This is a genomic window from Synechococcus sp. CS-1332 (assembly GCF_025127995.1).
Taxonomy (GTDB): domain Bacteria; phylum Cyanobacteriota; class Cyanobacteriia; order PCC-6307; family Cyanobiaceae; genus Cyanobium.
Window position 1 is genome coordinate 1 of record NZ_JAHLYP010000034.1, and the last position, 42201, is coordinate 42201.

Consider the following 42201-nt stretch of genomic DNA (forward strand, 5'->3'; position numbering starts at 1 on the left):
GCGTTGGTTTCCGCGGCGAGGATCTGCCTGTCGGCGAATTGGCTGGCCTTGATCTGGGTGCCGCTCAAGCGGACCGCGGAGCTGACGCCGTTGATCTGAACCGACACCAGATCAGTGATGTTGTCGCGGAGCAGTTGCACGTCGCCGTTGGGATCGATGATCTGGACGGTGGTGGTCGTGGTCGGAGGTGGGGTCGTGGTCGGCGGCGGGGTCGTGGTTGGAGGTGGGGTGCTGGTGGCGGATTGGACCGTGCCGCTCACCATGTACTGGCCGAGGCTGGCGTAATCGGTGTACCCCGTGGGGGTGCTGGCGAGAGGAGTGCCGAAGCCCACCCCATCGATCCCGAGGTAGTAGGTGCCGGCGGCGAGGTTGATGGAGAAGCTGGCCGTGGTGAGATCGGCCGGGTTGAAGGTCTGGACGATGCTCTGGTCGGCCCGGTAGAGGGTCGCGGCGATGTCCAGGTTGGCGCCGCGGGCGGCGAGGTATTCGGTGGTGTAGACACCGGCACTGTTGGTGAACGCCCTGGAAGCGTTGACGATGTTGAAGGACACCAGACCGGCTCCGGTATCGAAGCGGAACATGTCCACGTCGGTGTTCTGCTCGATGATGCCGAAGCTGCTGAAGGTCAGTCCGGTGAGGGCTGTCGCGGTGGCGAAGCCGCTGCCATGGTCATCGGCGGCGTAGGTGAAGCCGTTGCCGGTGGTGATTGTGGCGAGGTCGTCCTGGGTGTTGTTGGCGCCGGTGTACTGGCCTTTGCTCCACTGGGTGAGATTTTCGTCGTTGCCCAGCCAGGGAGCGCCCATAAGGGTGGCCCAGCTGGTAGGGCCGGTGCCGCCATGGCCGCCGTAGTAGTCGGTGTTGGTGCCGGCCCCGTCATGGGTGAGGCCGAGGGCATGGCCCACTTCGTGGCTGGCGGTGTTTGCGGCCGTGTATTCGCCCCTGTTGAACACCAGGGCCACGTCATCGGTGCTCCAGTTGAAGCTGTTGTAGTAGGCCGTACCGCCACCGCCGGCGTTGGCGATGACATTGCCGGTGAGCAGGTTGAGGTTGCTGGTGAAGGCAACGCGGATGCCCCAGCGGTCATCTCCGGTGCCGAATTTGCGCAGGTTTTCGGTGCCGGGATCCTGGGTGGTGACGTTGATATTAAAGGGTGCGAAGTCCTCGGCCACCCGTTGCCAGATATGCTGGATCTCCGTGAGTGCGGTGGTATCAAAGGTGGTGTAGAAACCCTTCAGTTTCAGGTTGCCGCCGTTCTCCCAGGGGGTGTTGTTGATGGCATAGCCGTCGAAGTCGAGAAAGATCGTCTTCGTGGCTGTTGGGTTGCTGTGCAGCTGAAACACCTTGCTCAGATTCACCCCCGTACCGAGGGTGACCAGGCCATTGAGCACCAGGGGAGCCTGGTCGGTGGTGGTGTCCCAGGCGGCGGCGCCGTCACCGTTGGTGACCGCCAGGACGCTGCAGGCCCTGCAGCCGCAGCTGGGCCCCGTGGTGGCCGTTGCCGCCCCGGGCAGGGAATCGCTCAGGACCTGATGGCTGTCCATCACCACATCTGGGGTGGCGGAGATAGCGACACCTTTCTGGAAGACGGCCCCCTGGCTGCTTGGCGCCAGATAGCTGGATTCCAGTGACCCGCGCGTGGCTTCGGCTGGTGGAGGTTGTGAGGCCTTGGTGGTGGCCAGAACAGCTGTGATCAGCGGGCTGGATGCTTCCGCTGCCGCTGCGGGGGCGTCAGTAAGAAGGGACAGGGTTGTATCGACGGAACGCTTCGCTTGGTTGGAGAGCTCTGGGAAGAGGAAGGAAGGCGATGTCTGGCCCCCTGCCTTTGTGGTGTAAGTCATGGTGATCAGAGGGGCAAACAGCAGGCAAAGTCCATCCGCGTCCAGAGCTTCCAACTGTTGTCAGATGGAGTCTCCAAGACATCTTCAAAGTCATGGCACCCAGGGCACTGGGGGGATTGACTTTGTTGCGGGGGGGTGGTGATGGAAGGGAACCCTTTTCCCCCGAACTCATCATCGTTGTGAAGCAGCCTTGCTGTCTTTGTGCTCAGGCCCAAATCAGGGGGAGAGTTTCATGCCCGAGGCTGAGCAAGGCCTTAGGTTTTCACCGGCAGTCCTGTGCGTTCGGACTCAAGAATCTTTGTAACGGCCGCCATGCGGGCTGGTCAGGACGATCACGCTCAGCCCACCTCCGGGCCGTTCTGGGCTTCGGACCGGGACGACAAGAGGGGAAGGAGAGGGAAGAAATGCTGTTGCACCAAGGGATCTGACCGTTTCTGGCCTGTCCCTTGTAACCCTATGTAAAGCCTGTCCGCAGGCTGAGGGTCTGCGCATCAACGGCCTAAGCGCCATTAAGCATTGATGCAACTCTGCAACCCATGTGCAGAGTTTGGCTCTTGCCTGCTTTGGCCGTTGTCTTGCATGGATGGTGCCAGCCAGGAGACCGACAGGCAAGGTCTCAGGGGGGAGGGGGCACCCCTGTTTCCGAGGTGTCGTCTTCTTCGGGCACCAGCTGGGAAAAATACTCTTCCTCAGAAGGGGCAGACAGGCCGGGAAGGGGCAGGCCACGCAGGCCCCCGCCAGTGGGGTTCGCTGACTGCGGGCCTCGGAGGCTCAGCATGGTGTGCCATTCCACCAGCAGGGGCACATCCTGTCCCTTGCGCTGGGCGCCCATGGCGAAAGCGATGGCCAGGGCGAAGGAGGAGAGCATCACGCGGAGGCTGTCCCGTATAGGGCCCTCGATGGCCTGGGGGGCAGGGGCCTGAATCCTGGCCTCCACCTGCTGCCTCACCTCCTGGAGGCGAGCCTCAAGGAGGTCGAGGCTGGTGGGTGTCGTGATGGTCTCCTGTAGCCGATGGGCGAGGATCGCCGTATCGGAGGTTCTGTATTCCTTGGTGCCGGCCATCAGGACAGCCTTGGGTCCATCGCGGCGCCTGGGTGGCCTGGGAGATGTCCCCCAGAGCCTGTCGCCTGGATGTCAATCGGGTGGAAGGGGGGCTTCACGAAACGATGCAGATTCGGGATGCTGAACTTTCCCGTAATGGCTTCATTGCCAGGCGAGAGATGTTGCCAGTCTGCCAACCGAATAGGTGTTGAATGTGTGACCGCTTGTGACTGGTGCCCCATTCGATTGATGGCCATGGATGTCAATCGTTCAATCGAATACTGAAAAAAGACCCTCCTTAGGAGAGAAGAATTGATAGTGCGGTCAAGCTGATCACGCCGCCATGTGATGGCTGAACCAACATTTACTCGTCGTTGTTCTTTGTGCTTCTCGGGGCTGGTTGTGGTCGGATTGCGAGCCGTCTGCCGCGCATCCGAGAACCAGAATGATTTTACATTTCAAGCCGAAGGGCGCGGCAGCGCACTGGACAGGCGGAGGACCGGGTCTCTTCCATTTCCGAGGCGGGGAAGCAGTCGGTGATGTGGGCCGTTCCCTCCTCAGCGCGGGGCTGGCGGCTCGTCCTCCGCCGGCAGGAGTTGCTCGAGGTAGTCATCCTCCGGGGCCCCCAGCGAAAAGCCGTTGGTCGGCCGATCCTGAGGGTTGCCCAAGCGGACGCCCCGCATCACCCAGAAGGTGTGCCATTCCACCAGCAGCGGCACCGTGCTCCCCTTGCGCTGCGCCCCGGCGGAGAAGGCCAGGGCCAGGGCCAGGCAGGAGATCACCACCCTGACGGTCTCGCGCGCCAACGCTTCGCTCGCCTGCCGATCCGGCTTGCTGACACGGGCTATGACGGCATCCCGCACGACGACCAGTTGCTCGAGGAGCTCTTTTTTAGTCTGCTCAAGTGAGACTCCTTTCTCTTCCAGGTTGAGGCGCACGCCGCGGCTCTCCTGGTTGTCGAGGCGCTGCTGCAGGTCGTCGAGGCTGGGGGCCTGCAGGATGATGTCGCGGAGGATGTTGAAGGTATCGTTGGCCCGGGCCATCTGACGTGATGCATTAGCGTCACCCGCCGCCACCGTTCTCCATGCGGCGGTCACCTGCAGGGGAATGAACAGCAGGAACCCGAGCACCGCCAGGATCGCCAAGCGTGCCGCCAGTTCGCGCCGGTTCTGAAGCGTCAGGTTCTGTGGATCCAGGTAGGCGGCGAGATGCAGCAGCCCAAGCGCGAGCAGAGGAAGGAAGGCGGAGTCCAGGATCGTGCGGATGGCCCTGAGCTGCCATGCGGTGTTGAACAAGGCCGGGGGCAGAAGTCCCGCTACTGCCGCCGCGACGTAGAGGATCAGGAGGGCCAGGGAAAAGAGGCTCAGCCTGTCAGCAAGGATGGAGGCTTCGTAGCCCTTGAACTCGGAAGACTCATCCATGGTCTGGCGCCGGTAGCAATGGACTGGGCTGGGTTGGGTTGGCCGTGAGGAGGGGCGAGAGACCCCCTGCACCGTGCTCAGCTGTTCACCCTGTCAGGTCGGATGACAGCAGCAGGCGAGAGGACAGTCTGGCTTGAGCCATGGCAAGCAGCCACATCCCGGGTCGACGGGGGGACGGATCGGCAGCGGGCGCATCAGGTTGGGACGGGCCAACAAGGGAACCCCCCGGGCCAGTGTTAGTGGCACGGGGGGTCGTGAAGGGGGCAGAAGGGCGTCGTTCGGATGCCGAGGATCAGCCAGGATTCTGCTGTGCAGAACGCGCTGCGGCCAGACGCCGACGCAGTCGGCGACTCTGGACGAAGGCCGCAGCAGCTCCGAGCACCGGCAGGGGGCCTGGCACCGCATCTCCGGGACCACCGTCTGGCTTGGTTTGTGGTTTGCCGGTGACCTTGTCGCTTCCGCCGTTTTCGGTGGCGGAATTGATCCCTTGGAATCGGGCGGCCAGCACCACTGTGTTGTTAACAACCTTGTTTTGGTTTAGAGGAGTGGCGAGGACCAGCCCGTCGAACAGGTTGAAGAAGGCGTTGGAGACGTCACCGACTTCTGGGCTGGTACCCGCAAAGTTGAAGGCGTACTTGACAGTGGCCGATTGGCCATTGGCTAGGCCACTAGCGACAACGCCCGATCCACAGTTTGTGCCATTGTTGATGTTATTGTCCGTGCTGGCACAGAAAGTGAAGAATGGCGCCGGAGAGATCGTCAAGCTGTCGTCGGCTTTATAGAAATTTGTGCCGTTGCGATTATATGTGAAGGCGCTAACTCCCGTGGGGGTGTCGAAGGCGAAACCCGTTATGGACGAAGAGGTGATGGGAGCTCCGGACGTATTCTTGATGGTCAGATCGAGCGTATAAGTATTGGCGTTCGAATCCCCTGCGTCACCAAAAAGAAAGTCCATCGTACCAGTGACGCCCGTATAACTGTCTCCGAACGACTTATTCAGATCGACGATGAAGCTGCTGGTGGCGGCCATGGCCGATCCGCCACCCATGAACACCGACGCCCCTGCCAGGGAGACGAGCGGAGCCAGAAGAGATCGCATCATGGAGGGGAGCCGGATCAGCTTTCAGACTGCTTTCACCAAAACCTTAGCAGATGGTGAGTGGTTTTTGACAATGGATTCACCACAGCGGCCTTTTCACGGGCCTCCGGCGCCAGCGGCCGCGATCGAGGCAGGGGGGCGGAGGCCCCGGCGCCCTTGCGGCACAGGGCGATTCAGGGGAAGCGCGCCGGGCCCTGGCGGCTCCGGTGAGCATTCGCTGATTTTCACCGGCCGGTGTCGACCCTCCCGAATTGGGCGAAGACAGCCGCGATCCGCCTGGGTTGCATCGCAAATGACTTGGGACCTGGGCAAGGATCCTCTTCCGGGGGAGCCAGGGAGGGACAGAACTCCTCTGCGCGTTTGGCGGCGGACTTCTGGAAGGGGATGGCCGCGCAGCTCTGGCCCCCCCCTGGTCTGGCGATCCAGCAGGGACGGCCACTCGACCAGGAAGGGCCCAGCTGATTTTTGGGCTGGGTATAGTCGGCGAAGCCGGCTGCCAAGGAGGTCGACGAGACCATGACCCGCAGGCTTTCCAGCGTGATGCGATCAGCCGTGGCGGGATCGATGGGCGCGAACCTCCCCTTGACCTGTCCCTCCGCCTGATCGAGCTGGCTGAGCAGTTGCCACTTCAGGGCCGGCAGGGGGATCGTCGGAAAGCGCGAGGGGTCCAGCCCGATGCGCAGATCTGGACGCTGCAGCGCCAGAAGCCGCCGTTGCAGCTCCTCCTTTTCGGTGGCCTGCTTGATGGTTCTGGCCTGCTGCTGCTCGGCGACGGCATTGGAGAGCTGATACGACCGCCAGACGGCATGGATCTGCAGGGGAACGATCAGCAGAAACGCAAGGGAGACGGGAACGGCCGGCCCCACCGGCCCCTCAGGTCCGCCAGGGAGGATGATCACGGCCCCCGTCTGCCGTTTCATCGGTTTCGCCCCATGCTGCGCCTCGCCCACGCCCTGAACATCCTGTTGCAGAGGGCCCTGGAGAGCGCGTTTCCCGAGGCCGCTTCCGCCGCCCGGGAGGCCGGCACGCCGCTGGATCCCCAGCTCGGGCCTGCGTCGAAGCCGGAGTTCGGTGATTTTCAGGCCAATGGCGCCCTGGCCCTGGCCCGGCCCCTGCGCCTGGCCCCCCGTGCGATTGCCTCGGCGATCGTGGCCCAGCTGAAGGCCGACCCCGCCGTCTCTGCCCTGTGCCTGCCGCCGGAGATCGCCGGCCCTGGCTTCATCAACCTCACCCTGCGGCCCGAGGTGCTGGCCGTGGAGGTGGCTCGCTGCCTGGAGGATCCCCGGCTGGGGGTGGAGGCCGTGGCCGGCGGCGGCGCCCCGGTGGTGGTGGATTTTTCCAGCCCCAACATCGCCAAGGAGATGCACGTGGGCCACCTGCGCTCCACGATCATCGGCGACGCCCTGGCGCGGGTGCTGGAGTTCCGCGGCCATCCGGTGCTGCGGCTCAACCACGTGGGCGACTGGGGCACCCAGTTCGGCATGCTCATCACCCACCTCAAGCAGGTGGCCCCCGAGGCCCTCGACACCGCCGACGCCGTCGACCTGGGCGACCTGGTGGCCTTCTACCGCCAGGCCAAGGCCCGCTTCGATACCGACGAGGCCTTCCAGGCCACCGCGCGCGAAGAAGTGGTGAAGCTGCAGGGGGGGGACCCGGTGTCCCGCAAGGCCTGGCAACTGCTCTGCGATCAGTCGCGCCGCGAGTTTCAGCGCCTCTACGACCGCCTCGACATCCGCCTCGACGAGCGCGGCGAGTCCTTCTACAACCCCTACCTGGAGGCAGTGGTGGCCGACCTGGCCGCCGCGGGCCTGCTGGTCAGTGATGGCGGCGCCCAGTGTGTGTTCCTTGAGGGGAAGGACGGCACGGCCAGCCAGTCCCCGCCGGTGATTGTGCGCAAGAGCGATGGCGGCTTCAACTACGCCACCACCGACCTGGCTGCCATCCGTTATCGCTTCGCCGGGCCCCCCGCAGGCGATGGGGCCCGCCGGGTGATCTACGTGACCGACGCCGGCCAGGCCAGCCATTTCGCCGGGGTGTTCCAGGTGGCGCGCCGGGCTGGCTGGATCCCCGAGGGCGGCCGCCTCGAGCATGTGCCCTTCGGGTTGGTGCAGGGGGAGGACGGCAAGAAGCTCAAGACCCGTTCCGGCGACACCGTGCGGCTCAAGGAGCTGCTGGATGAGGCGGTGGAGCGCTGCGAGGCCGACCTGCGCCGCCGTCTGGCCGAGGAAGAGCGCCAGGAAGACGGGGCCTTCATCCGTGAGGTTGCCACCACCGTGGGCCTGGCGGCGGTGAAGTACGCCGATCTGTCCACCAACCGGATCACCAACTACCAGTTCAGCTTCGATCGCATGCTGGCCCTCAGCGGCAACACCGCCCCCTACCTTCTCTATGCGGTGGTGCGGATCGCCGGGATCGCGCGCAAGGGTGGTGCCGATGCCGCCGGCTCCGCCTTCCCCGCGCCCCTGGTGTTCGGCGAATCCCAGGAGTGGGCACTGGTCCGCCAGTTGCTGCAGTTCGACGCGGTGATCCTTGAGGTGGAGCAGGAACTGCTGCCCAACCGGCTGTGCAGCTACCTCTTCGAGCTCTCCCAGGTGTTCAACCGCTTCTACGACCAGGTGCCCGTGTTGAAGGCCGCCGAACCCGCCCGCGGATCGCGGTTGGCCCTCTGCCGCCTCACCGCCGACACCCTCAAGCTGGGCCTGGGCCTGCTGGGAATCCCCACCCTGGAGCGGATGTGATGCTGGCTGATCTGGCCAGATAATCCTCCTGAAGGATGTACATGCGTTTGACGTCGCGGTACTGGCCTTCGATGAAGAATTCACCCACCAGGTGGCCTTCTTCGACAAAGCCGCATTGCTCATAGAGGTGCAGCGCCTTGGCATTGTCGACGGCCACGGAAAGGTAGATCTTGTGCAGGTTCAGGATGGTGAAGGAGTAGTCGAGAGCTTTATGGACGCAGAAGCGTGCGAAGCCTTTGCCCTGGTGGGCAGGGGCCACGATGATCTGGAATTCAGCCCGGCGATGAATGTAATCAATCTCGATCAACTCCACCAGGCCGATCAATTCCTTGTCCTTGTTCTCGACGACAAAGCGACGTTCGGCGTTGTCGTGAATATGGCGGCTGTACAGCTCTTCCAGTTCGTCGAAGGACTCATAGGGTTCTTCAAACCAATAGGCCATCACGCTCCTGTTGTTCACCTGGTCGTGAATGAACCGCAGGTCGCCCCGCTCCAGGGCACGCAGGGCCAGTTCTGTACTCGCCACCGAACACTCTGATCAGCCATGGCCAGACTAATGCTGCCCGCTGGCGCAGGCCGCCTGCTCACCGGTCGTGATGGCTGCTCTGCGCGTGTTCCAGGCCCGATCGGAACGGGGGCCGATGCTGTCGATCAGGTCCTGCCAGCTGGCCTCATCCAGTAGGAAGTCCCTGCGAATCCTGCTGAGGTTGCCACGGAAGTGGGGGTCTGCCAGGAGCTGCTGGAGATCGTCCAATCGCGTCAACCGCAGCAGCTCGAGCATGGCCTCCTGGGCGGCTTCCTGGCGCAGGCTGCGAATTTCCCTCTGCTGGCCTGTGAGTTCCAGAATTCGCCGGTCCTGGAGGGCCAGTTCCTGGATCGCGGCCCAGTGGTCGTCGTCGTCCAGTTTCAGGGATTGGCGCAGCTCCTCCAGTTGCACCAGGGCGGTGGCCTGCTCCAACCGACCCGAAACCAACAGCTCCGCCATCACCCCCTTGTAGAGGCTTCGCTTGGTCTGACTGACCTGGGCCGGCAGCACCTTGACCAGGGTGAACACTTCGGCGGCACTCAGCTCATCGATCGAGCGGCCGTCCAGATAGGGCGAGAGGTCGGGAATCAGTTGCTCCAGTTGCCTGCGCAGGCTGGCACTGGTGCTTTCCCGCAGATAGGTGGCCCGTTCGCGATACCAGCCACGGTGCACCCACATGCCGCTCACGATCAGAGCGACGGAACGGATCACCTGCCCGCCGGCCGGCCCCAGGAGACCGATGGTGGGATCGGCAAACCAGAAGAAGATGTTCACGGCCAGGAACGAGGCCAGCAGCCGTGTGCGATGGATGGCGATCTCCTGGGCCCGCTTCCCGAAGTCCGGGGTCAGTTGCCGCTGCTGCAGCTGCTGCAGCCACTGCTGCAGTATCACCGAGATCCAGGCCGCGAGCACCAGCAGGACCGGAATCGCCATGAGGCGGGGCACGGCGGGGATCCATGGGCCCGTCACGAGGGGGCTCCAGGCGTATTCCGTCACCTCGTTGTCGTAGGCCCACATGCCGCTGCGCAGGTAGTCGAGCCCGCCACGGGATTCCAGCTTGATGATCAGGAAGAAGGCGAGCACAAGGCCGGGATAGGACCCCCAGGCCCAGTTCAGGCCCCGTTTGCCCTTCAGCGACGACCAGTAGCTGCGCTCCGAGTCGATGTCGATGCAGGGGGTCTGGCAGGCCACGCAGGCACTCCGGACCTTGCCGGAGTCGGTCACCGTGCGGCACATCGACTGGGTCACTTTGGCGGTGGTCTCGATGTGGGCCGGACTGCCGAAGAAGCTGCGTGGGCCGGTGATGATCGTCTGGACGGGGCCCATGGGGCAGACGTACTGGCACCAGGCCTTGCCCCCAAAGGCCCAACCCACCCCCAGGGCGGCGACCGCGGTGAGCAGGAGCAGCAGACCCAGCCCGAGGGTGTTGCTGTTGACCAGCAGCAGGCGCAGAGCCAGCCCGGCCATGAACAGGCTCCACTGCAGCGCAACGTGATGGCGGCCCAGCCAGGACCCCGGCTCCACCTTCGCCACCTCGCGCCGGCCTCCCCGTCCGCTCACGGTCCGCTGCAGCCCCAGAATCCGGAACAGCTGGGACACCAGGGCGAGCGGACAGATCCTGCGCCAGAGTTCGTGGCTGAACACCACCAGAAGCAACAGGCAGCCAGGCACAACCATGCCCCAGAAAATCTGATTGCCTTCGAGGGAATGACAATCAGGACTGCCGCCACAACGATTCACGTCAAAAGGATAAAGATCGATGCCGGCCAGCAGGCTGACGATCAGAAAGATCCAGCCGGACAACAGCAGCCAACGGATGATCTGTGCCTGACGCTCAGGCCATGAACTGAAGATCTGCATGGCATGAAGAGAATCGATGGCAACTTATGCAGAAGTCCTCCGACCAGTTCTCCGGTTGTGCCAATTGGCTGTCGCGCGGTTTCCAGACTGTCCCGGCTGGGCGGGGGGATCTGGCAGATCTCAGGCCCGCACTCGAACGACCAGACCAGCGTCTTGATCCGGTCGCATCCGGTCATCAGAAACTGGCAGCATTCCGTTGCCTGCCGTGGCGTTGGCTTCGGCCGCGTTCGCTGCGTGGATCCCACCCCTGGCCGGTCCTGCTCTAGACGGAAGCTGCAGGGGCTTCGGTCCCGGCCCAGCGGAGGTGTCCTGTGTCTGGTTGGGAAACATCCAGACACATCGGGCCGAAACGGACGTTCCTGCCAGGCTGCCGATGGTCGAGGTCAGCAGCCCATCTAGCTTGGGCTCCCCTCCAGGAAAACCGCCGCCACGCCATGGTCCTTGATCGTTCCCATGCCCAGGCGCCTGTCACGGCATCGGCGGCCGGGAACGCTCCAAGGGCCCGCCCCGAGGTGGAAGCCCTGGTGGCCTACAGCGCTCCCCTCGAGGGAAGGCGCAACCTGTTGCGTCTCGACTTCAACGAAAACACCGTGGGGCCCAGCCCCCGGGTGGTGGAAGCGATCCGCGCCATTCCCGCCGATCACTACGCCATCTATCCCGAGTACGACGGTCTGCGGGAGGCGGTGGTGGCCTCGCTTGGCAGCACGGGCCTGAGCCCAGGCCACATCGGTCTGTTCAACGGTGTCGATGACGCGCTTCATGCCATCTTTCACGCCTTCGCGGCCCAGGGCGACCGTCTGCTCACCACCAGCCCCACCTTCGGCTACTACACCCCCTGTGCCCGCATGCAGGGGATGACCATCGAGGCGATCCCCTACCGGTCGCCCGACTTCGCTTTCCCCTTCAGCGAGATCCGCGCCGCCCTCGACACCGACCCCCCGGCCCGGATCCTGTTGGTCTGCAATCCCAACAACCCCACCGGCACCCGCTTGGCGCCGGAGCGGATCCTCGAACTGGCGGCGGCGGCGCCCGCCACCCTGGTGGTGGTGGATGAGCTCTATGAGGCCTTCAGCGGCGACAGCGTGTTGCCACAGCTGCAACAGCGCCTGCAGCAGTCCCCGTCGACGCCCGTCACCAGCGGCGATGGAGCCTTTGCTGCCTTTCCCAATCTGCTGGTGATGCGCTCCCTGGCCAAGACCGCCGGCCTGGCGGGCCTGCGCATCGGCTTCGCCATCGGTGCCCCCGCCCTGGTGGAGAGGGTCAGCCGGGTTTGCGGCCCCTACGACGTCAACAGCTTCGCGGTCACCGCTGCCCATGCGGCGCTGGCGGACCAGGCCTATGTGGACGCCTACGTGGCTGAGGTGCTGCGGGCCCGTGATTGGTTGCTGGAACGGTTGCGGGCGGCCGGTGTACGCCACCACGCCGCCGGGGGCAATTACCTGCTGCTCTGGCCGCAGGGCCCCACGGCGGAGGTGGAGGCACGGCTGAAGCAGGCCGGCATCCTGGTGCGCTCCATGGCGGGCAAACCCTTGATCGATGGTGCGCTGAGGGTGAGCATCGGCACCACGCCGCAGATGGAGTGCTTCTGGCAGGCCTACCGGGCCGTCGAGCAGCTCAGCTGAACCTGGCGGCCGGCATCGCCGTGGGCTGGGCTCAGCGCAACACCTCAACCACCATCCCGTCCCCCAGGGGCGGCACCAGGCTGACCGAGCGGCCACTGCGCCGCACCGTGGCACCCGCCATCGCCTTCAGGAACGGCTCCACCGATCCCTGATCGCAGTTGGCAGGCGGCTTGCCGCCGTTGTACTGCACAGGAATCACCCGGCGGGCCTGCAGCTCCCGGGCCACTTCGGCCGCTTCCTGGCCCGTGTAGACCTTGCCCCCACCGCCGACGCCGATGATCAGCACATCTGGCCGTCCCAGCAGCACGCGATCGGCGGGGCTGAGGCTGCCGGCGGTGCCGCCGAGGTGGGCGATGTCGAGGCCGCCCTGGCGCCAGCGCCAGAGGGTGGCGTTGCCGAAGCGGCGGCCCCCGACCCGGTCGTGGGGGGCGGCGATGCCTTCGATCTGCAGCCCGGAAAGGCGGTAGGAGCCCGGCTTGACCAGAAACTTGCCGCTGGCCACCTGGGCCCCCTCATCCTTCAGCAGGCTGCTGGCCAGGATCACATCGGCACTGACCCGGGGCACACTGAGGCCGGCGGCGCAACCCACGGCCTGAAAGGGGTTGAGCAGCACCCGGGCGCCGCCCCCCTGGATCATCAGGGCGCTGTGGCCCAGGCTGGTGATCGTGACGCCGCCGCCCTTCTGGGCCATGGCCGGCACAGGCAGGGAGAGCCCGGCCGCCAGGGCCAGAGCCACCCCCAAGCTCAGGCCGGTGGTGGTGGTCCGGCGCAGCGGCGCCGTAGACCTGCGGGTGGGGTGAACCATGGAGTCGTGTCTGGCCCCACCGGGCCCGTCTTGTGGCGAGAAACTAGCAGTGGGAGGCCTGGCGCAGGAAATTGGCCAGCAGTTGGTGGCCGGCCTGGGTGAGCACGCTCTCCGGGTGGAACTGCACCCCCTGCAGGTGGCGATGCTGCCGGTGCTGCAACCCCATGATCGTGCCGTCGTCCAGCCAGGCGGTGATCTCCAGGCAGTCGGGCAGGCTGTCGCGCTCGGCGATCAGGCTGTGGTAACGGGTGGCGGTGAGGGGTTCGGGCAGGCCTTCGAACACCCCCGCGCCCCGGTGGTGCACTGGTGAGGTCTTGCCGTGCATCAGCTCGCGGGCCCGCACCACCCGTCCCCCGAACACCTGGGCCAGGCACTGGTGGCCCAGGCACACCCCCAGCACCGGCACGGTGGGCCCGAGTTCCCGAAGCACCTCCTGGCAGACCCCGGCCTGGTCCGGATCTCCGGGCCCAGGGGAGATGAGAATCGCCGCTGGCTCGAGCGCCCGGATCTGCTCCAGGTCGAGGGCGTCGTTGCGTTCCACCCGCACCTCGGCGGCCAGGGGGTGTTCGTCGGCCAGTTCACCCAGGTACTGCACCAGGTTGAAGGTGAAGCTGTCGTAGTTGTCGAGGACCAGGAGCATGGGGACGGTCTAGACGCCGAGGCGGATCAGCAAAGGGGGCACCAGCAGCAGCAGGGCGATCAGCAGCGACGAGAGGGCGGCGACGAGCACGGCGGCGGCGGCGCAGTCCTTGGCGATGCGGGCCAGGGGGTGGAACTGGCGGCCGATGGCCAGGTCGACCACCGCTTCGGTGGCGGTGTTGAGCAACTCCAACACCAGCACCGCGGTCACCGTCAGCACCAGCACGGCCAGGCGGTCGGCGGCCAGCCGCAGCCACAACCCCATGCCGAACACCAACAGGCCGGTGAACACGTGGATACGGAAGTTGCGCTGGCTGGCGAAGCCATAGGCCAGGCCCTGGGCGGCATAGCGGAAGCTCGCCGGCAGGTCGCCGGCCACTTTCCACGCCCCCACCCGCAGGCGCCTGCCGCGCCGGTGGACGTCAGTGGTCACGTCGCGCAGGGCCGGCGGTTGTTCCTCGGGAACGAGCATCGGCATCGCACCGCCGTTGGAGGGACATCCGGCACACTACCGCCGATGGACGCGGCAAACCGCTTCTGTCAGGACGGCGACGCCAGCAGCAGCGCCGTCTGCCGCTCCAGCATCGCCGCAAGGCTGCCCTCATCGGGGTGATCCCAGCCCAGCAGGTGAAGGAGCCCATGGCTGGCCAGAAACAGGAGTTCCGCCTCGAGGTCGTGGCCGGCGTCGCGGGCCTGTCGCTCGGCCGTGTCGAGGGAAATGATGATGTCGCCCAGTTCCAGCCAGGCTTCGCCCTCACCCTGCGGAACCGGCGGCGCCTCCTCCTGGGCGGCGAAGGCCAGCACGTCGGTGGGGCCGCTGCGGTGGCGCCAGGTCTGGTTGAGGGTCGCGATGGTGGCGTCGTCGCAGAGCTGCAGCCCCAGGCTGTAGCCGGCCGCCCGCAGCTGGGCCGGCAGCTCCGGCCCTAGCTGGGCGAGCCAGCCGCTGAGGTGGGCCATCCAAAGTGCTTCGGCCTGGGCCGGATCCACCAGGGTGCTGACGGTGGAGGCCCCGGTATCGGCCCCCGGCTCCAGGCTGAAGGCCAGATCGATCTCCGGCGCCGGGCCTGCGGCTGAAGCTGTCATCGCCGCCGTCATCCGGGCAGGCTGGGCCGGCCCAGCCAGGCGATCAGCAACAGGAAACCGCACAGACCCACGGCGGTGAGGCCGAAGTGGACCAGGCTCTGGCGCCCCTTGCGCACCATGTTGCGCATGGCCAGCTTCACGAAGCTGGGGCTCTCCTGGCCTTGCGGCGTGGTGGGTTCCGGCATGGGATTGGGCTGGCTCAGGGGGATCAGGCGGCCGCGTCGGCGGCGATCTCCACACCCTGGCGCAGCAGGGACTGAATGAAGGGATCCAGATCGCCGTTCATCACCCCCTGCACGTCGGTGGTCTCCTGGGCGGTGCGCAGGTCCTTCACCATCTGGTACGGGTGGAACACGTAGTTGCGAATCTGGTTGCCCCAGGCGGCCTCGACGATGTCGCCACGGATGTCGGCGATCTCGGAGGCGCGCTGCTCCTGGGCGATCACCAGCAGCTTGGCCATCAGCAGGGCCATGGCCTTCTCCTTGTTCTGGAGCTGGGAGCGCTCCTGGGTGCAGCGCACCGCCAGGCCGGTGGGGATGTGCAGGATGCGCACGGCCGTCTCCACCTTGTTGACGTTCTGGCCGCCGGCACCACCGGAGCGGGAGGTGGTGACCTCCAGGTCCTTGTCGGGGATGTCGAGCTTGACGTCTTCATCGAGCTTCGGCATCACCTCCACCCCGGCGAAGCTGGTCTGGCGCTTGTCGTTGGCGTTGAAGGGCGAGATCCGCACCAGTCGGTGGGTGCCCTTCTCGTTGCGCAGGTAGCCGTAGGCGTAGCGGCCGTCGATCTCGATCGTGCAGCTCTTGATGCCCGCCTCCTCCCCTTCGGAGAGCTCGTCCACGGTCACCTTCATGCCGTGGTCTTCGCCCCAGCGGGTGTACATCCGCATCAGCATCAGGGCCCAGTCCTGGGCGTCGGTGCCGCCGGCACCGGCATTGATGGAGATCACGGCGCCTTCCTTGTCGTAGGGGCCGTTCAGCAGGCGCTCCAGTTCCCAGCGGTCGAGGTCGGCGCGCAGCGACTGCAGCGAGCCGTTGGACTCGGCCAGTAACTCCTCGTCGGGTTCCAGGTCGTACAGCTCGAGCGTGGCCTGGCCGTCATTGACGGTGGCCCGCCAGGAGGAGAGTTGCTCCAGCTGGGCCTTGACGTCATCCAGCTGACGCATCTTCTTCTGCGCCACGGGCTGGTCGTCCCAGAAGCCTGGCTGGGAGGCCAGTTGCTCGAGATCCCGCTGACGCGCTTTCAGGGCCGGTACGTCAAAGACAGTCCTGGGCATGGCCCAGGCGGTCGGTGAGCTCGGAGAGGTCGCGCTTGAAATCGGTGAGGTCGAGCACCGCAGCCAGCAGATCTTGTGCCACGACCGTATCAGGTGGGGCGTGGGATCTCCCTCTAGGCTGGTTGAAATCAATCCTGAACAAGCCGGATGGAGATTCCAGGTGTCCCCCCAATGGAATCTGGGCAGGATGCCTTGGAGGTGAAGCCGCCGGCCAAGGTCGAGATCTACACCTTCCGCTTCTCCTCCGATTGCATCCGGGCCAAGGGCCTGCTGGACAGGCTCGGTGTGACCTACAACGAATTCATCATCGACGACGATGAAATCAACAAGGAAGTGATGATGAAGCGCACGGGAGGTCGCACCAGCGTTCCCCAGATCTTCATCGACGGCATCGCCATCGGCGGCTACGTCGAACTGCAGAAACTGAACGCTGCCGGCGAGCTGGCCGCCCTGCTGCGTCTGGCCGCGTGAGCCGCGATCGGGAGGCCCAGCTGTTCGTGGTCGATCCGATCACGCGACTGCGGCCAGCCAAGGATTCCAGCGTGGCCCTGATGCAGGCGGCCCAGCGGGCCGGTCTGGCGGTGTGGGTCTGCACCCAGGCGGATCTTTCCACCGCCGCAATGGACGATGGTGCCCATCGACCCAGGGCCTGGGCCCAGCCCCTGCGGCTGGCGGTGATGGCTGCGACGGAGGACGGCTGGACCGTGCCGGAGCCCTGGTATGAGGCCGGTGAGCCCCGCGAGCTGCCGCTGGATCACTTCCGTTGGATCTGGATGCGCAAGGATCCGCCCGTCGATGAGGCCTACCTGTACGCCACCCAGCTGCTGGAGATGGCCGAAGCCTCCGGCGTGCGCGTCCTGAATCGGCCGGCGGCCCTGCGGGCCTGGAACGAGAAGCTCGGCGCCCTGCGTTTCAGCCATCTGATGGCCCCGTCGATGGTGAGTGCGCGGGTGGAGCAGCTGGCGGCCTTCGCCTCAGGCCACGAGGAGGTGGTGCTCAAGCCCCTGGCGGGGCGGGCCGGCCAGGGGGTGGTGCGGGTCACGGCGGCGGCCGCCGGCCTGCGGTCCCTGCTGGAACTGGTCACCCTTCAGGAAACCCTGCCCGTGATGGTCCAGGCCTTTCTGCCTGGGGTCAGTGCCGGTGACAAGCGGATCCTGCTGGTGGACGGGGAGCCCCTGGGCGCCGTGAACCGGCTACCCAAGGCGGGTGAGTTCCGCAGCAACCTGGCCCTGGGTGGTGCCCCCGTCGCCGCCGATCTGACCGACACGGAACAGCGCATCTGCGCCGAGCTGGCCCCGGTGCTGCGGGCCGAGGGTCTCTTCTTCGTCGGCATCGATGTGATCGACGGCAGGCTCAGTGAGATCAACGTCACCAGCCCCACCGGGGTGCGGGAGGTGGAGCGACTGGGACGCCGCCCCCTGGCCGATCTGGTCATCGAGCGCCTGCTGGTCAGCTGAAGGCGGCGGCCAGCGGCAGGTTGAGCTGCTGCTGCAGCACCCCGAGCTTGAGCGCCACTTCCTGCAGCTCCCGTTCGGGGTGGGATCCGCGCACCAGCCCCGCCCCGGCGGTCAGCTCCAACTGGCGGCCCCGCAGGGTGCCGCTGCGGATGGCCACCCGTAGATCCGTGTCGCCTTCGGTGTCGATCCAGCCGATCGGCGCGGCGTAGTGCCCTCGCTCGAAAGGCTCAAGGCTGCGCAACCAGGCCATCGCCTCGCGCCGGGGCAGGCCCGCCACCGCGGGGGTGGGGTGCAGGGCTTCGGCCAGGGTCAGCGGGGCCTGGCCCCGCAGCGAAGCCGTGATCGGGGTGTGCAGATGCACCAGGGAGCCGTGGCGGGCGAGGCGCGGCCGCCGCGGCCGGCGTGGATCGAGGCCCGCCTTCTGCAGCACGGCGGTGATCGTTTCCACCACAAGTTCATGCTCGTGGCGGTCCTTGCGCGACTGCAGCAGGTCGTCGGCCGGCTCCCCCAGCGGGGCCGTGCCGGCCAGGGCATCGCTGCGCAGCTGGCCCTGCCGCAGGGTGAGGAGCCGTTCCGGTGAGGCCCCCACCAGGGCTTCCCGCTCCGATTGCTGCCACAGGAAGCGGCAACTGCCTGGCTGGCTGCGGCGTAGATGCGACAGCAGGCTGAGAGGATCCAGCGGCCCATCCAGCACCAGCTGCTGGCGCACCGCCAACACCAGCTTCTGCAGCTCGCCCTGCTCTACCAGCTCCAGCGCCCGATCCAGGGCGGAGCGGTAGCCCGCCTGCCAGCTGGAGCCGTGGGCGATGCCCACCGGTGCGGCCTGGCCGGCACCGGGGTGCCCAGCCCAACCCAGGGTTTCGAGCCGCTGGCGGGTGTCCCAGAGCTCCTCGGCCACGCTGCGGGCCGTGATGCCGCCACCGAGGGCTCGCTGCAGTCGCAGCCAGCAATGGCGGCCCTGGCGGCCCAGCTGCCAGCTGGGCAGGACGGCCTGCACCCCCGCCGCGCCGGTGCCGGCATGCAGGGGGCTCTCGAAGAAGGCGAAGGCCAGCAGCACCCGTGGCCTGGCCAGGGGAGGGCAGTGGGCCGCTTCCCGGGCCAGGCGGCTCAGGCTCAGGCTGCTGAAACGCTGGGCCAGCTCGAAGCGCCGCGGCCCACTCAGCTCCAGGCCGTTACAGACGCCGGCGGCGGCGATGCTGAGCCCCGGGGCGCCGTCCCAGAGAAAGCGGAAATCGTTGCTGTCGCCCAGGTGGGGCAGGGCCACAAGCGGGTCGATTGCGGCCATCGGCAGGGCCAGGCTGAGCACTCCCTCCTCCTCCAGACGCCGGCTGGCGGCGGTGGCTGCCGAGAGCAGCGCGGGGAAGCTGGCAGGGGCCTGCACCAAGGGGCCGCGGGACCGGGGCGGAAAGCTGCTCAAATGTATGGGCCTTTCCCCGTCCAATGCCCGCGGCCCCCATGTCTGAGCCACAGGTCGTCGCAAGCCGTTACGCCGCGGGGGGCGTCGCCGCCTCTGAGGCCTCTTCTCGCAGCCGCCTCTGGCGCGCCGCCGTGAAGTGGCCCATGTATGCCGTGGCGGTGATGCCGGTGCTACTGGCGGCCGGCTGGCGGCTCGGCCAGGGGTTGGGCCTGCGGCTTGATCAGCTGTTGTTGTTCCTGGTGGCGGCGGTGCTGCTGCTGGCCTGGGAGAACCTTGCCAACGACGTCTTCGACGCCGACACCGGTGTGGACACCCATGGCAAGCCCCATTCGGTGGTCAACCTCACCGGCCGGCGCGACCGGGTGCTCTGGCTGGCGAACGGCTGCCTGCTGCTCGGGCTGGCCCTGATGGCCCTGGTGGCCCTGCGCAGCAGCGCCGTGGTGCTGCTGCTGGTGCTGCTCTGCTGCGGCCTGGGATACCTCTACCAGGGACCACCCTTCCGCCTCGGCTACCGCGGCCTGGGGGAACCCCTCTGCTGGCTGGCCTTCGGCCCCTGTGCCACGGCTGCCGCCCTGCTGGCCCTGGCCCCGGCCGGGGAGGGCGCCGGTGGGGTGCCCTGGGGACCGGCGCTGGTGCTGGGCAGCGGGCCGGCGGTGGCCACCAGCCTGGTGCTGTTCTGCTCCCATTTCCACCAGGTGGAGGAGGACGCCGCCCACGGCAAGCGCTCGCCGGTGGTGCGCCTCGGCAGCCAGCGGGCCGCGGCCCTGGTGCCCTGGTTCGTGGCCACCGCCCTGGCGCTGCAGTGGGCGCCCGTGCTGTTGGGCTGGTGGCCGCCCACGGCCCTGCTGGGTGCGATCGGCCTGCCGCCAGCCCGGGCCCTGATCCGGCTCCTGGGCGATGAGCACCACCGGCCCGACCGGATCATCGGCAGCAAGTTCCTGGCCCTGCGCTTCCAGGCACTCAATGGCCTGGGGCTCGCTTTTGGTCTGGCCCTGGGCCCCTGGCTGACGGCGCTGGCGGGCCTGTGAGCGCCCCTGCGGTCGGGGGGAGGCCCGTGGGGTGGTGGCGGCTGGAGTCCAGGCCCTTCGCGTTCCGCCTGCCCAGGCCGCTGCAAACGTCCAGAGGCCGGCTGGAGGACAAACGGGGCTGGCTGCTGCGGCTGCAGGGCCCGGACGGTGGCGTCGGCTGGGGAGAGGCGGCCCCGCTGATGCCCAGCGAGACGCCGGACGTGGCCGCGGCCCTGGAGGCCCTTGGCCCCGAGCTGGAACGGAGCGATCTGGAACGGAGGCTGCCGGCCCTGCCGCCCGCCCTGGCCTTCGCCCTGGGGGCCGCCCTGGCGGAGAGCGATGACGTGGTGGGAGCGGCTGCCGACGGCGGCTGGCTCGCCGCTCCGCCATCGGCCTGGCTGCTGCCCGCCGGGGAGGCCATGCTTGCGGCCCTGGAACAACGGCTCGCCGACCCAGCGGCCGCGGCGCTCACCGTCAAGTGGAAGGTGGCGGCGGCGCCCGATGGGCTGGAGCGCCTGTGGCTGGAGCAACTGCTCGAACGCCTGCCCGCAGACGGCCGCCTGCGGCTGGATGCCAACGGCGGCTGGGACCGGCCCACCGCCGCCGCCTGGGCCGGGCGGCTGGAGCGGGAACCGCGGTTGGAGTGGCTGGAGCAGCCCCTGGCCGCCGACGACCTGGAGGGCCTCGATCAGCTGGCCCTGGGGATCCCGGTGGCCCTGGATGAATCCCTGCGGCAGCGGCCGGAGCTGCGACAGCGCTGGGCTGGCTGGCAGGTCAGGCGCCCGTCCCAGGACGGCGATCCCCGGCCCCTGCTGGCCCAGCTGCGTCGGGGGGTGCCCCGGCTGATGCTCAGCACCGGCTTTGAGACCGGCATCGGCGCCCGCTGGACAGCCCACCTGGCAGCCCTGCAAGGGCGGGGCCCCACGCCGGTGGCCCCTGGCCTGGCCCCGGACTGGACGCCCAGCGGCCCCCTGTTCGACCAGGACCCGCAGCGGGTCTGGGCGGCGGCGGCCTGAGCCCCTGCCGGGGCTTCTAGCGTGGCCTTCCGCGGAGAACCTGCGTGGCCGATCCCTCCAGGGTGCCCTTGCTGTTTGAGCTCGCCCGGGCTGACCCTGCGACGGCGGCGGCCCAGCTGGAGCAGGCCTGGGCACAACAACGGCTGGTGGCCCTGGCCGGGCCCGGCCAGCAGGGGGATCTGGACCAGGCCCTCGGCGGCGCCTCGGGGGAGATGGCGGCACTCGCCCGGTTTGGGGCCGCCGTGGTGGTGGGCAGCGGTGGCAGCGCCGGCGAGCGTCACTGGTGCCTGCAGCCCCTTGCCCATCTGCAGGCTTCTGCCGAGGCCACCGCTGTCTGGTTGGCGGCAGCTGGCCTGGAGCCAGCCCATTGCCTGCACCTCAACCCCCTGCCGCTGCACCACGTCAGCGGCCTGCTGCCCCTGGTGCGGGCTCGCCACTGGGGGGGGGAGTTGCGTTGGCTGGCCCCGTCGCTGCTGCGCCGGCCGGACGACTTGCCCCAGGCCTGTCCCCTGCCCCGGGATCGCCCGGTCCTGCTCTCGCTGGTGCCCACCCAGCTGGCCCGGTTGCTGGCCAGCCCCGAGGCCACCGCCTGGCTGGCCGGCTGCGCCGTGATCTGGGTCGGGGGGGCGGGCCTGCCGGCACCCCTGGCCGCCGCCGCCCGCCGCGCCGGCTTGCCCCTGGCCCCCTGCTACGGCGCCACCGAAACCGCCGCCATGGTGTGTGCCCTGCCGCCGCAGCGGTTCCTGGAAGGAGCTGCGGGCTGTGGCCACCCCCTGGCCGACGTGGCCCTGCGCCTCGATGGCGCCACCGGCGCCGTGGAGGTGCGCTGCAGCCGCCTCAGCCCCGGTCGGCTGGTGTCGGGCCAGCTGCTGCCCCTGCCGCTGCAGCCGGGCGGCTGGTGGCGCAGCGGCGATGCCGGGCTCCTCGGCAGCGAGGGGCTGGAGGTGCTGGGCCGCCTGGATGGGGCCCTGCACAGCGGCGGTGAGACGGTCTTCCCGGAGCGGCTGGAGGAACGGCTGCAGGAGCAGGCGGCCTGCGCCGGTGTGGGCCACGACGCGCTGCTGCTGCTGGCCCGGCCCGATCCGGAATGGGGGCAGCAGCTTGTGGCCCTGGTGCGCCCCCGGCAAGGGGGCGACTGGGCGGTGCTGCTGCGGGACCTGCAGGGCCTCACGGCCGCCTGGCCCCCTGCCGAGCGGCCGCGGCACTGGCATCTCTGCCCCACGCTGGCGCCCACCGCGGCAGGTAAGTGGGAGCGGGGACGTTGGCAGAGCTGGCTGGACTCGCTAGAAGCCTTCTGAACAGCAGCCGCACCGATGACCGACAGTCAACAGGTCGAGACCAGCAACAAGAAGCTGGCGGCGGGGTTGCTGGCCATCTTCCTGGGGTCGCTGGGCATTCACAAATTCGTTCTGGGCTACAGCAAAGCCGGGCTGATCATGTTGCTGGTCACGGTGCTCACCTGCGGCTTCGGCGCGTCGGTGATGGGCGTCATCGGTGTGATCGAAGGTGTCATCTACCTCACCAAGTCGACAGAGGAATTCCAGGCCCAGTACATCGACGCCACCCGGGAGTGGTTCTGATGTCCGCCCCCCACTCGGCCGGCAGGCTGCCACCACGGCTGGGCCTCGCCCTGCTGGTGGGGGGTGGGCTGGTGAGCTTCGTGGCCCTGGGGGCAACGCCGCACGATGGCCTGCACCCCCTGGCCCTGATGGGGGCGCTGCTGCCCCTGCAGCTGGCCGCCCTGGTGTGGGCCCTGCTGAACCGCCGCTAGGCGTCTGGCCGGCTGGCCTCCAGCCATTGCGAGACGCTGCCGGGGAGCGTCGTCCGCTGGCGGCTGATCGCCTCGATGGCCACGTGCCGGGTGATCCCGGTGGCCGCCTCCTTGCTGCCGTGCAGGAAGCGGTAGCGGATCTCGAAGCTGCCGCCATCGCGCTGCAGGGGCCGCAGCTCGATGGCCAGGGGATCGCCGCAGCTGAGGGGACTCAGGAAGTCGGCGCTCACGTGCACGATCGGCAGCGCCACGGCCGGGGTTCGGCCCGGCCCGGGGAAGATGGCGCCGGACGCCACACCGAACCGTTCCAGGCTTTCCTCATAGGCCACGTGGCACCAGCGCAGCAGTTGGTGGAAGTGCATCACCCCGGCGGCATCGGTGTCACCGAAGCGGACCGTGCGGCAGAGCAGTAGCCAGTCCTCTGGCGTGGGTGATGGCCCCTGGGGCGGTCTCTCGAGCGTGTCGTGGCCCGGTGGCTCGGATGGGGACATCAACCTCCATGGCGACGCGTGCCCTTCGCCCCATCCTGGCGCCCCTCTGCCGCCACCCGCCTCCCGGACCCGTTGCTGGCCTCCCGGAACGCCCCTAGGTTCCGCTCAGTTACGGACCGCCCCCATGGCTGCAGCGATCGCCTACGAGCCGCCCACCATCTCCAAGGCCTGGGCCGCCTTCCTGGCCCACATCCCCACGATCCTGTTGATCTGGGTGGTCACGATCGTCCTGACCGTCATCGGCGTCGTGGCTTCTCTCGCGCTCACCGCCCTGGGTGTCGGGCTTTCGGGCAACGGCGCAAGTGGCGAAACCGCGGCCACTCTGTCGGCGGTCCTGGGCAATCTGGTGCAGTTGCCCTTCACGATCCTCTCCAATCTCGTGGGGGTGCTGTTCGTGGCGGTGCCGGCGATGCATTACGCCAGTGGCGAGATCATCGACACCGAAGCCGCCCTGCGGGTCCTGATGCACCGGCCCGTCCGCTATCTCCTTGCCGGGGCGTTATTTACCGTCGTGGCCGCAATCGGTTTTGTGCTGTGCATCTTGCCTGGCATCGCCGTCACCCTGGTGATGCCGGTCTACGTGAACAAAGTGTTCCTCACCGACAGCCCCATCCTGGACGCTTTCTCCTCCTCGTTCCAGGCCGTGTATGGCTCAGTCAAGGGCCGCACTTTTGCAGGCATCGAACTGATCGCCTGGCTGCTGGTACTGGTGGTGACGATCTTCACCTGCGGCCTTGGCTCCCTGGTGGCGGTGCCGGTGGCCACCTTCTACATCCAGAACGCTGCCTATCACCAGGGGGTGCTCAGCTGAGGGGACAGGGCTGGATGATGGTGCCGCAGCTGCTGGAGAAGGTGGTGGCGTCCAGGTAATGACGGGGGGTCTGCCTCAGCAGCTGCCAGGCCTGGGGGGCGCTCAGCAGATTGAAGCGGTCCGGGTAGTGCTCCAGCAGCAGGGCCCGCACCTGGGGGTAATAGTCCGGGTTCATGCCCGGAAAGATGTGGTGCTCGGTGTGGTAGGAAAAATTGAAATGAAGGACGTCGAAGATGGCTGGCATCTTCAGGGAAATGCTGTTGATCAGGGGGTCGTTGGTGTCGGTGGCGCGGCAGGCCATGTGATTGGTGTAGATGTAGGCAATCACCACGCTGTAGCCGATCCAGATCGGCAGGAAGTATCCCAGAAAAAGGGGCACAGGGCGTAGGCCGATGAAGGCGATGATGGACAAGTGCATCAGCACGATGGCGGCCAGTTCAAGGGCAATCTGGCGCCTCTCCCTCGGGCTCACCTGAAAGGAGAACACCGGATAGCGCGTGGATCCGTTGTTAAACAGCAGCACGGATGTGATGTTTCGGAACGCATGCACCCCCCATGCCGAGGTCAGCCCCACGTAGAGCCAGAAGGGATTGACTTCAACCGATGGCACGAACAGATTCTGGATCCATTTCCCCCAGCTGGCTGGCTGGCTGGCGTTGTAGTTGCGGTCAGGATCCTGCTCGGAATTGGTCTTGCCGTGATGTTCCCGGTTGTGCACCGCCTTCCACAGGGTCGGGGGCATCCACAGCAGGGCGAGCCCCAGCAGCTGAACCACTTGCCGCAGCAGGGGCTGGCGGATCGCCTTGCTGTGCATCATGTCGTGGGTGCCAAAGAGCATCACCACAACGGCGTTGCCCATCACCAGGGCGAAGGGCAGGAACAGAAGCAGGCCCTGCCAGTGGCTGACCTGGAGCTGACGGGCCATGGCCCACCCCAGCACCAGAATCGCCCCATTCAGGCCAAGGACCAGGAGGGTCCCCCGGTCGGGTGTGAAGGCCCCCTCAGGCAGCAGGGGGCGCAGGCGTTTGGCGTAGTCGGGCTGGGCGATCAGAAGCTGAGCACCAGGGGGTGCTGCAGTGCTTGACGAAACGGGCAAGGAATTCCTGGTGTGGACCGGGGAGCAACGGGGGAGGTCCATCCCGCAGCCAGCGTAGGCGGGGCAACGGAATTGCCGTGGCGGTGGGGGGCGGTCGGTTGCCGCCCTGCTGGATCAAGGGAGCGGAAAAGCCTGCAGGCCGAGGCCGTAGGTCAGACCCATCCGCCCGGCCCAGTAGAGCAGCAGCAGCACGCCCACAACCACCAGCTGACGGCCCCGCAGGAACCGGGGCACCAGCCGGCCGCTCCGCAGGGCCTGCAGCGACCAGATCACCAGGCAGGCGGCCAGCACCGGCCCGAAGGCGTGCAGGGCTAGGGAGTCGCCGAAGCGCCCCACCAGACTCGCCGCGGTGGCCCGGGTGAGATAGCAGGTGGGGCAGGGGATGCCGGTGAGGGCGCGCAGGGGACAGCTGAACCCAGGCAGGCCCGGATGCAGCCCCTTGAGCACCAGCAGGCCGGTGGCCCCGAGGGGCAGGAGCGGGCCGCAGCGTTCGAGCCGGCGAATCCAGCGCCGGCCGGCGGTGGTCACCGATCCACCGATCCCATGATCACGTCGATCGAACCGAGGATGGCCATGATGTCGGCCACCTTGGCCCCCTTGAGGATGTGGGGCAGGATCTGGAGGTTGTTGAAATCGGCGGCGCGGATCTTCCACCGCCAGGGGGTGACGTCGTTGTTGCCCATGATGAACACGCCCAGTTCGCCCTTGCCCGACTCCACCCGGCAGTAGAGCTCACCCTCGGGAATCTTGAAGGTGGGAGCCACCTTCTTGGCGACGTATTGGTAGTCGAAGCCGTACCACTCGCTCTTCTTGCCTTCGGCCATTCGCCGGGCCTCCAGATTCTCGGTGGGGCCGCCGGGAATCATGGTGATGGCCTGGCGCAGGATCTTCAGGGACTGGCGCATCTCCTCGATGCGCACCCGATAGCGGGCGTAGCAGTCACCTTCCTTCTCCCAGGCCACGGACCATTCAAAATCGTCGTAGCACTCATAATGATCGACCTTGCGAAGATCCCAGGGCACGCCTGAGGCCCGCAGCATCGGCCCGGAGAGACTCCAGTTGATCGCCTGCTCCTTGCCGATCACCCCGAGCCCTTCGATCCGCTTGCGGAAAATGGGGTTGTTGGTGATCAGTTTCTCGTACTCATCGATCTTGGGGCCGAACCAGTCGCAGAAGTCGGCGCACTTCTCCAGCCAGCCGTAGGGCAGGTCGACAGCGACACCACCGATGCGGAAATAGTTGTTGTTGATCAGGCGTTGGCCGGTGGCCGCTTCCCACAGGTCGTAGATCATCTCCCGCTCCCGGAAGATGTAGAAGAAGGGAGTCTGGGCCCCGACGTCGGCGAGGAATGGGCCAAGCCAGAGCAGGTGATTGGCGATGCGGTTGAGTTCCAGCATCAGAACTCGGATATAGCTGGCCCGTTTCGGCACGGGCACGTCGGCCAGCCGCTCGGGCGCATTCACGGTGATCGCCTCGTTGAACATGCCCGCCGCGTAGTCCCAGCGGCTCACGTAGGGCACGAACATCACGTTGGTGCGGTTCTCGGCGATCTTCTCCATGCCGCGGTGCAGGTAGCCGATCACCGGCTCGCAGTCGATCACGTCCTCGCCGTCGAGGGTCACCACCAGCCGCAGCACCCCGTGCATCGACGGGTGGTGGGGACCGAAGTTGACCACCATCGGCTCGGTGCGGGTCTCGAGCTGGGTCATGCCCTTCGCTAGGAACGGAGTGCCGGGATCTTAGGAAGGTCGGATGGCCGTTTCGTTCGCCCATCTTCCGGTTCTGACCGATCCGGTGCTGCTGGCCTTCGCCGGGTTGCCTGGACAACACGACGGAGACGGCGAGTCGCTGCTGCTGGATTGCACCCTCGGCGGCGGTGGGCACAGTGCCCTGCTGCTGGCGGCCCACCCCAAGCTGCGCCTGATCGGCCTCGACCGGGACCCCGCCGCCCGGGCCGCGGCCGCCGAGCGGCTCGCCGCCTTCGGCGATCGGGCCGTGATCCACGCCGCCAACTTCGCCGACTTCACCCCGCCCGCTCCCCTGGTTGGGGTGCTGGCCGATCTGGGGGTCAGCAGTCCCCAGCTGGATGAACCCACCAGGGGATTCAGCTTCCGCGCCCCTGGCCCCCTGGACATGCGCATGGACCCGCAGACCGGCGAGACGGCCGCCGAGCTGATCGACCGGCTGGAGGAATCGACCCTGGCGGATCTGATCCATGGCTACGGCGAGGAGCGCCTGTCGCGCCGCATCGCCCGGCGCCTGGTGGCCGAGCGCCCCTGGACGGGCAGCGGCCGCAGCACCGCCGACCTGGCCTATGCGGTGGCCGGTTGCTTCCCCCCCAAGGCGCGCCACGGCCGGATCCATCCGGCCACCCGCACCTTCCAGGCCTTGCGGATCGCCGTCAATGACGAGCTGGGCGCCCTCGATCGGCTGCTGGCGGAAGCCCCCGGCTGGCTGGTGCCGGGGGGGCTGCTGGCGGTGATCAGCTTCCACTCCCTCGAGGACAGGCGCGTCAAGACGGCCTTCCTCACCGATCCGCGCCTGGAGCGGCTCACCCGCAAGCCGCTGGTCGCCAGCGAGGAGGAGGAGCAGGCCAATCCCCGCAGCCGTTCCGCCAAGCTGAGGGTCGCCCGCCGCGTGGCCTGAGCCGCTTCCCATGACCACGGCCAGCCTGCTGAGCCTCGATCGTGTCGATGTCCTCTGGTGGATCGCCCTGCTGATCCAGGCCCTTGCGATCCCCGGCACCGTGCTGCCGGTGGCGCCCGGCCTCACCTTGTTGCCCCTGGGCGCCTTGCTGTGGTGCTGGGCCGTGGGCTGGGCCGCCGGCTGGCCGGCCCTGCTGCTGGCCGTGGTGCTGCTCGCCCTGGGCTGGGGGGCCGAGGCCCTGGGCCTGCTGCTCGGTCCGGCCCGGTTGCAGGCCACCCGCTGGAGCTATGTCGGCGCTGGCCTCGGCCTGGTGGTGGGCCTGCTGGGGCTGCTGCCGGCCCTGCCGGTGGGCGGCCCCCTGCTTGGTGCCCTGGTGGGCCCCCTGCTCGGGGCCAGCCTCGGCGAGCTGCTGACCGCCCCGCCGTCCCTGGGGCCGCCGGGGCTGGGGCGGTTGCGCCGCTCCCTGCTGGTGGGCCTGGCGGTGGTGGCCGGGATGCTGGTGAGCCGCGTGGCCCAGCTGCTGCTGGCCCTGGTGGGGCTGCTGGGCTTCGTGCTGCTCACGGCGGGTCCCTTCGCCCCCCGGATCAGCGGCTGAGGGTGGGCGGCAGGGGATCGGCAGCGCCGCTGGCCAGCACCAGTTGCCGGTAGGCCGCCGTGGCGATGCAGACCACCAGTGGCCAGGCCACGAAGGCCCCTACCAGGCAGGCCAGCAGACCCAGCAGCATCAGCAGGCCCCCGATCAGGGTGAGCAGCAGCACCATCAACCAGCTGGGATCCACCAGGGCCCGCCCCCGTTGCAGGGCGGTGCGCGAGCCGGCCCGCTCAAACAGCACGATCTGGGTGAGGAAGCTCTGGTTGATCGCCAGATAGATCACGCCCAGCAGCAGCACGCCCAGGAGCAGGGTGAACACCACCGCCAGGCTCAGGCCCAGCACCTCCACCAGGGTGCGGCTGAACGGCACGAGCTGCTCGGCATAGATCCCGAGCAGCGCCAGGGGGCCGCCCACCACCAGCAGCAGGGCAACCAGGGGCACGAGCACCACCGCCGCCAACAGCAGCCAGGCCCGCAGCAGCCGCAGGAACACTTCGCCGTCCCAGCGCATCAGTTGCCCCAGGGAGGGGTGGCCGCCCTGGAGGGCGCTGCCGGCACCGCGCACCAGCCCGATGGCACACCAGAGATTCAGCAGCAGGTTGGCCGTCAGCCCGATCAGGTACAGGAGCCAGTCGAGGGGATCGCTGGAAGCCACGCCACCGTTGCTGATGTGGCTTTGCAGGGGCTGGATCAGGAACTGGAGGGCAATCACCACCAGGGGAAAGGCCACGAAGGGCCCCGGACTGCGGCTGAAGGCACGCCAGCCCTCCTGCAGGGCATCACCGAAGTCGAGCCGGAGCCCTGGCCGGCCGACGGGCGTGTGCATCAATGGAAGGCCATAGACCCCGAAAGCTAGACAGGCACTCGCAACTCCGCCACTGCGGCGCCAACGGCTGCCACGGCCACGTCGATGTCCGCCGCCGTTGTGCCCCGTCCCAGCCCGAAGCGGACCGTGGCGCCTGCGGCGCGGCGGTCGAGGCCGAGGGCGGCCAGCACATGGGACGGGCTGCCCTGGCTGCAGGCCGAACCGCTGCTCACCGCCAGCACCCGCCGCAGCTGCCGGTGCAGGCGGGTGCCGTCCACACCGTCCACGGTGACGCTGAGGCTGTGGGGCAGGGTGTGGAGCGGCTGGCCGTTGCGGCGCACAGCGCCGAGGGCCTCCAGTTCCCCCCATAACCGGTCGCGCAGGGCCCCGAGGCGTTCGGCCCGCTCCTGGCGGTCGGCCAGGGCTCCCGCCACGGCGGCGCCGAGGCCGACGATCAGGGGCACTGGCAGGGTGCCGCCCCGCAACCCACCCTCCTGGCCGCCGCCGAGCTGCTGGGGGGCCAGGGGCACTCCCGGACGCCGCAGCAGGGCGCCGACGCCTTTAGGGCCATAGAGCTTGTGGCCGCTGAGGCTGAGCAGGTCAATGCCGAGGTCGGCCATGGCCAGGGGGATGTGGCCCACCGCCTGGGCGGCGTCGCAGTGGAACAGCACCCCCCGCTCGCGGCAGAGGGCGCCGATGCTGGCCAGGGGCTGAAGCACCCCGATCTCGTTGTTCGCCGCCATCACCGACAGCAGCAGGGTGTCGGGACCCAGGGCCTGCGCCAGCTGTTCGGGATCGAGCAGGCCATCGGCCCCCACCGGCAGCACGGTGAGGGGAAAGCCGTGGCGCGCCAGCCAGGCCAGGGGCTCCAGCACCGCCCGATGCTCGCTGGCCAGGGTCACCAGCCGGCGGCGGGGCTCCCCCCGCTCCAGGGCCGCTTCGGCCACCCCGCGCAGCGCCAGATTGTTGGCTTCGGTGGCGCCGCTGGTGAAGATCACCGCCTCATCGCCCACACCCAGAGCCTCAGCCACCCGGGTGCGGGCGATGTCGACGGCCGCCCCCGCTTCCAGGGCCGGCCGGTACAGGCGGCTGGAGGCATTGGCGGGGTTCTCCGACCACCAGGGGGCCATGGCCGCCAGCACCGCCGGATCGCACGGGGTGCTCGCGTGGTGGTCGAGGTAGGTCAGCATGGAGCCATGCTGATCCGTCCCCGCCCCTCCGGTGCCCTCCCCCTGCGGCTGGCCGGTGCGCTGTCCATGGCCTTGCTGGCGGCGTCCTCCCTGGTGGTGGCCTGGCCAGCCGCCGCCCAGGACGACTCCCGCAGCAATGCCGAAAGCCGCCCGGTGGGTTTCAAGGTGCTGCTGGACAAGGTGACCCACCGGGGCCGGGAGGTGGTGGGCATCTACGGCCTTGTGAGCGAGCCCGCCCAGCCGGGGATGTGGCGTGTGCAGGTGTGGGAGGAGCTCGACGACAGGGTCACCGTCGCCACCGACAAGATCGGCTGCAGCCTCAGCAGTCCGATGAGGATCACCGGCACCGCCCGCCGGCTGATCATCCGCGAGCTCAATCCCGGCGGGGTGATCACTCCCGCCAATCGTCTCGATCACCTGATGTGGTGGGCCGTCTGCGTGCCCGCCGAGGCTGGCAAGGATCCCGCCAGCCTCGGCCCCCTTGCCCGCCAGCTCGGCTACAGCGGCCGGTTGCCCGAGAGGGAACAGGTGGTGCTTGGTCCCGGTCGATAGATTTCCCCCATGAGTCAAGAACCATCCGCCGCCGCCGGCCCCATCTCCGAGCCGTCCGGGACGGAGGAGCCACTCGAAGCCCCCGCCAGCACCCCCGTTCGGTTGCTGCTGGTGGACGACGAGCCCGGCCTGCGCACGGCGGTCAAGGCCTATCTGGAGGATGAGGGGTTTGCCGTCACCACCGCCAACGACGGCGAGGAGGGCTGGACGGCGGCCCAGGCCCAGATGCCCGATGTGGTGATCACCGACGTGATGATGCCCCGCTGCGACGGCTACGGCCTGCTGAAGCGGCTGCGGGCCGATGAGCGGCTCGGCGGCACGCCGGTGATCTTCCTCACCGCCAAGGGCATGACGGCCGACCGCATCGCCGGTTTCCAGGCCGGCGCCGACGACTACATCCCCAAGCCGTTCGACCCGGACGAACTGGTGGCCCGGGTGCGCAACGTGGTGCGCCGCCAGGAGCGGCTGCTGGCCGAGGCGGCCCGCTTCGCCGATGCCGACATCGGCGCCATGGCCCGCCAGATCACCGAGATCCGTTCGATGCTGGGGGGCGGCGGAGGCTCCGGCAGCGGCGGCAGTGCCAGGAAGCCCGTCACCGACGTCAAGCTCGACTTCACCCCCCGCGAGGCCAGTGTCCTGCAGCTGGTGGCGGAAGGAATGATGAACAAGGAGATCGCCCGGCGGCTGGAAACCTCGATCCGCAACGTGGAGAAGTACGTCAGCCGGCTGTTCATCAAGACCGGCACCGCCAGCCGGACCGAGCTGGTGCGCTTCGCCCTGGAGCATGGGCTGGTGGATTGAAGGCCTCCACCCCCCACCGCTGAGCCTGTCGCCGGGCTGGTTGCCGTCCCGCCTCAACAACGGCTGGACCTACAGCGACCGCCTTCCCCCCGCTGGGGCCCAGACAGGGATCGTGGCTTTTTACGCCGGCCGCTACCCCAACTCCAGTCCAGACGACTGGGAACGGCGCCTCGCCCGTGGCGAGATCAGCCGCAACGGCGATCGGCTGCTCTGGCACCGTCCCCCTTGGCAGGAGCCCGCTGTGCCAGGCGGCTGGGGTGTGATCCACGACGATGGCGATCTGCTGGTGATCGACAAGCCCAGCGGCCTGCCCGTGCTGCCGGCCGGAGGATTCCTCGAACACACCTTGCTGCGGCTGTTGGAGCGCCAGACCGCCGCCGAGCCGGCAGCGGCGCCTCCACCGCGGCCGGTGCACAGGCTGGGGCGCTTCACCTCCGGCCTCCTGGTCTGCGCCCGCCGCCCCGCCACCCGCGCCTGGCTAAGCAAGCGGTTGCGGGAGAGCAGCGCCGCCGGCGAAGGCGAGGCCCCGTCCTGCCGCAAGATCTACCGGACGCTGCTGCTGCCGGGGGCCTTGGAGCTGGAGCTGGGCGTGCCCCTGCGGATCACCATTCCCATCGGCCGCCGGGCCCACCCGTTGCTGGGGACGATCTGGTGTGCCGCCCCGGACGGGCTGGCCGCCAGCAGCCTGCTGACCCTGCTGCGGTGCCATCCGGACGGGGATCTGGCGCAGGTTGAGATCGCCACGGGCCGGCCCCATCAGATCCGCATCCACTGCGCCGCCGTTGGGGCGCCCTTGCTGGGTGATCCCCTGTATCTGCCAGGGGGATCTGCCCAGGCGGAGGTGCTGCCTGGGGACGGGGGTTACCGGCTGCATGCCCATCGGCTTGCCCTGGCCGGTCCCGATGGGGCCAGGCTCGCCTGGGAGGCGCCCCTGCCGGCGTGGGGGCCTGGGCTGGCTAGCGCCGGCTCAGCCGCGCTCGAAGGCGATCAGGCGTGAAAAATAGAAGGGGGCCTGGTTGAGGCTGCGGTGGACGGGGATGAAGCCGGCGGCGGCGGCAGCCGCCACGATTCCGTCTTCCCGAAGGGTGTAGGCGCGGGTGGTCTTGCTCGGTCCGGGGAACAGTTGGCCGATCTGCTTGAGCACCGCCAGCAGTGGCGTGTAGGGGGCGAAGCTGACGATCAGCTGGCGCTCGGCCATGGCCGCCAGGTGACGCACCATCGCTTCAGCGGCCGCCTGGGGGTAGTGGATGAAGACGTCCAGGCAGATCACCGTGTCGTAGCGACCCTGGAGGCTCTCCAGGTCGGAGGCGCTGAAGCTCAGCCGCTCGGACGCCAGGCCGGCCTCGGCGGCGCGGCGGCTGGCTTCGGCCACCATCGCCGCCGAGAGGTCGCTGGCGGCGATCGAGCCGGCCCCGAGGGCCGCCAGGGGCAGGCTGAGGCTGCCGACGCCGCAGCCGGCATCACAGAAGCTGCGGCTCGAGAGGTCGCCCTGCTGCTGCAGCCAGGCCAGCACCGCATCCACGGTCTTCTGGTGGCCGATGCGGATGTTGCGCTGGACCCGGTTCACCTCCTCGCTGTCGCTGTAGATGCGGTTCCAGCGTTCGAAGCCGGTGCTTTCGAAATAGGCCTGCACCTCGGCCTTCTCGGCCTGCGTCTCAGCCTGTGCCTCGGTGGGCGCGGGGGGTTGCAGTTCCGGGGGCATGGGGCGCAGGGCCAGTCAGGTGGGGCGGATCCTAGGGAGATGGGGCTGGGGCCATCCCCTTTGGCTCCCTGGCCCCGGCGTCCGGGCGCCGCCAGCGCAGGCTGCCGTCGTCCGCCGTGCTCCAGCGCAGGGTGTCCCCCAGGGGCCGCCCCAGCAGCAGTTGCTCCAGCGGCCGCTGCTCCCCCAGCAGGCGCCGGGGGGCCAGGGTGGCGGCGGCGATCGAGGCCGGCACCAGGCCGCCCCAGCGCGCCAGCCGCGTCACCCCCTCCAGCAACGGCAGGGTGACCCCGGCCAGGGTGCCGTCCTCCAGCCGGCAGCTGCCGTCCTGCACCAGCAGGAGCCGCTCGTCCCAGCGGTGGGTGCCGTCGGCGAGCCCATAGGGGGCCAGGGCATCGCTGACGATCACCAGCTGGCGGGGCGCCAGCCGCTGCAGCAGCACGGCCATCGTCGGGGCCACGTGGACGCCGTCGGCGATGAGCCCCAGGGCCACCTCCCCCTGGCGCAGCGCCGCGCCGACGGGCCCCGGGGCGCGGTGGTGCAGACCGGCCATGGCGTTGAAACTGTGGGTGAGCATCCCCACCCCCTGCCCGAAGGACTGCCGGGCCTGCTCCTCATCGGCGCCGCTGTGGCCCAGGCTCACCACCACGCCGGCGGCCCGCAGGGCGTCGATCAGCTCAGCGGCCCCCTCCAGCTCCGGTGCCAGGGTCACCAGGGCGACATCGGCCTCGGCCCCACCCCCGAAGCCATCGATCAGGGCCCGCAGCGCAGCCCGGCTGGGGACCTGAAGGTGCTGGGCCGGGTGGGCGCCGCGCCGCTCCGGGGCCAGGAATGGCCCCTCCAGATGGGCACCCAGCAGCCGGCAGCGCCCGGGTCGATGGCGGCGGCGGGCCTCGGATAGCACCGTCAGGGCCTGGCGCAGGGCCTCTGGGGCGCAGGTCACCAGGGTGGGGCAGATGGCTTCCACCCCATCGCGCCAGAGCAGCTCCAGCAACGCCTGCAGGCGGGGCAGATCGCTGGACGTCAGTTCGGGGAAGGCCAGCCCCAGGCCGCCGTTGATCTGCAGGTCCACCCCCCCCGGGGACAGCCAGTCGCCGCCCCAGTCCTCGCCGGCGGCCCGGCTTCCCGCTGGCGTGGGCCGCACCCGGGCGATCAGCCCATCGTGGTCGACACCGACCCGCCAGCGCCTTCCCGCCACTCCGCAGGCCGGGTCATCGCCCGCCAGTCGCAGGTTGGTCAGCCAGCGCATCCGGGCAGCCGCGGGACGGGACAATGCCATCCTCGCCGCCTGCGCCCCATGGATCCCGCCCCCCCTGCTTCCGTACCCACTCCAGCGCCCCGGGTCGCGATCGTGATGGGCAGCGATTCCGACCTGCCGACGCTGGAGCCGGCCGTGCGGATCCTGGAGAAATTGGGGGTGGCCAGCGAGGTGCGGGTGCTTTCGGCCCACCGCACCCCACGGGAAATGGCGGCCTTCGCCGAGGCAGCCGCCTCCCGTGGCTTGCGGGTGATCATCGCCGGGGCTGGCGGGGCGGCCCACCTGCCCGGCATGGTGGCGGCCTTCTGCCTGCTGCCGGTGATCGGCGTGCCCGTGCGCAGCCAGGCCCTCTCCGGGGTGGATTCCCTGCACTCCATCGTGCAGATGCCGGCGGGTGTCCCGGTGGCCACGGTGGCCATCGGCGGCGGCCTCAACGCCGGTCTGCTGGCGGCCTCGATGCTGGCCATCGCCGATCCGGTGCTCGCTGAGGCCCTGGAGGCCTACAGGCGCGGACTGCATGACCAGGTGGTGGCCAAGGATGCGCGCCTGCAGGCCCTGGGCAGCGCCGCCTACCTGGAAGCGATGGGCCAGGGATGAAGCGCTGGCCGTTGCCGGCCCGGCAGGCCAAGCTGATGAGAGTTCATCGATCCACCGGGGCCGTGCCCGGCTCCCGCTGATGCTCGAGCGGCTGGTGCTGCCCCCCTGGCTGCGGTTCTCCCTGGCCCTGCCCCTGCTGGTGCTCAACCTGTGGGTGCTGCGTCAGTTGCTGGTGCCCCTAGCGCCGTTCCCGGCCCTGTTCCTGACGGCGGCCCTGCTGGCGTTCCTGCTCGATATCCCCAGCCGCTGGTTGATCCAGCGCGGTCTGCCACGGCCGGTGGCGCTGCTGCTGGTGCTGGGGCTGAGCCTCTCGGTGGTGGTGCTGGCGGCGCTGGTGCTGGTGCCTCGGCTTGTGGAGCAGCTGGGTGACCTGGTGCTGGCCCTGCCCAGCTGGCTGGCCCAGGGGGAAACCCTGCTGGAGCAGCTCCAGAGCTGGGCCACCGAGCGGGGGCTGCCCACCGACTTCGGGGGGATCAGCAGCGAACTGATCGCCCGCACCAGCAAGATCGCGTCCCAGCTCAGCCAGCAGGTGCTGGGGATCCTGGGGGCCACCGTCAGCATCACCGTCAACACGGTGATCGTCCTGGTGCTGGCGGTGTTTCTGCTGCTGGGGGGTGAAGGCATCGCCAAAGGCCTGGCCGAATGGCTTCCCTCCGGCACCCGCGCCCTGGTGCTCACCACCCTCGATCGCACCTTTCGGGGCTACTTCGCCGGCCAGGTGGTGCTGGCCCTGATCCTCAGCGGTGCCCAGAGCCTGGTGTTCACCCTCCTGGGGATCCCCTACGGCGTGCTGTTTGCGGTGGCGATCGGCTTCACCACCCTGATTCCCTACGCCAGTGCCCTCACCATCGTGGGGGTGAGCGTGCTGCTGGCGCTTCAGGATCCCCGCACCGGCCTGGAGGTGCTGGCGGTGGCGATCAGTGTCGGTCAGGTGGTCGACCAGGTCATCCAGCCGCGGCTGATGGGGTCGATCGTGGGTCTGCAGCCGGCCTGGCTGCTGATCAGCCTGCCGATCGGAGCCCGCCTTGGGGGCCTGTTGGGGCTGGGGGAACTGCTGGGCCTGCTCCTGGCAGTGCCGGTGGCCAGCTGCGCCAAGACCTTCCTCGATGCCTGGGCCCTGCGGCTTCGCAGGGACTGGCCCGAGCCGGAGCCATTCAGGGCTCTGCCGGAGCCGGAATGATGCCGCGGCGCTCCAGTTCGGCCATCACCTGGGCCACAGAGTCGTCGAGGCTCTGTTCGCCGGTGGCCACCCGCAGCTCGGGGGCCTCGGGCGCCTCATAGGGGCTCGAGATGCCGGTGAATTCCTTGATCTCCCCGGCCCGGGCCTTGGCATAGAGCCCCTTGGTGTCCCGTTGCTCGCAGACGTCCAGGTCGGCGGCGCAGTGGATCTCCAGGAAATCGCCCGCCTCCACCAGATCGCGGGCCCGCTGGCGATCCGCCTGGAAGGGGGAGACGAAGGCGGTGAGCACCACCACGCCGGCATCCAGGAACAGCTTGGCCACCTCACCGATCCGACGGATGTTCTCCTCGCGGTCGGCGTCGGAGAAGCCCAGATCGCTGCACAGCCCATGGCGCACGTTGTCGCCATCGAGCACATAACAGGCCAGCCCCTGCTCGAACAGGGCCGAATTCACCGCATTGGCCAGGGTGCTCTTCCCCGCTCCCGAGAGCCCCGTGAACCAGAGGATGGCGCTGCGGTGGCCGCGCTGGTGGGCCCGGGCAGCGCGGCTCACGGTGGAGTGGTGCCAGACGATGTTGGTGGCCTTGGCAGGCGAGGTCATCTCGGACACGGAAACGGGGCGGCGGCTTCGGGCCGCATTCTCCCCTACCCCCCCGACTGATTCGGCCGATAGCCGTCGTGCTCGAGGGCAGCCAGGGCCGCCGCCACATGGTCTCCCTGGAGTTCGATCACCCCGTCCTTGAAGGTGCCGCCGGTGCCGGTACCAGCCTTCAGCCGCTTAAGCAGCTGGCGCGCTTCGGCCTCCGGGGCCACCAACCCCGTGATCGTGGTGACGAGCTTGCCGCCTTTCCCAGCCTTGGTGCGCTGCACGCGCACCCTCTGCAGGGACTTGGGGGGCTGGGCCGATGGGGACTCTGGCCGTTGCAGGCTCTCCGACCCGCTGAACTCCCTCCAGCCGCCTTTAGGCATGGGTGCGCACCCCCATCAGGAGCTGTTGCATGGGACGGCATTTCGGTGGCGTCGTTGCCATCATCCCTGCGACAGATCCTTTCATCCTTGGCCCCGAAGTGATCTGCCTGGCCATTGAGGCCGATCAGGCCGTGCAGCAGGGATGGCTGGGCTGGCACTGGGTGTGTCCCTGACGCCCCGGAGGATGCGTACCTAGTGTTGAAGCCCCCTCAGTACCGCCGGTGACCAGCACCGTCCCTACCCGCCACGTCGACCCGGCCGAGCTGCAGCCGTCGGTCCGTCCGGATGGCCTGGGCCGTTTCGGCCCCTTCGGTGGTCAGTACGTGCCCGAAACCCTGATGCCCGCCCTGGCGGAGCTGGAGGCTGCCGCGGCTGAGGCCTGGGCTGATCCCGCCTTCACCGCCCGGCTGGATCACCTGCTGCGCCATTACGTGGGGCGACCCACGCCCCTGTACGAGGCCGAGCGCCTCACCGCCCACTACCGCCGTCCGGAGGGGGGGCCGCGCCTGTGGCTGAAGCGCGAGGACCTCAACCACACCGGCGCCCACAAGATCAACAACGCCCTGGGCCAGGCCCTGCTGGCGCTGCGGATGGGCAAGCAGCGGATCATCGCCGAAACCGGCGCCGGCCAGCACGGCGTGGCCACGGCCACGGTCTGTGCCCGCTTCGGGCTGGACTGCGTCATCTACATGGGCGCCGAGGACATGCGCCGCCAGGCCCTGAACGTGTTCCGGATGCGGTTGCTGGGTGCCAGGGTGCAGCCGGTGACCGCCGGCAGCGCCACCCTCAAGGACGCCACCAGCGAAGCCATCCGCGACTGGGTGACCAACGTGGAGAGCACCCACTACATCCTCGGTTCGGTGGCCGGGCCGCACCCCTACCCGATGCTGGTGCGGGATTTCCATGCGGTGATCGGCCAGGAGGCCAAACGCCAGTGCCATGAGGCCTTCGGGCGGCTGCCGGATGTGCTGATCGCCTGCGTGGGCGGCGGCTCCAACGCCATGGGCCTGTTCCATCCCTTCGTTGAGGACGCCGGTGTCCGCCTGATCGGGGTGGAGGCGGCCGGCGAGGGTGTGGCCACCGGTCGCCATGCCGCCACGATCACCGAAGGGCGGGTGGGGGTGCTGCACGGCGCCATGAGCCTGCTGCTGCAGGACGAGGAAGGCCAGGTGCAGGAGGCCCATTCGATCAGTGCTGGCCTCGATTACCCGGGCGTGGGGCCGGAGCACAGCTATCTCAAGGGCATCGGCCGGGCGGAATACGCCGCGGTCACCGACGACCAAGCCCTCGAAGCTCTGCAACGGGTGAGCGAGCTGGAGGGCATCATCCCGGCCCTGGAGACGGCCCATGCCTTCGCGTGGCTGGAATCCCTCTGCCCCACCCTGGCGCCTGGCACTGAGGTGGTGCTGAATCTCTCCGGCCGCGGCGACAAGGACGTCAACACCGTGGCCGAGCGGCTGGGGGGCCGCCTGGAGGGCGCCGGCTAACGCAGCCGGGGGGCTCGCCAACCCGTGCTTCAGAGCGGATCCTGTTCCCAGGGGAAACGGGGCAGCTTGTTGAGGCCTTCCTGCATGTGGCGGGACCATACATCCATGGTGTGCTGGATCTCCGGGGCCTCCTTTTCGAGTTTGAGGCGCCGGCCCACCTTGAACTCGTCGCGGCGCACCAGGGCGATCTCGAAGGGTGGCCCCACGGTGAGGTTGGAGCGCCGGGTGACGATCTCCGATACCAGGCAGAGGCGCGCCGCATCCTCCAGGGAGAGGTCGGGTCGGCCGATGTAATCGAGAGGGGGCTTGCCGTACTTGGTTTCGCCGATCTGCAGGAAGGGGGTGTCGGCGGTGGCCATGATCGCGTTGCCCTGGGGATAGATCATGTAGAGCCCGTGGGGCTGGCCGGCGATCTGGCCCCCGAGGATGAAGCTGGCTTCACCGCTGGCGCCCGCCTGCCGCAGGTTGGGATTGAACTCCTTCTGGACCATCACATTGAGCCGGCCGATGTAATCGGCCACCTCAAACAGGTATCGGGCCGTGAGCATGCTCGGTCCGGCCGGGGGCTCGTCCTGGCGGCTCCACTGGGGGCTGGGGCCGGCGCCATGGTTCTCGATGTCACGGCGGATGCGGTTCAGCACGGCCTGGGTGGTACCCAGGTTGCCGGCCGCCATCAGCACGAACAGCCGATCGGGGGCCGGTGCCAGCACATGCATCTTGCTGTAGCTGGAGATGTAATCCACCCCTGCGTTGGTGCGGGAGTCGGAGGCGAACACCAGGCCGCTTTGGAGCAGAAAGCCGAGGCAATAGGTCATCAGCTGAGCAGCCTCTCCAGGATCGAGGCCACCGACTGGACCGCCGAGCGGGCGGTGGCGTAGGCCATGCGCATCGGCCCCACCAAGCCCACCTGGCCGAGGCCGCCATGGCCTGTGCGGTAGGTGGCCTGGACCACCGAGCACTGCCCGAGGGCCGCATGGGGGTGTTCCGTGCCGATCCAGATGGCGTCGCTGGCGATGGCCTCGGGGTAGCCGCTGAGCCCCAGCAGGGCGCGGGGGCCGTGCTCCACCAACTGCACCACCGGAAGCAGGCTGGAGCTGTAGCTGAACTCGGGTTGCGCCAGCAGTCCCCCCAGGCCGGCAGCCACGACGGCGTCGAGCTCCTCGCTGCGGATGCGGCCGTGGCTGTCGAGGGCCTGGCGCAGCAGGCCGCCGCTGCGGCGCAGTTCCGCCGGCAAGCGCTCCCAGGGGATGCGGCCGTCGCCACCGGAGCGGAGCTGCTGGTTGCACCAGCGCTCCAGGATGGGCAGTTCTCCCTCCAGACCGGCGCCGAGGCGCAGGTTCAGGCTGGTGCTGAAGTCGGGCCCCTGGACCAGGAACACCAGAAGCCGGTCGCCGCTGGGCACGAGCCGCACCGCCTGGAGCAGGGGGCTGGGCCGTTGGGGCCGGGTGATCAGGCTGAGCAGGCCAGTGAGATCGGCCAGGCGACGGGCCAGATGCAGCAGCAGATCGTCAAGGGCGGCCCATTGCAGGCTGATCCCGGCCAGCTCCCGCTCCAGCTGCAGGGCGGCGGCCCCCGGGGCTGGCAGCAGCTGATCGACGTACAGGCGGTAGCCCCGCTGGCTGGGGATCCGGCCGGCTGAAGTGTGCGGCTGGGTCAGCAGGCCACGCTGTTCCAGGGCCCCCATCGCCGTGCGCACCGTGGCGGGGCTGGCGGGCAGCCCGAAGCGACGCACCAGCGTGTTGCTGCCCACGGGTTCGACGGTGTCCACGTAATGCCGCACCGTGGCTCGGAGGACCTCCTGTTGTCGGCGCGGCAGCGTGTCCAAGGACTGGGGGAAAAGCTGATTGAGAACAGATCTACGACTCTAGGTAGGAGAGGACCCTTCAACCCGTCTGGGCGTGCGCTCAGTAACGGGGAACCTGGGGATCCACCTCCCGGCTCCAGGCGTCGATGCCGCCTTTCAGGTTCCAGACGTCCCCAAAGCCCTGGTCCTGGATCAGCCAGCAGCCGAAGTCCCAGCTGCGGATGCCGGCATGGCACAGCACCACCACCGTCTGCTGCCGGTCCAGCAAGGTCTCCAGTTGCGGCAGCCAATCCCGGTGACGGCTCAGGGGCAGATGCAGCACCGCATGGGGCAGCTGGGCCAGGGCCAGTTCAGCGTCTTCGCGCACGTCCACGACCCGAAGCGGTTCCCCCGCCGAGAGGCGCCGTTGCAGGTCCACGGCGGGGAGAGTGCGGGGGGTCCCCGGGCGGGTCGGCTCGTCCATGGGGGGCTTTGAAGCGGGGGTGGCGTCAGGATGGTCCCACCCTGCTGAGAACGCATGAAGGCCCGCCCATTCCTGGCGGTGCTGCTGGCCCTGGTGCTGGTGGTGTTCGGTCTGGGACTCGGTGGCTGGTGGCTGGTGTGGCAACGCAGTGCCCTGCGGCTGCAGCGCCTGCCGCTGGTGGTCCCCCGGGCGGCCCAGTTCGTGCCCAGGGATGCGCCACTCAGTTTTCATCTGTTCAGCGACGGCGACCAGCCCCTGGATTACGCCCGCGCCGTCGCCCCGCCCCGCCAGCGGGGTCAGGCGGCGGCGGCGGTCGGCCGGCTGCGCGACGGGGCCTTCGCCGCGGCGGGTCTCGACTACGAAACGGAACTGCGCTCCTGGCTGGCCTCACCGGTGGGTCTGGCCCTGTTCGAGGCGGACGCCGGCGACGCCGCCGGTGCCTCCAGGGGAGGCTGGCTGCTGGCGCTGGGCAGCCGTGACGATGACGGTGCCCGCCAGTTTCTGCAGCGCTTCTGGCAGACCCGCAGCCTGGCGGGCACCGATCTCCAGATCAGCACCTACCGGGGCATGGGTCTGATCAGCGGCCGGGGGGCCCTGCTGGGCCGCACGCCGATGCCTCTGGCCACGGCCCTGGTGGATGACGACCTCGTCCTGATCGCCTCGGGACGGGGTGTGCTGGAGCAGGCACTGGACGTGTCCCAGATTCCTGAGCTCAACCAGGCCGGTCAGCCGTCCTTCCAGGAGGGGCTGCGGCGGCTTGGCACCGGTGTGGCCCTGCTCCAGGCAGCCCCCGGAGCCCTGGAGCGCTGGCTGGGGCTGCCGCTGCCGGCCCCTGCCGACCAGCGGCCCGGCGGGCTGCTTCTGGCCCTGCGACCCGAAGGGCGGAGCCTGAGGCTGTCCGCCCTGCTGGGACTACCGCCGGAGATGGTGTTGCCGGCTGTCGGCGCCGATGTCGGCCTGGGCCGGGAGTTGCTGGCCGCCCTGCACCTCCAAGTTTCCAGCCTCGCCCTGGTGCAGGATCCCGCCACCATCGCCACAATCCCCCTTCTGCAGCCGCTGCTCGCCCGCCTGGTCGGGGCGGCGGACGCAGCGGGCCCGGTGCCCGCCCTGGTGGTGGGGGCCGATGGGGGGCCGCTGCTGGCC

Annotated in this window: 46 protein-coding genes; 19 read left to right on the top strand and 27 right to left on the bottom strand. The window is 68.6% G+C overall.

Going from position 1 to position 42201, the window contains the following annotated elements; all coding sequences use genetic code 11:
- From KQ305_RS15340 to KQ305_RS06665, 5 genes are all read right to left on the bottom strand, one after another.
- The coding region (locus tag KQ305_RS15340; RefSeq protein WP_311134328.1) for a zinc-dependent metalloprotease family protein at positions 1–1541 on the bottom strand (1541 nt) is incomplete at its 3' end.
- Between the two features lie 913 nt (positions 1542–2454).
- Positions 2455–2901 carry a hypothetical protein gene (locus tag KQ305_RS06650; protein WP_259724633.1) on the bottom strand — a complete coding sequence of 149 codons (447 nt, stop codon included), beginning with the start codon at positions 2899–2901 and terminating at the stop codon, positions 2455–2457.
- Positions 2902–3437: 536 nt separating this feature from the next.
- The gene (locus KQ305_RS06655) at positions 3438–4301 is read right to left on the bottom strand and encodes a hypothetical protein (protein ID WP_259724634.1); all 864 of its coding nucleotides are present in this window, start codon (positions 4299–4301) and stop codon (positions 3438–3440) included.
- Between the two features lie 292 nt (positions 4302–4593).
- On the bottom strand, positions 4594–5331 hold the full coding sequence (locus KQ305_RS06660) for a hypothetical protein (protein WP_259724635.1): 738 nt from the start codon (positions 5329–5331) through the stop codon (positions 4594–4596).
- 293 nt (positions 5332–5624) lie between these two features.
- Positions 5625–6320 carry a hypothetical protein gene (locus KQ305_RS06665; RefSeq protein WP_259724636.1) on the bottom strand — a complete coding sequence of 232 codons (696 nt, stop codon included), beginning with the start codon at positions 6318–6320 and terminating at the stop codon, positions 5625–5627.
- A 12-nt stretch (positions 6321–6332) separates the two neighbouring features.
- Here KQ305_RS06665 and argS point away from each other — a divergent pair, with 12 nt between their 5' ends.
- Entirely contained in the window at positions 6333–8138 is a 1806-nt protein-coding gene (gene argS, locus KQ305_RS06670; protein WP_259724637.1) for an arginine--tRNA ligase, read from the top strand.
- Here the strand turns inward: argS and speG are convergent.
- A complete protein-coding gene (speG, locus tag KQ305_RS06675) occupies positions 8089–8664 on the bottom strand; it encodes a spermidine N1-acetyltransferase (protein WP_259724638.1) in 576 nt (191 codons plus the stop codon). The genes argS and speG overlap by 50 nt on opposite strands.
- A 27-nt stretch (positions 8665–8691) precedes the next feature.
- A complete protein-coding gene (locus KQ305_RS06680; protein ID WP_259724639.1) occupies positions 8692–10524 on the bottom strand; it encodes a 4Fe-4S binding protein in 1833 nt (610 codons plus the stop codon).
- A 434-nt stretch (positions 10525–10958) separates the two neighbouring features.
- Here KQ305_RS06680 and KQ305_RS06685 point away from each other — a divergent pair, with 434 nt between their 5' ends.
- On the top strand, positions 10959–12146 hold the full coding sequence (locus KQ305_RS06685) for a histidinol-phosphate transaminase (protein ID WP_259724640.1): 1188 nt from the start codon (positions 10959–10961) through the stop codon (positions 12144–12146).
- Positions 12147–12177: 31 nt separating this feature from the next.
- Here KQ305_RS06685 and KQ305_RS06690 read toward each other — a convergent pair whose 3' ends face one another.
- The 6 genes from KQ305_RS06690 to prfB all read right to left on the bottom strand — a co-directional run bounded on the left by KQ305_RS06690 (position 12178) and on the right by prfB (position 16007).
- Positions 12178–12951, bottom strand: coding sequence for an MBL fold metallo-hydrolase (locus tag KQ305_RS06690; protein ID WP_399230842.1), 774 nt, complete (start codon positions 12949–12951; stop codon positions 12178–12180).
- 43 nt (positions 12952–12994) lie between these two features.
- Positions 12995–13591: an aminodeoxychorismate/anthranilate synthase component II gene (locus tag KQ305_RS06695; protein WP_259724641.1), complete on the bottom strand. Its 597-nt coding sequence runs from the start codon at positions 13589–13591 to the stop codon at positions 12995–12997.
- 9 nt (positions 13592–13600) lie between these two features.
- Entirely contained in the window at positions 13601–14062 is a 462-nt protein-coding gene (locus KQ305_RS06700) for a diacylglycerol kinase family protein (RefSeq protein ID WP_259724642.1), read from the bottom strand.
- 68 nt (positions 14063–14130) lie between these two features.
- Positions 14131–14673 (bottom strand): rRNA maturation RNase YbeY, encoded by a 543-nt coding sequence (ybeY, locus tag KQ305_RS06705; protein WP_259724643.1) that lies wholly within the window; start codon positions 14671–14673, stop codon positions 14131–14133.
- A gap of 8 nt (positions 14674–14681) precedes the next feature.
- Positions 14682–14858: a DUF3285 domain-containing protein gene (locus KQ305_RS06710; RefSeq protein WP_259724644.1), complete on the bottom strand. Its 177-nt coding sequence runs from the start codon at positions 14856–14858 to the stop codon at positions 14682–14684.
- A gap of 23 nt (positions 14859–14881) precedes the next feature.
- A protein-coding gene (prfB, locus tag KQ305_RS06715) for a peptide chain release factor 2 (RefSeq protein WP_259724677.1) occupies positions 14882–16007 on the bottom strand; the annotation gives its coding sequence in 2 pieces (ribosomal slippage) (positions 14882–15931 and positions 15933–16007; 1125 coding nt in all).
- 140 nt (positions 16008–16147) lie between these two features.
- Here prfB and KQ305_RS06720 point away from each other — a divergent pair.
- Together KQ305_RS06720 and gshB are read left to right on the top strand one after the other, a co-directional pair.
- Positions 16148–16420: a glutaredoxin domain-containing protein gene (locus KQ305_RS06720; protein ID WP_399230863.1), complete on the top strand. Its 273-nt coding sequence runs from the start codon at positions 16148–16150 to the stop codon at positions 16418–16420.
- Positions 16417–17406, top strand: coding sequence for a glutathione synthase (gene gshB, locus KQ305_RS06725; protein WP_259724646.1), 990 nt, complete (start codon positions 16417–16419; stop codon positions 17404–17406). The genes KQ305_RS06720 and gshB overlap by 4 nt, the downstream gene beginning before the upstream one ends.
- Here gshB and KQ305_RS06730 read toward each other — a convergent pair.
- Positions 17399–18787 (bottom strand): isochorismate synthase MenF, encoded by a 1389-nt coding sequence (locus KQ305_RS06730; RefSeq protein WP_399230866.1) that lies wholly within the window; start codon positions 18785–18787, stop codon positions 17399–17401. The two genes, gshB and KQ305_RS06730, sit on opposite strands and share 8 nt — an antisense overlap.
- 74 nt (positions 18788–18861) lie before the next feature.
- Between KQ305_RS06730 and menA the strand changes: the two genes are divergently transcribed.
- Genes menA through KQ305_RS06755 form a run of 5 tightly spaced genes read left to right on the top strand, consistent with a single transcriptional unit; the run spans position 18862 to position 22617 of the window.
- The gene (menA, locus tag KQ305_RS06735; RefSeq protein ID WP_259724648.1) at positions 18862–19851 is read left to right on the top strand and encodes a 2-carboxy-1,4-naphthoquinone phytyltransferase; all 990 of its coding nucleotides are present in this window, start codon (positions 18862–18864) and stop codon (positions 19849–19851) included.
- Positions 19848–20846, top strand: a complete 999-nt coding sequence (locus KQ305_RS06740; RefSeq protein ID WP_259724649.1) for an o-succinylbenzoate synthase — start codon at positions 19848–19850, stop codon at positions 20844–20846. The genes menA and KQ305_RS06740 overlap by 4 nt, the downstream gene beginning before the upstream one ends.
- A 44-nt stretch (positions 20847–20890) precedes the next feature.
- Positions 20891–22144: an AMP-binding protein gene (locus KQ305_RS06745; protein WP_259724650.1), complete on the top strand. Its 1254-nt coding sequence runs from the start codon at positions 20891–20893 to the stop codon at positions 22142–22144.
- Between the two features lie 15 nt (positions 22145–22159).
- Positions 22160–22426, top strand: a complete 267-nt coding sequence (locus KQ305_RS06750) for a TM2 domain-containing protein (RefSeq protein WP_259724651.1) — start codon at positions 22160–22162, stop codon at positions 22424–22426.
- The gene (locus KQ305_RS06755) at positions 22426–22617 is read left to right on the top strand and encodes a hypothetical protein (protein WP_259724652.1); all 192 of its coding nucleotides are present in this window, start codon (positions 22426–22428) and stop codon (positions 22615–22617) included. The genes KQ305_RS06750 and KQ305_RS06755 overlap by 1 nt, the downstream gene beginning before the upstream one ends.
- Here the strand turns inward: KQ305_RS06755 and KQ305_RS06760 are convergent.
- Positions 22614–23108 (bottom strand): thioesterase family protein, encoded by a 495-nt coding sequence (locus tag KQ305_RS06760; RefSeq protein WP_259724653.1) that lies wholly within the window; start codon positions 23106–23108, stop codon positions 22614–22616. The genes KQ305_RS06755 and KQ305_RS06760 overlap by 4 nt on opposite strands.
- 124 nt (positions 23109–23232) lie before the next feature.
- Here KQ305_RS06760 and KQ305_RS06765 point away from each other — a divergent pair, with 124 nt between their 5' ends.
- Complete coding sequence (locus tag KQ305_RS06765; protein ID WP_259724654.1) at positions 23233–23919, top strand: hypothetical protein; 687 nt, start codon at positions 23233–23235, stop codon at positions 23917–23919.
- Here the strand turns inward: KQ305_RS06765 and KQ305_RS06770 are convergent.
- From KQ305_RS06770 to KQ305_RS06780, 3 genes are all read right to left on the bottom strand, one after another.
- Positions 23912–25015, bottom strand: a complete 1104-nt coding sequence (locus tag KQ305_RS06770) for a fatty acid desaturase (RefSeq protein WP_259724655.1) — start codon at positions 25013–25015, stop codon at positions 23912–23914. The genes KQ305_RS06765 and KQ305_RS06770 overlap by 8 nt on opposite strands.
- Positions 25016–25129: 114 nt before the next feature.
- Positions 25130–25543: a DUF2752 domain-containing protein gene (locus KQ305_RS06775; RefSeq protein WP_259724656.1), complete on the bottom strand. Its 414-nt coding sequence runs from the start codon at positions 25541–25543 to the stop codon at positions 25130–25132.
- On the bottom strand, positions 25540–26724 hold the full coding sequence (locus KQ305_RS06780) for an NAD(P)H-quinone oxidoreductase subunit H (RefSeq protein WP_259724657.1): 1185 nt from the start codon (positions 26722–26724) through the stop codon (positions 25540–25542). The genes KQ305_RS06775 and KQ305_RS06780 overlap by 4 nt, the downstream gene beginning before the upstream one ends.
- Before the next feature lie 43 nt (positions 26725–26767).
- Here KQ305_RS06780 and rsmH point away from each other — a divergent pair, with 43 nt between their 5' ends.
- Both rsmH and KQ305_RS06790 read left to right on the top strand, forming a co-directional pair.
- A complete protein-coding gene (gene rsmH, locus KQ305_RS06785) occupies positions 26768–27661 on the top strand; it encodes a 16S rRNA (cytosine(1402)-N(4))-methyltransferase RsmH (protein WP_259724658.1) in 894 nt (297 codons plus the stop codon).
- A 10-nt stretch (positions 27662–27671) separates the two neighbouring features.
- Complete coding sequence (locus tag KQ305_RS06790; RefSeq protein WP_259724659.1) at positions 27672–28256, top strand: DUF456 family protein; 585 nt, start codon at positions 27672–27674, stop codon at positions 28254–28256.
- Here the strand turns inward: KQ305_RS06790 and KQ305_RS06795 are convergent.
- Entirely contained in the window at positions 28246–29079 is an 834-nt protein-coding gene (locus tag KQ305_RS06795) for a hypothetical protein (protein ID WP_259724660.1), read from the bottom strand. The genes KQ305_RS06790 and KQ305_RS06795 overlap by 11 nt on opposite strands.
- 26 nt (positions 29080–29105) lie before the next feature.
- Entirely contained in the window at positions 29106–30248 is a 1143-nt protein-coding gene (locus tag KQ305_RS06800; RefSeq protein ID WP_259724661.1) for a cysteine desulfurase family protein, read from the bottom strand.
- Positions 30249–30254: 6 nt separating this feature from the next.
- Between KQ305_RS06800 and KQ305_RS06805 the strand changes: the two genes are divergently transcribed.
- Genes KQ305_RS06805 through KQ305_RS06815 form a run of 3 tightly spaced genes read left to right on the top strand, consistent with a single transcriptional unit; the run spans position 30255 to position 32598 of the window.
- Positions 30255–30800: a hypothetical protein gene (locus tag KQ305_RS06805; RefSeq protein ID WP_259724662.1), complete on the top strand. Its 546-nt coding sequence runs from the start codon at positions 30255–30257 to the stop codon at positions 30798–30800.
- A 9-nt stretch (positions 30801–30809) separates the two neighbouring features.
- Positions 30810–31601, top strand: a complete 792-nt coding sequence (locus KQ305_RS06810) for a response regulator transcription factor (protein ID WP_259724663.1) — start codon at positions 30810–30812, stop codon at positions 31599–31601.
- On the top strand, positions 31585–32598 hold the full coding sequence (locus KQ305_RS06815; RefSeq protein WP_259724664.1) for a pseudouridine synthase: 1014 nt from the start codon (positions 31585–31587) through the stop codon (positions 32596–32598). The genes KQ305_RS06810 and KQ305_RS06815 overlap by 17 nt, the downstream gene beginning before the upstream one ends.
- Here the strand turns inward: KQ305_RS06815 and bchM are convergent.
- Together bchM and KQ305_RS06825 are read right to left on the bottom strand one after the other, a co-directional pair.
- A complete protein-coding gene (gene bchM, locus KQ305_RS06820) occupies positions 32569–33303 on the bottom strand; it encodes a magnesium protoporphyrin IX methyltransferase (RefSeq protein WP_259724665.1) in 735 nt (244 codons plus the stop codon). The two genes, KQ305_RS06815 and bchM, sit on opposite strands and share 30 nt — an antisense overlap.
- Positions 33304–33334: 31 nt before the next feature.
- Positions 33335–34549, bottom strand: coding sequence for an N-acetylglucosamine-6-phosphate deacetylase (locus KQ305_RS06825; protein WP_259724666.1), 1215 nt, complete (start codon positions 34547–34549; stop codon positions 33335–33337).
- A gap of 48 nt (positions 34550–34597) precedes the next feature.
- Here KQ305_RS06825 and purE point away from each other — a divergent pair, with 48 nt between their 5' ends.
- Together purE and KQ305_RS06835 are read left to right on the top strand one after the other, a co-directional pair.
- Positions 34598–35155, top strand: a complete 558-nt coding sequence (gene purE, locus KQ305_RS06830; protein ID WP_259724667.1) for a 5-(carboxyamino)imidazole ribonucleotide mutase — start codon at positions 34598–34600, stop codon at positions 35153–35155.
- A 79-nt stretch (positions 35156–35234) separates the two neighbouring features.
- Positions 35235–36335 (top strand): AI-2E family transporter, encoded by a 1101-nt coding sequence (locus KQ305_RS06835; protein WP_259724668.1) that lies wholly within the window; start codon positions 35235–35237, stop codon positions 36333–36335.
- Here the strand turns inward: KQ305_RS06835 and cysC are convergent.
- Together cysC and KQ305_RS06845 are read right to left on the bottom strand one after the other, a co-directional pair.
- The gene (gene cysC / locus KQ305_RS06840) at positions 36310–36936 is read right to left on the bottom strand and encodes an adenylyl-sulfate kinase (RefSeq protein WP_259724669.1); all 627 of its coding nucleotides are present in this window, start codon (positions 36934–36936) and stop codon (positions 36310–36312) included. The genes KQ305_RS06835 and cysC overlap by 26 nt on opposite strands.
- A gap of 44 nt (positions 36937–36980) precedes the next feature.
- The gene (locus KQ305_RS06845; protein ID WP_259724670.1) at positions 36981–37304 is read right to left on the bottom strand and encodes a translation initiation factor; all 324 of its coding nucleotides are present in this window, start codon (positions 37302–37304) and stop codon (positions 36981–36983) included.
- 221 nt (positions 37305–37525) lie between these two features.
- Between KQ305_RS06845 and trpB the strand changes: the two genes are divergently transcribed.
- Entirely contained in the window at positions 37526–38791 is a 1266-nt protein-coding gene (gene trpB / locus KQ305_RS06850) for a tryptophan synthase subunit beta (RefSeq protein ID WP_259724671.1), read from the top strand.
- A gap of 29 nt (positions 38792–38820) precedes the next feature.
- Here the strand turns inward: trpB and KQ305_RS06855 are convergent, their stop codons facing one another.
- The 3 genes from KQ305_RS06855 to KQ305_RS06865 form a co-directional block, all read right to left on the bottom strand.
- Positions 38821–39606: a 20S proteasome subunit A/B gene (locus tag KQ305_RS06855; protein WP_259724672.1), complete on the bottom strand. Its 786-nt coding sequence runs from the start codon at positions 39604–39606 to the stop codon at positions 38821–38823.
- A complete protein-coding gene (locus tag KQ305_RS06860; RefSeq protein WP_259724673.1) occupies positions 39606–40616 on the bottom strand; it encodes a heat-inducible transcriptional repressor HrcA in 1011 nt (336 codons plus the stop codon). The genes KQ305_RS06855 and KQ305_RS06860 overlap by 1 nt, the downstream gene beginning before the upstream one ends.
- Positions 40617–40695: 79 nt before the next feature.
- The gene (locus KQ305_RS06865) at positions 40696–41058 is read right to left on the bottom strand and encodes a rhodanese-like domain-containing protein (protein ID WP_259724674.1); all 363 of its coding nucleotides are present in this window, start codon (positions 41056–41058) and stop codon (positions 40696–40698) included.
- Between the two features lie 54 nt (positions 41059–41112).
- Between KQ305_RS06865 and KQ305_RS06870 the strand changes: the two genes are divergently transcribed.
- Positions 41113–42201: DUF3352 domain-containing protein (locus KQ305_RS06870; RefSeq protein WP_259724675.1), on the top strand; the 1089-nt coding region annotated here is incomplete at its 3' end.

Coding starts and splice junctions, on each gene's coding strand:
- KQ305_RS06650 (WP_259724633.1), bottom strand. CDS start 2,901: ATGGCCGGCACCAAGGAATACAGAACCTCCGATACGGCGATCCTCGCC.
- KQ305_RS06755 (WP_259724652.1), top strand. CDS start 22,426: ATGTCCGCCCCCCACTCGGCCGGCAGGCTGCCACCACGGCTGGGCCTC.
- KQ305_RS06855 (WP_259724672.1), bottom strand. CDS start 39,606: ATGACCTATTGCCTCGGCTTTCTGCTCCAAAGCGGCCTGGTGTTCGCC.
- KQ305_RS06800 (WP_259724661.1), bottom strand. CDS start 30,248: ATGCTGACCTACCTCGACCACCACGCGAGCACCCCGTGCGATCCGGCG.
- cysC (WP_259724669.1), bottom strand. CDS start 36,936: ATGACCTCGCCTGCCAAGGCCACCAACATCGTCTGGCACCACTCCACC.
- KQ305_RS06655 (WP_259724634.1), bottom strand. CDS start 4,301: ATGGATGAGTCTTCCGAGTTCAAGGGCTACGAAGCCTCCATCCTTGCT.
- purE (WP_259724667.1), top strand. CDS start 34,598: ATGGATCCCGCCCCCCCTGCTTCCGTACCCACTCCAGCGCCCCGGGTC.
- KQ305_RS06685 (WP_259724640.1), top strand. CDS start 10,959: ATGGTCCTTGATCGTTCCCATGCCCAGGCGCCTGTCACGGCATCGGCG.
- rsmH (WP_259724658.1), top strand. CDS start 26,768: ATGGCCGTTTCGTTCGCCCATCTTCCGGTTCTGACCGATCCGGTGCTG.
- KQ305_RS06680 (WP_259724639.1), bottom strand. CDS start 10,524: ATGCAGATCTTCAGTTCATGGCCTGAGCGTCAGGCACAGATCATCCGT.
- KQ305_RS06810 (WP_259724663.1), top strand. CDS start 30,810: ATGAGTCAAGAACCATCCGCCGCCGCCGGCCCCATCTCCGAGCCGTCC.
- KQ305_RS06750 (WP_259724651.1), top strand. CDS start 22,160: ATGACCGACAGTCAACAGGTCGAGACCAGCAACAAGAAGCTGGCGGCG.
- KQ305_RS06805 (WP_259724662.1), top strand. CDS start 30,255: ATGCTGATCCGTCCCCGCCCCTCCGGTGCCCTCCCCCTGCGGCTGGCC.
- KQ305_RS06765 (WP_259724654.1), top strand. CDS start 23,233: ATGGCTGCAGCGATCGCCTACGAGCCGCCCACCATCTCCAAGGCCTGG.
- KQ305_RS06825 (WP_259724666.1), bottom strand. CDS start 34,549: ATGCGCTGGCTGACCAACCTGCGACTGGCGGGCGATGACCCGGCCTGC.
- argS (WP_259724637.1), top strand. CDS start 6,333: ATGCTGCGCCTCGCCCACGCCCTGAACATCCTGTTGCAGAGGGCCCTG.
- KQ305_RS06710 (WP_259724644.1), bottom strand. CDS start 14,858: ATGCCGGAACCCACCACGCCGCAAGGCCAGGAGAGCCCCAGCTTCGTG.
- KQ305_RS06815 (WP_259724664.1), top strand. CDS start 31,585: ATGGGCTGGTGGATTGAAGGCCTCCACCCCCCACCGCTGAGCCTGTCG.
- KQ305_RS06835 (WP_259724668.1), top strand. CDS start 35,235: ATGCTCGAGCGGCTGGTGCTGCCCCCCTGGCTGCGGTTCTCCCTGGCC.
- bchM (WP_259724665.1), bottom strand. CDS start 33,303: ATGCCCCCGGAACTGCAACCCCCCGCGCCCACCGAGGCACAGGCTGAG.
- KQ305_RS06690 (WP_399230842.1), bottom strand. CDS start 12,951: ATGGTTCACCCCACCCGCAGGTCTACGGCGCCGCTGCGCCGGACCACC.
- menA (WP_259724648.1), top strand. CDS start 18,862: ATGTCTGAGCCACAGGTCGTCGCAAGCCGTTACGCCGCGGGGGGCGTC.
- KQ305_RS06865 (WP_259724674.1), bottom strand. CDS start 41,058: ATGGACGAGCCGACCCGCCCGGGGACCCCCCGCACTCTCCCCGCCGTG.
- KQ305_RS06695 (WP_259724641.1), bottom strand. CDS start 13,591: ATGCTCCTGGTCCTCGACAACTACGACAGCTTCACCTTCAACCTGGTG.
- KQ305_RS06665 (WP_259724636.1), bottom strand. CDS start 6,320: ATGAAACGGCAGACGGGGGCCGTGATCATCCTCCCTGGCGGACCTGAG.
- KQ305_RS06760 (WP_259724653.1), bottom strand. CDS start 23,108: ATGTCCCCATCCGAGCCACCGGGCCACGACACGCTCGAGAGACCGCCC.
- KQ305_RS06660 (WP_259724635.1), bottom strand. CDS start 5,331: ATGGCCGCCACCAGCAGCTTCATCGTCGATCTGAATAAGTCGTTCGGA.
- KQ305_RS06700 (WP_259724642.1), bottom strand. CDS start 14,062: ATGCTCGTTCCCGAGGAACAACCGCCGGCCCTGCGCGACGTGACCACT.
- ybeY (WP_259724643.1), bottom strand. CDS start 14,673: ATGACAGCTTCAGCCGCAGGCCCGGCGCCGGAGATCGATCTGGCCTTC.
- KQ305_RS06795 (WP_259724660.1), bottom strand. CDS start 29,079: ATGCACACGCCCGTCGGCCGGCCAGGGCTCCGGCTCGACTTCGGTGAT.
- KQ305_RS06845 (WP_259724670.1), bottom strand. CDS start 37,304: ATGCCTAAAGGCGGCTGGAGGGAGTTCAGCGGGTCGGAGAGCCTGCAA.
- KQ305_RS06790 (WP_259724659.1), top strand. CDS start 27,672: ATGACCACGGCCAGCCTGCTGAGCCTCGATCGTGTCGATGTCCTCTGG.
- KQ305_RS06780 (WP_259724657.1), bottom strand. CDS start 26,724: ATGACCCAGCTCGAGACCCGCACCGAGCCGATGGTGGTCAACTTCGGT.